Genomic DNA, 56,436 nt, shown 5'->3' on the forward strand with positions numbered 1-56,436 from the left:
GTCCGCCTCCTCGCCCACCAGGACACCCTCTTCGTCGAGACGAGCTCGCTCACCTCCTTCGACCGGCAGTACTTCCGCCGCTGCCACATCGAGGGAGACGTCGACTTCGTCTTCGGCCGGGCCACCGCAGTCTTCGAGGACTGCCACTTCCACACCCTGCAGCGGGACGTGGACTTCGTCCCCAAGGGCATGGTCTTCGCCCCCTCCACCGCCCGCGCCAACCCCCACGGCATCCTCGCCGTCCGCTCCCGCTTCACCTCCGGTGCCGAGGACGGGGCGTACAAACTGGCGCGGCCGTGGGTGCCGTCGTACGAGACGACCGCCTGGCCGTCCCTCGTCGTCCGGAACTCCCTGATGGGTCCCGGGATCGACCCGGTCGCGCCCTACACCAACATGCGCGAGGCCTACCCCTGGCAGACCATGCGCTTCGCGGAGTACGGCAACTCGGGCCCCGGCGCGGTGATTTCGGTCCCGGAGAACCGGCCGCAGCTGACCCCCGCGGAGGCCGCCACGCACACCCGGCGGAGCTACCTCGGGGACTGGAGGCCCTATGAGGGCCCGTGAGCCGAGGGTCCCGGTCGGCAGGCGGGCGTTCGTCGCGGGTGCCGGAGCGGCCATGCTGGCCGGAGCCGCAGTGAGCCCGGCGGAGGCCGGGGTCGTCGACGGCCCGCTGCCCGACTTCCACCCGGCACTCAAGCAGGAGCTGAACTTCCCGCTCGCCTGGGGGCGTTCACCGATCCGCGACTTCAGGACCTGGCGGGCCCGAGCCAGGGCGATGGTCGAGGACCACCTCCTCGTCGACCGCGAGGACGGCACCCCGTACGCACCCGAAGTCGGCAGCCGATCCCAAGGCAACGGCTACACAAGGGAGTTGGTGACCCTCTCCCTGACCCGTCACGAACGCGTCCGCGCCGCCCTGCTCACCCCGCAGGGCCCGGGCCCGTTCCCCGCCGTGCTGCTTCTCCACGACCACGGGGCGAAGTTCGACATCGGCAAGGAGAAGCTGGTCCGGCCCTGGTACGACGACACCCGGCTCGCCTCCGCGCAGGGCTGGGCCGACAGGTACTTCAGCGGCCGGTTCGTCGGAGACGAGCTGGCCCGGCGCGGCTATGTCGTCCTGTGCGCCGACGCACTCGGCTGGGGCGACCGCGGACCGGTCGCGTACGACCAACAGCAGGCCCTGGCGAGCAACTTCTACAACCTCGGCTCCTCGCTCGCCGGACTCATGGCCCGCGAGGACGCCCGCGCGGCCGGCTTCCTCGCCGGTCTCGACCGGGTCGACGCCCGCAGGGTTGCGGCCGTCGGGTTCTCCATGGGCGCCTACCGTGCCTGGCAGACCGCCGCGCTGAGCGACCACATCGCGGCCACGGCGTCCGTCTGCTGGATGACCGGCCTCAAGGAAATGATGGTGCCCGGCAACAACACCCTGCGCGGGCAGTCGTCGTACTACATGCTCCACCCCGGGCTTCCCCGGTTCCTCGACTTCCCCGACGTGGCGGGCATCGCCGCACCCAGGCCGATGCTCTTCTTCGACGGCGGGCTCGACCCGCTGTTCCCCGCCGACGGCGTACAGGTCGCCCACGACAAGCTGCGCGCCGTCTGGCACTCCCGCCACGCCGAGGAGCGGTTGCGTCTGAAGACCTGGCCCGACCTGGGCCATGTCTTCGTCGACCGCATGCAGGACGAGGTCTTCCACTGGCTCGACACCGTCCTCTGACCCTCCCCACCCGCACGACGAAAGGACCCGCACTCCATGTCTCGTCGTACCGCTCTCATCGCCACGGCCGCCCTCGCCCTCGGCTCCGGCATCGCCGTTCTCCCCACCCAGGCCCAGGCCGCGACGGTCGTCGTCAGCAACTCGACCGACCTGTCCAACGCCATCAAGAACGCCACCGCCGGCACCGTCATCCAGGTCCGCGGCGGCACCTACTACCCGACGGCCACCCTCCAGTCCACGGCCAACGGCACCTCGTCGTCCGCGATCACGCTCACCGGGTACGGCTCGGAGACCGTGAAGATCGACGGGTCCTCGCTGCCCGACGGCGACTGGATCTTCAAGCTGACCGCCGACTACTGGAACGTCTCAAACATCACCTTCCAGAACTCCCCGGACAGCGCCGTCGTCTGCCAGTCCTGCACCGGGACCGTCTGGAACAACATCAAGACCATCAACGGCGGCGACTCCGGCTTCACGCTCACCGGCGACGGGACCGTGAACAACACCGTCAAGAACATCGACTCCTACGGCAACTACGACGCCGCGAACCACGGCGAGAACGCCGACGGCATCGCCGTGAAGTTCGGATCCGGCACCGGCAACCTCATCACCGGCGCCCGCCTCTACAACAACTCGGATGACGGGATCGACTTCTGGTCCTTCTCCTCGCCCGTCACCGTCGAGCACACCTGGTCCATGGGCAACGGCGTCAACCGCTGGTCCGACTCCGCCTTCGCGGGCGACGGCAACGGCTACAAGCTCGGCGGCGACGGCGAGGTCGTCGCCCACGTCATCAACAACTCCGCAGCCTGGGGCAACGCCGGTACCGGCTTCACCGAGAACTCCAACACCGGCGCGATCGTCATCAACCGCACCACCGCCTACGCCAACAGCAAGGTGGGCTACTACTTCGCGACCAGCTCCGCGAAGCTCGGCAAGAACCTCGCGGTGAGCAACGGCGGCGGCTCGGTCAGCAAGGGCTCCAAGGTCTCCTCGTCCGGCAACAACTGGGACAGCGGCATCAGTACCCCCGCCTTCAAGTCGACGGACGCCTCGACGACGTACAACGCCCGCAGTTCCAGCGGCACCCTGCCCGCCACGACCTTCCTGACGACGGGCAGCACCACCATCGGCGCCACGATGAACTGATTGCGCCGTTCAGGACCCCGGCCCGGGGCGCTTGACCCGTTTTTTACCCGGCGGGTCTCGCGCCCACCGGGGTGACGCGCGTAGAACCTCTGTCATGCATAAGACATTGCGTATCGCTGCCGCCACCACCGCCTGTGCGGTCGTCGGCGTCGCCGTGTACGGCGCCGGTGCGGCCACGGCCCACCAGTCCACGGCCAACTCCACGCACGAGCCCTACAACATCGGGCTTCTGGTCAAGGACATCGACACCTACTACGGCACCACGGCCGACGCCAACGGTGTCTACCAGGCGTCTCCCGACAGCCAGTACGCCAAGGACCTCGCGGCCGTCGACAAGGCCGTGAAGAAGCAGATCGACCAGGCCGCCCGCAAGGGGCACCACAAGGGCCACAAGCCCGCCGCCGTCGTCTTCGACATCGACGACACGCTGCTGCTCAGCCTCGACTACGAGAAGCGCTACAACTACACGTACAACCCGACCACTTGGGCCGACTACGTGAACAAGGCCGACCGCCCGGGGGTCTTCGGCAGCGCCGAGCTGGTGCAGTACGCCGAGAAGAAGGGTGTCGAGGTCTTCTACAACTCGGGCCTGAGCGAGGCGCAGCGCTCCGCCGCCGTCGAGAACCTGAAGAAGATCGGCGCCGATGTGAACCTCGACGCCGACCACGTGTTCCTCAAGGACAAGGCCAACCCGCCGTCCTACCTGAGCGCCTGCGCCACCCCCGGCACCTGGACCTGCACGACCGTGCAGTACAAGGGCGGCACCCGCAAGCACATCGAGCAGGACCTCGGGTACGACATCGTCGCCAACCTCGGTGACCAGTACTCGGACCTCGACGGCGGCTACGCCGACAAGACGTACAAGCTGCCGAACCCGACGTACTTCGTCAGCTAGTTCCTCACCGGCCGGATGCCCTGGAGGGTCGGCACCACGGGCTTGATGGTGCCGTCCGCCGCGAACTCCATCCGGTCGATGGTGGTTTCACGGTGCATACCGTCGCCGCCCGGCTTCCCCGGCCCGTTCAGGGCGAACCGGTGATACACGATGTACCAGTCGTCGGTGCCGGGGACGTTCACCACGGAGTGGTGGCCGGTGGCGAGGACGCCGTACTCGGGACGCTTGGACAGGATCGTCCCCCGCTTGGTCCACGGGCCGAGCGGGGACGGTCCCGTCGCATAGGAGACGTGGTAGTTCTCGCTGCGCGTGTCGTCCTCGGACCACATGAAGTAGTACGTGCCGTTCCGCTTGATCACGAAGGATCCCTCGCGGAAGTCGTCCGGCGTGATGTCCTGCACCTTCGCCGGGTCGTACGAGGTCATGTCGTCGTTCAGCGGCACCACGTACCCGTGCCCGTTCCCCCAGTAGAGGTACGACGTCCCGTCGTCGTCCGTGAAGACGGCCGGGTCGATCATCTGGCCCTGGAGTGAACCGCCCTTCGCCACCAGCGGTTTGCCCAGCGCGTCCTTGAAGGGCCCCGCGGGGGAGTCCGCCACGGCCACGCCGATCTGCTGCTCGGCGCAGAAGTAGAAGTAGTACTTCCCGTCCCGCTCGGCGATCGCCGGCGCCCAGGCGTATTTTTCGGCCCACGAGACGTCCGGGCCCAGGTCGAGAATGACCCCGTGGTTCTTCCAGTGGACCAGGTCCTTCGACGAGTACGCCGTGAACCGCGTCCCGCCCCAGCCGTTGAAGCCGTCGGTCGTCGGGTAGATCCAGTACTCGCCGTTCAGATGGTGCACGTCCGGGTCGGCGTTGAGACCGGGCAGGACGGGGCTGCCGGTCCGCACCGCCTCGACCGTCCAACTGCGGCTGGTGCCGTCGGCGGCTGTCACGGTGTACGACTGCGGCCTGCGGAAGTCGCGCCGGGTACCGGACCTGGGGGCGATGCTCGCGCCCTCACCCACGGCGATCTTCGGAGCGAGGTGCGAGAGGTCGGTGTCGGTCTGCACCGGCAGCACGACCTTCGACGCGGCCTCCGTGACGATCGCGTACCCCTTCTGGCCCGCGGCCGTCGCGTCCACCACCGAGGCCGGCGTCGACGGATACGCGGCCAGCAGCCGGTCGTACTCCTTCTGTGTCACCGGAAGTACCGTGCCGTGCCGGGGACTTGCGGGCAGCTGGTAGTTCGTGGACGGGGTCCACTTCCCGGAGTCGAGGTCGGTGGTCTCGAAGGGGACGTACCCCCGGCCGCCGTACTCGTCGATGAACAGGTACCACTTCTTCTCGGTGTTCGACTTGAACACCGTCGGCCCCTCGCCGCGGTCCATCGCACCGCTGCCGATGCAGTCCGCCACCAGGTCGTACGTGGTGGAGGTCAGGCTCTTCGACTTCTCGCCGGTGATGAACTTGGCGCAGGGCGAGCTGGAGGCGGGGTCCCGCTCGTCCTTGGTGTAGCGGTAGTAACTGTCCTTGTACTTCACGACCGTCGAGTCGATGACGGAGTAGCCGGGGTCGTCCCAGACCTTGGGCGCGCTGAAGGTGCGGAAGTCCTTCGTGGTCGCGTACAGCATCTTGTTGTACGTCGATCCCGTGTGCCCGGGGTCGTCGTCGGCGTACAGCTTCGACGCCCAGAAGACGACGTACTCACCGAGGCTGTTGTCCCAGTAGGCCTCAGGCGCCCAGGTGTTGCCCGCGCTGTCCGGGGCGACCTTGACCAGCCGCTGGTCGGTCCAGTGGACCAGGTCGGTGGACTCCCAGATCATGATCGACTTGCTGCCGTGCCGCTGGACGTCGTCCCAACTGCCGCTGCTGTTGCGGTACATGCGCAGATCGGTGGCGATCAGATAGAACCTGTCGCCCTTGGGGGAGCGGATCACGAACGGGTCGCGCAGGCCCTTCTCGCCGATCGTCGACGTCAGGACGGGCTTGCCCTGGTTCAGCTCCCGCCAGTGCAGGGGGTCGTTGCCGCGGCTGAGGGCGTAGCGGATCTGCTCGCCGTCGGCGGTGCCCTCGCCGGTGAAGTAGGCGAAGAGATAGCCGGCGTATTTGGGCTCATTCACGGGTGGTGCTCCTGAGTGGGCGGAACCGGGCGGTGCGGTGAGAAGGGCAAGGAGAAGCGAGAGACAGGCGACGAGGAGGATACGAGAGCGCATGTCGCTCCTGTGGTGTGGGGGTGTGGGGGTTTCTGTTGGGGGCTGTGCGCGCCTTCGGAGTGTCACCAGTGCGAAACAGCACGTCAATCGGTGAGCGTGCGAGGGGAAGCAGCGAAAGTTTCGGTTGGTTTCGTCGCGCAGCGGCAACCTTCTCAGGCCGCAGCGGCGACTGCGGTGGCGCACCTCGTCAACGACAACGCGGCCTGGGACAACACGCTGAACGGCTTCACCGAGAACTCCGACACCGGGGCGTTCGCGCTGAACCTGGCGGTGGGCTACAAGGGCGGGCAGTCGAAGCGGGGATCGTCGACCGTGTCGGCGGCCGGCAACTGGGACAGCGGGGTCCCCGCGCCTGCCTTCAGGTCCGTGGACGCGACGACGGCGTACAGCGCGCGGAGACCGGACGGCTCGCTGCCCACGACGACCTTTCTGACCACTGGCTCCGCGACCCTCGGCGCCACGATGAACTGAACGACGGAACGCCCCGCCTGTCGTCACAGGCGGGGCGTTCCTCGTGCCGGCCGAGGGGGGCTCTGCCGGCAACTGCTGGCCGAGGGGGGCTCAGGCCAGCAGGTCTATGGAGTCGAACGACGTGCCCGCGCTCAGGTAGGCACTGCCGCCCGAGCCGCTCACGATGTCGAGCTTCAGGACGTTGTACTGCGAGGTGTGCGTTTTCCAGGCACTACTAGGGACGTGAAACGTGAACGAATGGTTGTTCCCACGGTACGAACCCGTGGTGAGGGAGCGCGTTTCGGGCTGCGCGGGGCTCGTGGGGATGGCCGAAACCCAGTCGTTCACCGTCACCCGGGGGCGGCCGTTCGCGAAGGCGTCGGTGACCCCGACCCGCAGCGTGTGCGCGGCCGCCGCCTGTGCCGCCGTCAGCTTGAAGTAGATCAGGACGCCGTCGTTGACGTCCTTCCACATGTAGGCCGGGAAGGACGCCGCCTCCTTCCCGGCGCCGATCGTGACGTTGCCGGTCCACTTGGCCGCGCGGGCGTCGGAGGGGTGCGCGTACGTCATCAGCTCGGCGTTCTTGAACTCGCCGGGCGTGCCGTCCCAGTCGCCGAGCCGCCAGATCGCCTTGGCGGTGGACGGGTCGCCGGTGATCGGGATGCTGTGCAGGGACGTCGTGGCGCCCGCCGTGACCTTCACCGACGCGGTGTGCACGGCGAGTTCGCCCTTGTGCACGGTCATCGTGTACGTCCCCGGCAGCATCCCCTTGCAGGAGAACGCCCCGGTGCCCGCCGTGGCCTTCGCCCAGTACTGCGCGCTCGCGTTGGCGAACCCCACGGTGTACGGGTACGTGGCGTCCATGCCCTTGAGACCGACCCCCGCCACCCTGCCGCGGCCGGACGCGCCGACCCAGCCGGTGATGCCGAGGCCGTCGACCCAGCCCGTGTCGAGCCGGTCGTGGAAGAGAGCGGACGACGGAGCACCACCGTCGGTGAAGGAGAGGACGTACGGGCCCTGGAGGCCGAAACGTTCCGCCTCGGTCTGGGCCTCGTTGTAGTGCAGGATCTCGTACAGCCCGGCGCCCTTGTCGTTCGAGTGCCGCAGCAGCGAGCGGTAGAAGGGTCCGCCTGAGGCCTTCTCGTGGTTGGAGCGCACCATCCAGAGTCCGACCGAGCCGGTGGTGAAGCCGACGTGGTCGTAGTCGATGGTCCGCTTGCCCGAGTAGTGCTTGGAGTGGGTGGTGCCGTCGGCGCGCTTCCAGACGTCGCCGGCCTCGATGATCTTGTCCGAGGTCTCGATCCAGCTGTCCGGGCCCGTGTTGGGGAACATCCCGGGCTTGAGCCGGACGATGTAGCGGGTCGCGGTGAAGGAGGCGTCCTTCTTGTCCGTCCAGAGGTAGACGTTGCTCTGGCCGCTGCGGGCCGCGTACCACTGGGTGATCGCGCCGTGCACGACCTTGATCAGGACGACCGGCCCGGACTGCCGGACGCTGACGGTGGACGCCCCGAGCCCCGACTCGACGTGCGAGTTCTTTCCGCCGTACCCCTGGTACTCCCTGCCCCGGTAGACCAGGGACGTGAGGTCGCCGGTCGTCTTGGAGACCTTGAAGACGAGCAGGGCCCCGGTGTCGACGACGTAGTTCCTGCCGTCGTCCTTGTAGCCGAAGGTGGCGGCGGAGGCGGCGGAGAGCAGACCGGTGCCGCCGGCGACGGCCGCGCCGGTGGCGGCGACGCCGAGGGCGGAGGCGCCGAGTACCCGTCGCCGGGAGAGATGTCTCTTGTGCGTGCTCAAGGGGGCTGTGCTCCGTCGTCAGGGGGGACCTTGCGCCCTGTAAGTTGCCGCCGGCGACGGAACGGTTGCCTCACCGGTCGGTGATTTTCAGCCGGACCGGTAAAGAGTCGGTCAGGAGTCCCCTTCCGCCGACCCGTCGTCGTGCGCAGCGAAGCCGCCCTTCACGGCGAGGTCGCCGGACTTCGCGGTCGCCGTCGCCGTGTAGTTGTCGTCCTTCGCGTCCCGGCCGCCGCGCTTGTGGTTGTACTGCCCGGCGAACACCCACTCGCCCTTCGGGACCGTACGGCCGTCCTTGAGCACCCAGGTGTAGACGAGGAAGCCGTCCTTCTCGGCGACCGTCAGCGTGAAGTCACCCTCGGGCAGCGAACGCCAGGCTCCGGTGTCGGTGACCCCGCCGGTCTCGGCGATCTTCAACTGGACGGTGAGCGCGGTGAGTTGCTCCGAGGTCTTGAAGGTGACGTCGCTCTGCGCCCAGAAGTCGTTGCTGTGCGGGTCCACCGAACCGTCCGACCAGAGCGGACCGTCCTCGGTGCCGGTGGCCCGCACCCCGGTGGGGGCGCTCGGCGTGGGCGAGGGCGTGCCGCTGGGCCGCTCGGCCTTCCGCGTGGGGGTGGTGCCCGGTGTCGGATCCGCCGGCGGGAGGGGCGCGCGGCTCGTCGCGTCGGGCGACGGGGAGGGGGTGTCCGTGGCGGTGACCGATGTCTGCGCGGGCTCGTCCTTCACCGCGGACGCCACGGCGTAACCGCCGAAGCCCAGCACACAGGCGACCGCGGCGGTGGCGCTCACCACCCGCACCCAGCCGTAGACCGGCGGCCGGGTCGCCCGGTGGTCGGGGCGGGTCTGCTCCGACATGCCGCGCTCGACCCGGGCCAGGATCCGCTCGCGGTTCGGCTCGTGCGCCGCGGCCGAGTCCTTCAGCCGGGCGCGCAGTTCGCCGTGCACGTCCCGCTGCATGGTCATCGGTCCCTTCCTCCGGCGTCACCGGTGCGCATCATCGCGGTGTGCATCGTCATCGGAGTCTTCTGAGTGCCGAGCAGGCGCTGCAACTCGGCCATCCCTTTCGAGGTCTGGCTCTTAACCGTACCGACAGACACACCCAGGGCCAGCGCGGTGTCCTTCTCCGAGAGGTCGAACGCGTGCCGCAGCACGACGCACGCCCGCTTGCGGAACGGCAGCCTGCGCAGGGCCTCCTGGACGTCGATCACGCCCGCCACGTCCGGGTTCTCGACCTTCTCCTCGCGCTGGGACCAGAACAGGGCGATGCGCCGGCGCTCCCGGACCGCGCTGCGGATGCGGGTACGGGCCAGGTTGGCGACCACCCCACGGGCGTAGGCCGCCGGATGGTCGGCCGCGCGCACCCGGTCCCAGCGGTGCCACAGTGCCAGCAGCGCGTCCGCCGCCAGGTCGTCGGCGGCGTCCGGCTCGCCGGTCAGCAGATGGGCGAGGCGGGACAGTTCGGCGTAGTGGCGCTCGAAGAAGGCATGGAACTCCACGGAGGCGTCGTCGTCGACGACAGTGCCCACGGGCTACCTCTCCTCACTTTGCGTGTCATGTGTATGACATGTGACCATTCCGGGCGGGCCGGGGTGAGATCGGGAAGCGTAGCAGTGGTTCTGTGCACGTTCTCGTACGGGTCTTCGAACGCTGTCTGGCTGTTCGGGAACATCTCCATGGTGCGCCGAGTCCGATTCCGTAACACGGAGAAAACCTGAATCGGGCTCAGTAAGGGAACAATCCGGCCAGCATCCGCACATCGTTCATTCAGGCATCGAGGAGCAGGGAACATGTCCGTCGACCAGTACTTCAGGATCTCCGAGCGGGGGTCCACCTTCGCCCGTGAGATACGCGGCGGCTTCGCCACGTTCTTCACGATGGCGTACATCCTTGTCCTGAATCCGATCATTCTCGGCAGTGCCAAGGACAAGTTCGGGCACCATTTGGATGCGGTCCAGTTGACCACCGCGACGGCGCTGGTGGCCGCGGTGATGACGATCATCATGGGTGTCGGAGGCAACCTGCCGCTCGCTCTGGCCGCCGGGCTCGGACTGAACGCGGTCGTCGCCTTCCAGATCGCCCCGCTGATGAGCTGGGACGACGCGATGGGACTGGTCGTCCTCGAAGGCCTGCTCATCTGCGTGCTGGTGGTGACCGGTCTGCGCGAGGCCGTCATGCACGCCATCCCGCAACCGCTCAAGCAGGCGATCAGCGTGGGAATCGGCCTGTTCATCGCGTTCATCGGCTTCGTGGACGCGGGATTCGTCAGCCGCATCCCCGACGCCGCGAACACCACCGTGCCGGTTCAGCTCGGCGGTACCGGTGCGCTCACCGGCTGGCCGATCCTCGTGTTCTGCCTCGGGGTGCTGCTGACGATCGGACTGCTCGCCCGCAAGGTCAAGGGTGCGATCCTGATCAGCATCGTGACCATGACGGTCCTCGCGATGATCATCAACTCCATCGCCGACGTCAAGGCCTGGGGGCTGACCACGCCGGCGTGGCCCGACAAGATCGTCGACGCCCCCGACTTCGGACTGATCGGCCACTTCAGCCTGTTCGGGGCGTTCAGCGCCGCGGGCGTCGGAGTGGTCACCGTCGTCCTGCTGATCTTCACGCTGATCCTGTCCGACTTCTTCGACACCATGGGCACCGTCGTCGGCATCAGCGCGGAGGCGGGACTGCTGGACGAGGAGGGCAAGGTGCCCAACCTCGGCCGGGTGCTGCTGATCGACGGGGCCGCCGCGGTCGCCGGCGGTGCGGCGTCGGCCTCTTCCGCCACGGCCTACATCGAGTCGGCGGCCGGCGTGGGTGAGGGCTCGCGCACCGGGTTCTCGAACCTGGTCACCGGCGGCATGTTCGGGCTCGCGCTGTTCCTGACCCCGCTGCTCACGATCGTGCCCCTGCAGGCCGCCGCGCCCGCCCTGGTCGCCGTCGGGTTCCTGATGATGACCCAGGTCAAGCACATCGACTGGGACAAGTACGAGATCGCGATCCCGGCGTTCCTGACCATCGCCGTCATGCCGTTCACGTACTCGATCACCAACGGGATCGGCGCCGGGTTCCTGGCCTACGTCGTGATCAAGGTGGTGCTGGGCAAGGCCAAGGAGATCCACTGGCTGCTGTGGGCCACCTCGGCGCTGTTCCTCGTGTACTTCGCGATCGACCCGATCGAGCAGGTGCTCGGGGCCAAGTAGCCACCGGGAAGCCTCAGTTCCTGAGGGCCGCCTCCATCATGGCCTTGGCCACGGGGGCGGCCAGCCCGTTGCCGCTGACCTCGGACCGGGCCGCGTTCGACTGCTCCACCACCACCGCCACGGCGACCTCCTTGCCGTCGGCCTTGCCGTAGGACGTGAACCAGGCGTACGGCGTCTGGCTGTTGTTCTCGCCGTGCTGGGCGGTGCCCGTCTTGCCGCCCACCGTGACCCCGGCGATCCTGGCGTTGGTACCGGTGCCGTCCTGGATCACCGACTCCATCGCCGACTGGAGTTGTTCCGCCGTGTCGGAGCTGACGATCCGGGTCGTGGCCGCCTCGTCGTCGTAGTTCTTGAGGACGTCGCCGCCGCTGTCGGTGATCGTCGACACCATGTGGGGCGACACCAGCTCACCGTCGTTGGCTATGGCCGCGGAGACCATGGCCATCTGCAGCGGGGTGGCCGTGACGTCGAACTGGCCGATGCCGGTCAGGGCCGTGGACGACTTGTTCATGCCGGAGGGGTAGACGCTCTCGTACGCCCGCACCGGGACGTCCTGTGCCGAGTTGTTGAAGCCGAACTTCTCGGCCATCGCCTTCACCTTGTCCTGACCGAGGTCGACGGCCATCTTCGCGAAGACGGTGTTGCAGGAGTACTCGAGCGCGACCCGGATCGAGGCGTTCTCACAGGGCGCCGAGACGTTCTCGTTGCCCAGCGGGGTCACCGTGCCCGGCAGGGTGTACGGGTCCGGGCTGACCGTCTTCTCGTCCACCGAGGAGTACAGGCCGTCCTCCAGCGCCGCTGCGGCCACCACCAGCTTGAACGTCGAGCCGGGAGGCAGGGGCTGGCGCAGCGCACGGTTGGTCAGCGGCTTGTCGGAGTCCTCGGTGAGCTGCTTCCAGGCACTGCCCGCGGTGTTGGCGTCCGTCAGCGAGGACGGGTCGTACGACGGTGTCGACACCACCGCCAGGATCTTGCCCGTCTTCGGGTCGATCGCGACGGCCGCGCCCTTCGTGTCGCCGAGCGCGTCATACGCGGCCTTCTGCACGGCCGGAACGATCGTGGTGATCACGTCTCCGGGTTCGGCCCGCTGGTTGGTGACCGTGTCCATGACGGTCTTCAGCCGGCTGTCAGTGCCGTTGAGGAGGTCGGCGTAGATGCCCTCCAGCTGGGTCGGGGCGTACGCCTGCGAGGCATACCCCGTCACCGCCGCGTACAGCTTGCCGTTCGTGTACGTCCGCTTGTACGCGAGGTCGCTGCCCTTCGTCCTCGCGGAACCCGTGACCGACTTTCCGGCCACGATGATGTTCCCGAGCGGCGAGGAGTACGTCTCGATCGCGTTCCGTCGGTTGTCCTTGTCGTCCGCGAGTGCCTGGCCCTCGTAGAACTGCACCCAGGTCGCTCGGATCAGCAGAGCGAACACCAGGAGCAGCGCGAAGACCGATGCGCGCCTGATCGTCTTGTTCATCCCACACAGAGGACGATCAGGCGGAAACGAATCGTTCCCATGCGTCCGCTTTTCTCATCGGACGTTCATCCGGGACTGCCTGTACGACGGTGTCAGGCGTCCAGCGCGAGCACGAACTCGTCGATCTCCGCGCCGCGCGCGTTGGCGTACCCGGAGGCCCGGGCGGTCACCCGGAACCCGCACTTGTGCAGGACCCGCAGCGAGCCCTCGTTGTCGGCGGCCGCGCGGGCGTACAGCGGGCGCTCGGACACCTCGGCGACCAGCTCCCCGAGGGCCGCCGTGGCGATGCCCCGCCCCCAGTAGGCGCGGTCGATCCAGTAGGTGACCTCGCGTTCGCCCGGCTCGCCGTACACCGCCGCGCTGCCCACCACGTCACCGTCCGCCAGGACCGTGCGGTGCACGGCGTCGGTGGCGCGGATCCGTTTCCAGTGGGCGTCGAAGGCGTCCCGGTCGGCCGGGTCCTTCGGGGTGAAGGCCGCCATGCGCAGGGCCTCGGGGTCGTTCATCTGCCGGTAGAAGACCGGCAGATCGCTGTCATGGACCTCTCGGAGCGCGATCTGCATGCCTCAGAGCCTACGGGTGGCCAGTGTCAGCCGGTCCCGCGCGTCGAACAGGGCGTCCTTCACCAGCTGTTCGTGGGCCGGGGTCAGCCGCGCCACCGGCACCGAGCAGCTGATCGCGTCCCGCGCGGGCGTGCGGTAGGGGATCGCCACACCGAAGCAGCGCAGCCCGAGCGTGTTCTCCTCGCGGTCCACCGAGAAGCCCTGCTCCCGGATCTGGTGCAGCTCCTCGATGAGCTTCTCCCGGTCGGTGATCGTGTGCTCGGTGAGCGCGGGCAGGGTCTCCGGGAGCATCTTGCGGACCTGCTCGTCGGAGTACGTGCTCAGCAGCGCCTTGCCCAGGGAGGTGGAGTGCGCCGGGAGCCTTCGGCCGACCCGGGTGAACGGCCGCAGGTAGTGCTGCGACTGGCGGGTGGCGAGATAGACGACGTTGGTGCCGTCCAGACGCGCGAGGTGGATGGTCTCGGTGGTGTCGTCGGACAGCCGGTCCAGCGTCGGCCGGGCCGCCGCGACCACCTCGTCGCCGTCGATGTACGAGGTGCCGACGAGCAGTGCCCGCACCCCGATGCCGTACCGCGTGCCCGTCGCGTCCGTCTCCACCCAGCCCAGCTCCACCAGCGTGCGCAGCAGCATGTAGAGGCTGGACTTGGGATACCCGACGGCCTCCTGGACCGACGCCAGAGAGTGCATGCCGGGGCGCCCGGCGAAGTATTCGAGCAGTTCAACCGTCCGTACCGCGGACTTGACCTGTGCCCCGCCGCCCGTCTCGCCTGCCGACATCGCCCTTGACCCCTTTGTTGGACGAGAACCAGAGATATAGTCTCCAACAGCATATTCACCATCAGGGACAGCGTTCAGCATATCGAACGTTCCTGGTGGATGACCCGGATACATGTGGAGGGACCTGCGGTGGCAGCAGCACCAGTCTGGAGTGTCGACCCCCGAACCGGGAAGCAGCGCGAACAGGTTGCGGTGGAGGCCACAGTCCAGGAGGTCGACGCCGCCGTCCGCGCCGCTCACGACGCGCGCGCCTCCCTCACCGACCGCACGGTCCGCGCGGCCTTCCTGCGCACCGCGGCCACCAAGCTCGAAGAGTCCAAGGACCACCTGGTCGAGGCCGCCGACGCCGAGACCGCCCTCGGCCCGGTCCGGCTGACCGGTGAGCTCGCCCGCACCTGCTACCAGCTGCGGGCCTTCGCGGACATCGTCGACGAGGGCGAGTTCCTCGGTGTCGTCATCAACCACCCCGACGACACCGCGACCCCGCCGATCCCGGACCTGCGCCGCTACAAGATCCCGCTGGGCGTCGTCGCCGTCTACTCGGCGTCCAACTTCCCCTTCGCGTTCTCCGTGGCCGGCGGTGACACCGCCAGCGCGCTGGCCGCGGGCAACCCGGTCGTCGTCAAGGCCCACCCCGACCACCCGGCGCTGTCCGAGCTGGTCGCCGCCGCGCTGCGCCGGGCCGCCGGCGAGCACGGCATCCCCGCGGGCGTGGTCGGCCTCGTCCACGGCCTCGACGCCGGTATCGAGCTGATCAAGCACCCGCTGGTCGCCGCGGCCGGGTTCACCGGCTCGGTGAAGGGCGGCCGTGCCCTGTTCGACGCGGCGGCCGCGCGGCCGGTGCCGATCCCGTTCCACGGCGAGCTGGGCTCGCTGAACCCCGTCGTGATCACGGAGGAGGCCGCCGCCGAGCGGGCCGACACCATCGGCGCCGGGCTCGCGGGCTCCATGACCCTCGGGGTCGGCCAGTTCTGCGTCAAGCCGGGCCTGGTCCTCGTGCCCTCGGGTGCGGCGGGCGACGGCCTGTTGAAGTCCCTGACCGACGCCGTCAGCGACACCGACGCGGGCGTCCTCCTCGACCACCGCATGCGGGACAACTTCGTCGCCGGGGTCGCCGAGCGCGCGCAGCTGCCCGACGTCGAGTCGCCGGTGACGCCCGGAGCGGGCGGCGAGCACACCGTGAGCGCGGGCTTCCTCACGGTGGCGGCCGAGAAGCTGACCACCGAGGGGGCGTACGACCTGCTCCTGGAGGAGTGCTTCGGCCCGGTGACCGTGGTGGCCCGCTACGAGGACGACGACCAGGCGCGCGCCGTGCTGTCCCGGCTGCCGGGCAACCTCACCGCGACGGTCCACCTGTCGACGCAGGAGGCCGCGGGTGAAGGCCGTGGCGCCGAGATCCTCGCGGAACTGACCCCCCTCGCCGGCCGGATCCTGGTGAACGGCTGGCCGACGGGCGTGGCCGTGGCCCCCGCCCAGCAGCACGGCGGCCCGTACCCGGCGACGACCTCCACGTCGACGTCCGTCGGCGGTACGGCGATCGAGCGCTGGCTGCGGCCGGTGGCGTACCAGAACACGCCGGAGGCCCTGCTGCCTCCCGAGCTGCGGGACGAGAACCCGCTGGGGCTGCCGCGCCGGTTCAACGGTCGGTTGGAGCGATAGCGCCGTAGGGGTGCGGTGGATCGCGGGCTGCCGGTCCGTCGTGGCTGGTCGCGCTCACGCGGCGGTAGCCGCATATCGACACAGCCCCGCGCCCCTATAGGCAGGTCATCTGGACCTGGAACAATCGGCGGATGGACGTCGAACTCTCCGAACTGCCCTTCCCGCTCCGTACCTATGGGCCCGACGGGCACTGGCTCTACGAGGACGGGATCCTCTCCGGATGGGCAGGACCCCGGCAGGACCGGTTCGTACCGCCCACGGGCGAGGCGCTGGACCCCGTCTCCGACGCGCCCCGCCTCCTCGGCGCCCCCGAGGGTGACTTCCAGCTGATAGCCCGGGTCACCGTCGGCTTCAACGCGTCCTTCGACGCGGGTGTGCTGTACGTCCATGTCGGGGAGCGGGCCTGGGCCAAACTCTGCCTGGAGAACTCCCCGTCCGTGCCGACCGTCTGCACGGTCGTCACCCGCGGGCACTCCGACGACTGCAACTCCTTCACCGTGGACGGCAGTTCGGTCTGGCTCCGGATCAGCCGCACCGGCCGTGCCTTCGCCTTCCACGCCTCCCGGGACGGCAAGCGCTGGACCTTCGTCCGCCTGTTCACCCTGGGCGACGAGAAGGAGACCGACGCGGCCCTGGTCGGCTTCATGTCCCAGTCGCCGATGGGGGAGGGCTGCGTGGTGACGTACGACCACATCGAGTTCAGGCCCGACTGGCCGGCCGACCTGAGAGACGGAAGCTGAGCGCTGCGCCGTTTCCCTGGGGGGATGCAGGGGCCCGGGAATGCCGGCCGCTGCTTGAACGTTCACCGAATGAGCGGAGGGTGTCTCCGTAGCCGTCCGACCTGGAGAGAGCCGTAGACATGCGCGTCGAGATCTGGAGCGACATCGCCTGCCCCTGGTGCTACGTGGGCAAGGCCCGCTTCGAGAAGGCGCTGGAGGCCTTCCCGCACCGTGACGGTGTCGAGGTGGTCCACCGGTCGTTCGAGCTGGAGCCGGGGCGGAAGAAGGGTGACGTCCAGCCCGTCCTCGCCATGCTCAGCAAGAAGTACGGCATGAGTGAGGCCCAGGCCCAGGCCGGCGAGGAGAACCTCGGCACCCAGGCCGCCGCCGAGGGCCTCCCGTACCGCACCCGTGACCGCGATCACGGCAACACCTTCGACATGCACCGGCTCCTCCACCTCGCCAAGGAGCGGGGCCGGCAGGACGAGCTCATCCAGATCCTCTACCGGGCGAACTTCGCCGAGGAGAGGTCCCTGTTCAGCGAGGGCGACGAGCGGCTCGTGGAACTCGCCGTCGAGGCCGGGCTGGACGCCGACGAGGTCCGCACGGTCCTCGCCGACCCCACCGCCTACGCCGACGACGTCCGCGCCGACGAGCGCGAGGCCGCGGAGCTCGGCGCGAACGGCGTCCCCTTCTTCGTCCTGGACCGCAAGTACGGCGTCTCCGGCGCCCAGCCGGCCGAGGTCTTCGCCCAGGCACTCACCCAGGCCTGGGGCAACCGCTCCCCGCTGCAACTGATCGACCAGGGCGACGCGAGCGCGGAGGCCTGCGGCCCCGACGGGTGCGCCGTACCGCAGCAGGGCTGACACACCAGCTCGGCGCGGACATATAAGCGTTCCTTGGCGGAACCCCGTAGAAAGTCGCAATGGACCGAGAGGTCTCCCGGCCCCACAGTGGACCCATGGAGACCTTCGAGAGCCTCGTCCGCGCCGAGTTCACCCCGAAGAACACCTTTCTCAACACCGCGAGCAGCGGCCTGCTGCCCGCCCGTACCGTGACCGCCCTCCAGGGAGCCGCCCTGATCCGTGCGGAGGGCAGGCCGCTGGATCCGCTCTTCGAAGACGTGGAGATGTCCCGTGCCGCGTTCGCCCGGCTGGCCGGTGTCCCGGTCACGAGGGTCGCGGCCGGGGCCTCCGTCTCCACCCACTCGGGCCTGGTCGCCGCGTCGCTGCCCGCGGGCGCCGAAGTCCTCACCGCCGAGGACGACTTCACCTCCGTGGTGAACCCCTTCCACACCCGCGGCGACCTCAAGGTCCGCATCGTGCCGCTGGAACGGCTCGCCGACTCCGTCCGCCCCGGCACCGCCCTCGTCGCGGTCAGCGCCGCCCAGTCCGCCGACGGCCGGATCGCCGACCTGGCCGCCCTGCGCGCGGCCGCGACGGACCACGGCGCCCGCACCTACGTCGACTTCTCGCAGGCCGCGGGCTGGCTCCCGGTGGACGCGCAGTCGTACGACTACACCGTCTCCACCACGTTCAAGTGGCTGCTCGGCCCGCACGGCGCCGCCTTCCTCGTCGTGCCCGAGGACTTCGGCGACCTGAAGCCGGTGCTCGCCGGATGGGTCGCGGGGGAGGTCCCCTATGACAGCTGCTACGGCCCCGTCGCCGAACTGGCCCACTCCGCCCGGCGGTTCGACATCAGCCCCGCCCTGTTCACCTACACGGGAACACGTCGCTCACTCGAACTCCTGGAGGAGTTGGGCGTGGACGCCGTACGCAGCCACGACCTCGCCCTCGCCGACCTCTTCCGCACCGGACTCGCCGACCTCGGCCACGCACCCCTGCCCGCACCGGGCTCGCCGATCGTGTCCGTGCCCGGACTCGGCGGACGGCAGCCCGAGTTGAGCGCGGCGGGCATCGAGGTGTCCAACCGGGCCGGCAACCTGCGCGCCTCCTTCCACCTCTACAACACGGCCGCCGATGTCGACCGGATCCTGGACGCCCTGTCTCACTGAACCGCTGGCGCCGGACCGCCCGGGACGCCAGGAAGGGGCACCAAGGGGTGGTGGTGCCGTGGAGTCCACGGGCGGGACGACGTCCGTGCAGCAACTCGCAGACGCGGAGCTGCACCGACGGCCGGTGTACGGCGACGAGTCCGCGCTGACCGAGGCGTATGGGATGTACGGCGGCCCGGTGCGGGCGGTCGCGGTGCGCGTGACCCGCAGCGGGGCCGCCGCCGAGGACGTGGCACAGGAGGTCTTCGCGCAGCTGTGGAGCAGGCCGTACGCCTTCGACACGCACCGGGGCAGCCTGCGCACCTGGCTGTCGCTGCTCGCACACCGCAGAGCCGTCGACTGGGTGCGCCGCGAGGCCCGGCACCGCAAGGACGCCCGCACCGACGACCTGGCACTGCACGCCATCCCGGACTCCGCACCCGGCCCGGCCGAGACCCTGGACCCCGTCGACTTCTGCCTGCTGGTGGGCTGGCGACGAGCGCCGGACACCGTGCCCCGACACACCACGGGCGACGCGGCCGCCGTACGAAACGTACTGGAGCGGGCCGCGTCGCTGTCGTGGCTGTGAGGGTCAACTCACCCTGGCACAGGGTTACTTCACCGGCGTGAAGTCCCTCGCGCCGATGAACTCGGGTCGCCGTACGGGAGCCGCGAACGGCTCGACGGCCTGGTTCTCCACGCTGTTGAACACGATGAACACGTTGCTGCGCGGGAACGGCGTGATGTTGTCCCCGGAGCCGTGCATGCAGTTGCAGTCGAACCAGGTGGCCGAACCGGCCTTGCCCGTGAACAACTTGATGCCGTACTGCGAGGCCATCTCCGTCAGCGCCTCGTCCGACGGCGTGCCCGCGTCCTGCATCTGCAGCGACTTCTTGTAGTTGTCCTTCGGGGTGGCCCCCGCGCACCCGAGGAAGGTGCGGTGCGACCCCGGCATGATCATGAGACCGCCGTTGGTGTCGTAGTTCTCGGTCAGCGCGATCGAGACGGACACCGTGCGCATGTTGGGCAGGCCGTCCTCGGCGTGCCAGGTCTCGAAGTCGGAGTGCCAGTAGAAGCCGCTGGCCCCGAAACCGGGCTTGACGTTGATCCGCGACTGGTGGACGTAGACGTCCGAGCCGAGGATCTGCCGGGCCCGCCCGACGACCCGCTCGTCGCGCACCAGATTCGCGAACACCTCGCTGATCTTGTGCACCTCGAAGACGGAGCGGATCTCCTTGGACTGCGGCTCGACGATCGAGCGCTCGTCCGCACGGATCTCCGGAGCGCTGATGATCCGCTCCAACTCGCGCTGGTAGACGGGTACTTCGTCAGGCCCGATGATCTGGTCCACGGCGAGGAAGCCATCGCGCTCGAAGGACTCCAGCTCGCCGGTGGCGATCGGTCCCGGGGTGTCGGGCGACGACCAGAGGACCGGGTCCTTGCGGGGGGTCGACACCTCGGTGGCGCCGCGGCTGGGGTAGAGATCGGTGAGGGTGGTCATGCGGTCACACCTCCTCGGATGCGGTGGGGTCGGGATCGGGTTCGGTGAGCAGCGGGTAGACGCCGTTCTCGTCGTGGTCCTCCCGGCCGGTCACGGGCGGGTTGAACACGCAGAGGCAGCGGAAGTCCTCCTTCACCCGCAGCGTGTGCCGCTCGTGGCCGTCCAGGAGGTACATGGTCCCGGGCGTGATCGAGTGGGTCTGCCCGCTCTCGTGGTCGGTCAGCTCGGCCTCGCCCTCGACGCAGACGACGGCCTCGATGTGGTTCGCGTACCACATCGACGTCTCCGTACCCGCGTACAGGATGGTCTCGTGCAGTGAGAAGCCGACCCGCTCCTTGGCGAGCACGATGCGCTTGCTCTCCCAGGTGCCGGACGCGGCCTTCACATGCCGGTCGGTGCCTTCGATGTCCTTGAACGAACGGACGATCACGGTGCTGCGATGCCTCCTAGTTAGACGGTTCCCGGCAAGATTCCGAGAGGGTTGTTCAGACGGGTTGTTCAGACCGGTTCCGAGACGGTCTCCCGGACGGAACGGGCGAGGACGCTCAGTCCCTCGTCCAGTTCCTCGGGGGTGATCGTGAGTGCCGGAAGCAGCTTCACGACCTCACTCTCGGGGCCCGACGTCTCGATGAGCAGCCCGAGTTCGAACGCGCGGTGCGCCACCCGGCCGGCGCGCGCCTTGTCGTGGAACTCCAGGCCCCACACCAGTCCGCGGCCGCGGTACTCCTTCACGTCGGCGAGGTTCTCCTCGGTGATGGAGATGAGGGCCTGCTCGACCTGCTCCCCGCGCTTCCTGGTCTGCTTCTCCATCGCGGAACCGTCCGCCCAGTACTGCTCCAGGGTGGCGGTGGCGGTCACGAAGGCCGGGTTGTTGCCGCGGAAGGTGCCGTTGTGCTCGCCGGGCTCCCAGATGTCCAGCTCCGGCTTGAACAGGCACAGGGACATCGGAAGGCCGTAGCCGCTGATGGACTTGGACACCGTGACGATGTCCGGGACGATGCCCGCCTCCTCGAAGGAGAAGAAGGCACCGGTACGGCCGCAGCCCATCTGGATGTCGTCGACGATGAGCAGCATGTCCTGCCGCTCGCACAGCGCGGCGAGCGCCTGGAGCCACTCCTTGCGGGCCACGTTGATGCCGCCCTCGCCCTGTACGGTCTCCACGATCACGGCGGCCGGCTTGTTGAGCCCGGAGCCCTGGTCCTCCAGCAGCCGCTCGAACCACAGGAAGTCCTCGACGGCGCCGTCGAAGTAGTTGTCGAACGGCATAGGCGTGCCGTGCACCAGCGGGATACCGGCGCCGGCCCGCTTGAAGGCGTTGCCGGTGACGGCGAGCGAACCCAGCGACATGCCGTGGAAGGCGTTGGTGAAGGACACGATGGACTCGCGGCCCTTGACCTTCCGGGCCAGCTTGAGAGCCGACTCCACGGCGTTGGTGCCGGTCGGGCCCGGGAACATCACCTTGTACGGCAGGTCGCGCGGCCGCAGGATGTGGTCCTGGAAGGCCTGCAGGAACGCCCGCTTGGCGGTGGTCGACATGTCGAGCCCGTGCGTGACGCCGTCGCGCTCCAGGTAGTCGATCAACGCCCGTTTCAGCACGGGGTTGTTGTGGCCGTAGTTGAGTGAGCCGGCGCCGGCGAAGAAGTCCAGGTACGCGTGGCCGTCCTCGTCGTACATGCGGCTGCCCTGCGCGCGGTCGAAGACGGTGGGCCAGCCGCGGCAGTAGCTGCGTACCTCGGACTCGACGGTCTCGAAGACGCTGAGGTCGGGCTGGGTGATGGTCACGACGAATCGCTCCTCGGTGCGTGGGGGAGAGTGCGGGGGCGTGAGGGGGAGTGCGGGGGGTGGTCGGTCGTCAGGGGGAGAAGGGACCGATGCGGTAGAGGACCTCGGGGTCGTGCGGCCCGTCGGGGAACAGGCTCGCGTCGAACAGCACCTCGCGCTCCAGGGCGGCGCCACGGCGTTCGGCGAACGCGGTGAACAGCCGCTCGGAGGCGGTGTTGCCCGGCGCGATGGTGGTCTCGACGCAGGTCAGCCCGCGCTCGGCGGCGAGCCGCGCGGTCAGTCCGTCGAGCAGGGCGGCGGCGAGCCCGCGGCCGCGGTACGCCGAGTCCACCGCCACCTGCCAGACGAGCAGGGTGTCGGGCCGGTCCGGGCGGACGTACCCGGTGACGAAGCCGACCGGCTCCCCGTTCTCGTTCCGTGCGACGGCCGAGGTGGCGCCGAAGTCACGGCACCACAGCAGATAGCTGTACGACGAGTTCAGGTCGAGGACCTTCGAGTCGCGGGCGATCCGCCAGAGTGCGGCTCCGTCCGCGACCGTCGGCCGGTCGATTTGCAGGTCTGCTTGTGCGGCAGTCATGCGAAATGAATTTACCGAGGGAAATTAAAAATTGCATCGCCCGATGGGGTTACGTGCGGGCACTCCTTGTGTTATCACGCGGGCGCGTGCAAACGCGCGAAAGTCGCCGCTTCTGTCCCGTTATGGCACGTAAATAAGGGACGAATTGATCAACATGTGTAACGCGTCACAGCCATGTAACCTCCGTGACATCCACCCGAATTCCTCCGGTTCGCGTTCGCAGAATCTTTGCGTTTAGGTCGGAGGAAAGCGGGCAGAAGAATACGGGAAGCTGTTCTTCGATAAATCCCGGAATTACTCTCCTGATTATGCTCCGGTAACCCCGTCTATGCGTTCACGCAATATGTCGGCATGTCCGTTGTGGCGCGCGTACTCCTCGATCATGTGAAGGTGCACCCAGCGCAGACTGACCTCGACGCCGCGCATGGGTCCGTCGACGATCCGCCCGACCACGTCCAGCGACCGTCCGGCGCACACCTCCTGCCCGCGCGCGATCTCCCGCCGCCACACGCCGAGCGCCTCGTCCAGCCCACGGTCCGGATCGAGGACGTACCCACTCGCCTCCTCGTACACGAACGGCACGTCGAGACCGCCGGCCACCCGCTGGAACCAGTTCCGCTCCACTTCGGCGAGGTGCTGCACCAGCCCGAGCAGCGTGAGCGCGGACGGTTCGGCGGACGCGACCCGCACCTGCGCATCGCTGAGCCCTTGGCACTTGACCTCCAGAGCGGCCCGGTGGAAGGCGAGCCAGCTCTCCAGCATGGGTTGTTCGTCACCGGTCAACAGGGGGACGGGGCGGCCGTCGGGAAGCGTGTTCGTGGTCATGACCCGGGCCTGCCGGCGCGGCCCGCCCACCGCCCCCGTTCAGCCGCGAGCGCAAGCCCCGCCTTTCAGGGGCGCGGGGAACTGCGCGAGGCCAGCCACGACGGCGCGGCACTCGCCCGTCGGCCGCGCGTGTGGTGGGGTCCGGCGCCCTCCCAGGGGCGCGGGGAACTGCGCGATCGGCCACGACGGCGCGGCACTCGCCCGTCCGCCCCGCGTGCGGTGCGGTCCGGCGCCCTCCCAGGGGCGCGGGGAACTGTGTGACCGGCCACGATGGCGCCGCACTCGCCCGTCCGTCGCGCGTGGTACCTGGTTGCGGTCAGTGCCAGGCGGTGTCCGCGACCCGGAGTGCCGCCTCCACGTCCACCGTGAGCCCCTGCCCGGACAGCGCCGCGCCCAGCGCCGCGAGGCTCGCCCGCACCGCCCCCCGCGTCGCGTCCACCCCGTAGTGGTTGACCCGGATCATCTCCTTGGCCAGCGCACCCCCGCCCGCGGCCAGCGGCAGCGCGGGGTCGGAGGACAGGGCCCGGGACACCAGTTCCGAGGCGACGGTCCCCGCCGGCGCCCGAAGCGTGGTCGCGACGGGAGCCGCCTCGTGATTCGCGTGGACGTACGGCTCAAGGCCCCCGCCCAGCGCCCGCGCCCCCGCCCGGGTCGCCGCCGCGGCCGCCCGGTGCCGGCCCATTACCGCGTCGAGACCGTCCGCCTCGATCCGCTCGACGCACGCCTCCAGCGCCAGCATCTCCAACTGCGCCGGAGCGTGCAGCAGGGCCTTGCGGCCGCCGTCGATCCAGCGCTCCTTCCAGTCGAGAAGGGAGAGGTACGACCGTCGCGGCGCCGCCGGATTCGCGGCCATCCGCGCCCACGCCCGCTCGCTCACCGACACCGCCGACACACCCGCGGGCCCGCCCATCGCCTTCTGCGCCCCGATCACGCACAGGTCGACACCCCAGGCGTCCGGCAGCACCGGCTCGGCCCCGACGGAGGCGACCGCGTCCAGATAGAACAGCGCCCCCTGCCGTCGTACGGCCTCCCCGATCTCCGCGACCGGATTCGTGTTGCCGGTCGCCGCCTCCGCGTGCACCAGCGACACGAAGTCGATCTCCGGGTGCTCCGTGAAGGCCGCCGAGATCTGCTCCGCGGTCACCGCCGTGTGGAAGGGCACCGCGAGATCGATCACGGTCGCACCGCAGTCCCGCAGCCAGTCGCCGAAGGTCTGCCCGTACGGGCCGGTGACGACGTTCAGCGCGGTCGTACCTGGACCGGCCGTACCGCGGATCGCGCCCTCCAGCGGCAACAGCGCCTCGCCCTGCATGATCACGACGTCCTGCTCGGTGCGCAGCAGCCGTGCCACACGGTCCTCGATGGAGGCGAACTGCGCCGCGCTCAGCGGGGCCAGATCCAGGAAGGGGTGGGTCACGACGGTGCTCTTTCGCTCGCTGGGGTAGAGGTGATCGAGGGTAGCCCTGTGGGGCACCCCGCTTGAACTGGCGACTTCTTAGGCTGAACGGCCTCGGAACCATCGGTTTGATTTGAGAGACCCAAACTTCTCCTTATAATCGGAACCCACAGTTCCCCCACAGGAGGCCTCCCGTGAACAACCGCTCCGGGCGCCGGACCCGCGTCCTGTCCGCCACCACCGCGACGGCCGGGCTCCTGCTCGTCGCTGTCACCACCTCCGGGTGCACCTCCACCGACGACGGCGGCAGCGGTTCGAAGACCGCCGCGGGCGGGGTCGAACTGGTCAAGGCCGGACAGCTCACCACCTGCACCCACCTGCCGTACCCGCCCTTCCAGTCGGAGATCGACGGCAAGGTGCAGGGCTTCGACGTCTCGATGATCGACCTGGTCGCGAAGAACCTCGGCGTGAAGCAGGACATCCTCGACACCCCCTTCGAGAACTTCAAGACCGGCGCCCTCCTCAACTCCGGCGGATGCGACCTGGCCGCGGCCGGCATGACCATCACCGAGGAGCGCAAGAAGAACGTCGACTTCTCCGACGCCTACTTCGACGCCACCCAGGCCCTCCTGGTCGCCAAGGGCAGCGGGATCACCTCGCTCGCCGACGCCAAGGCGAAGAAGGCCAAGCTCGGCGCGCAGGCGCAGACCACCGGCGAGGACTACGCGAAGGCCCAGGGCTTCGACCCGGTGTCCTTCGAGTCCTCCGACGCCGTCCTCAACGGCCTGCGCGCGGGCCAGGTCAAGGCCGTCGTCATCGACTACCCGGTCGTCCAGGGCTGGCTGAAGACCAAGGCCAACGCCGACGCCTTCCAGCTCGCCGAGCAGATCAACACCGGTGAGCAGTACGGCTTCACGGTGAAGAAGGGCAACACCAAGCTGCTGGCCGCCGTCAACAAGGCGATCTCGGACGCGAAGTCGGACGGCACGTACAAGAAGCTGTACGAGAAGTGGATCGGCCCGTACGACGAGTCGGCCGCGTCCCCCTCGGCCTCATGACGGCGGCCGACACACAACTCCAGCCCCGTAAAAAGGGACTGACCCGGAGTCAGAAGCGCAGCCTGTCCCGCGGCGCGCAGTACGTCGTCTTCGTCGCCGTCGTGATCGCCTTCGCGGTCTCGGCGGACTGGGGGCGGCTGAAGAACCAGTTCGCGCAGGCGGACATCGCCGGCCAGATGTTCCCGGACGTCATCACGCTGGCGCTGAAGAACACCGTGCTCTACACGCTGTCCGGCTTCGTCGTCGGACTCGCCCTAGGCATGGTCATCGCCCTGATGCGCCTGTCGTCGGTCGGCCCGTACCGCTGGTTCGCCGGTGTGTACATCGAGATCTTCCGTGGCCTGCCCGCCCTGCTGATCTTCATCTTCATCGGCGTCGCGGTCCCGCTGGCCTTCCCGGGCACGGAGATCATCGGCGGCACGTACGGCAAGGTCGCCCTCGCCCTCGGTCTGGTGGCGGCGGCCTACATGGCGGAGACGATCCGCGCGGGCATCCAGGCCGTGCCCAAGGGGCAGTTGGAGGCGGCCCGTTCGCTGGGCTTCTCGCCGGCGCGGGCCATGATCTCGATCGTCGTCCCGCAGGCGTTCAGGATCATCCTGCCGCCCCTGACCAACGAACTCGTGCTGCTCTTCAAGGACTCCTCGCTGGTGCTGTTCCTCGGCGTCACCCTGGAGGAGCGCGAACTGTCCAAGTACGGCCGCGACCTGGCCAGCACGACCGCCAACTCCACGCCGATCCTCGTCGCGGGCCTGTGCTATCTGCTGGTGACGATCCCGCTCGGGTTCGTGGTCCGTCGTATGGAGGCGAAGGCCGGGGAGGCCGTGAAATGAGCGAGGAGTCCACCGCGCGGCGTCCGGAGATCGAAGTACGCGGCCTGCACAAGTCGTTCGGCGACAACGAGGTCCTCAAGGGCATCGACCTGGAGATCGGCAGGGGTGAGGTCGTCTGCGTGATCGGCCCGTCGGGCTCGGGCAAGTCGACGCTGCTGCGGTGCGTGAACCTCCTGGAGGAACCGACCAGGGGGCAGGTCTTCGTCGGCGGCACCGAACTCACCGACCCCGACGTCGACATCGACGCCGTACGCCGCCGTATCGGCATGGTCTTCCAGCAGTTCAACCTGTTCCCGCACCTCACGGTGACCGAGAACCTCACGCTGCCGCAGCGCAGGGTCCTCAGGCGGGGCAAGGCGCGGGCCGCGCAGGTGGCCGCCGAGAACCTGGAACGCGTGGGTCTCGCCGAGAAGGCGGACGCCTACCCCTCCTCCCTCTCCGGTGGCCAGCAGCAGCGGGTCGCGATCGCCCGTTCCCTGTCCATGGGCCCCGAGGTGATGCTCTTCGACGAGCCCACGTCGGCCCTCGACCCGGAGCTGGTGGGCGACGTGCTCGCGGTCATGCGGATGCTCGCCCGGGAGGGCATGACGATGATGGTCGTCACCCACGAGATGAGCTTCGCCCGCGAGGTCGCCGACCGGGTCGTCTTCATGGACGACGGGGCGATCGTCGAGGACGGCACCCCGGACCGGGTCATCGGCGCCCCGAGCCATGAGCGCACCCGCCACTTCCTCTCCCGTCTCCTGGACCCCGCGATGGCCGACGTGGAGGAGAACGACATCTGAAAGGGACATACGTTCCCCTGTCGCGCACAGCCTGATAACCGTCATCATTCGGGCATGACGACACTCGACACCACGGGCGGATCCGCAGCGGGCGGCACACTGCCCCCGCTGCCGGAGAACTGGGAGCGCTGCCTTGCCGTGGCGGCGCATCCGGACGACATCGAGTACGGGACGGCGTCCGCGGTGGCCCGCTGGACGACCCAGGGCAAGACCGTCACCTACCTGCTGGTCACCCGCGGCGAGGCCGGCATCGACGGGCTGCACCCGGACGAGGCCGCCCCGCTGCGGGAGGCCGAGGAGCGGGCCGGAGCGCGCGAGGTGGGCGTGGACACGGTGGAGTTCCTCGACCACCGGGACGGCACGATCGAGGGCGGCCCGGCCCTGCGCCGCGACATCGTGCGGGCGATCCGAAGGCACCGGCCGGAGGTGGTGGTGACGGGGGCGTACACCGTGCGGATGGTCGCCGGCGTGGTCAACCAGGCCGACCACCGCGTGGTGGGCCTGGCCGCGCTCGACGCGGCACGCGACGCCGGCAACCGGTGGATCTTCCCCGAACTCGCCGACGAGGGCCTCGAACCCTGGGGCGGGGTCCGTTTCGTGGCCGTGGCCGGCGCCGAGCACCCCACCCACGGCGTGGACGTCACCGGCGAACCGCTGGAGCGGGGCATCGCCTCACTGACCGCGCACGCCGAGTACACCAAGGGCCTCGGAGCGGGAGCCTTCGAACCGCGGCCCTTCCTGACCTGGGCGGCCCGGCAGGGCGGAGCAGCCCTCGGCGTCGAGGCGGCCGTCGTCTTCGACGTGCACCAGCTCGCCTTCGAGGGGCCACCGCCCTGGGTGGAGTGACCGTTCGCTTCGGAGGGGCCACCACCCTGGGTGGAGTGACCCCGGGCTGGCTAGGGTGCGGTGCATGAGCGATCGCACGGTGCTGCACGTGAAGGGCCGGATCCTGGCCGGTCCCGAGGACGTCCGGGACGAGTTGTGGGTGGTCGGCGGGCGGATCTCCTACGACCGTCCCGTCGCCGCCCGTGACGTCCGCACGGTGTCGGGCTGGGCGCTGCCCGGCCTGGTGGACGCGCACTGCCATGTGGGCCTGGGCGCGCACGGCCCCGTCGACCAGGACGTGGCCGAGAAGCAGGCCCTGGCCGACCGGGAGGCCGGCACCCTGCTGATCCGCGACGCCGGGTCGCCCTCCGACACCCGCTGGGTCGACGACCGCGCGGACCTCCCGAAGATCATCAGGGCCGGCCGTCACATCGCCCGTACCCGCCGCTACATCAGGAACTTCGCCTGGGAGATCGAGCCGGAGGACCTCGTCACGTATGTCGCCCAGGAGGCCCGCCGGGGTGACGGCTGGGTCAAGCTGGTCGGCGACTGGATCGACCGAGAGGCCGGCGACCTGACGCCCAGCTGGCCCCGGGACGCCGTCGAGGCGGCCATCGCGGAGGCCCACCGTCTCGGCGCCCGTGTCACCGCGCACTGTTTCGCCGAGAACTCCCTGCGGGACCTGGTCGAGGCGGGCATCGACTGTGTCGAACACGCCACGGGTCTCACCGACGACCTGATCCCCCTCTTCGTCTCACGGGGCGTCGCGATCGTCCCGACCCTCGTCAACATCGCGACCTTCCCGAAGCTGGCACAGGGCGGCGAGTCCAAGTTCCCCCGCTGGTCCGCCCACATGCGCCGCCTCCACGAACGCCGCTACGACACCGTCCGGGGCGCCTACGACGCCGGCATCCCGGTCTACGTCGGCACCGACGCGGGCGGCACCCTCCCGCACGGCCTGGTCGCGGCGGAGGTCGCGGAACTGGTGACGGCCGGCATCCCCCCGCTGGACGCCCTGTCGGCGACGACGTGGAACGCCCGGGCATGGCTGGGGCGCCCCGGCCTGGACGAGGGCGCGCCGGCCGACCTCGTGGTCTACGAGCAGGATCCCCGCGCGGACGTACGCGTGCTCGCGGCCCCGGTGCGGGTGGTGCTGAACGGGGCCGTCGTCTGACGTCCGCCAACTTCCGGTCGCGCATCTCCCGGTTGTGCAACTCCCGTTCGTGGAAGCGGAGTCGAAAGCGTGCCCGGATGCGCCACGATCGTGTGAACTCCCGCGGGACCGCTGTCGAACGGCCAACGGTGCGACATCCTTTCGAGGTCCCAAGCGAGTTCTCTCTGGGGGTCCCACCACCTTGAACAGCACCAGCTTCCGCATGCCCGCACGCCGTCTCGCCACCGTCGCGACGGCCACCGCCCTGGCCGCCGGCCCCGTGGCACTGACCGGAGCGGGCGCCGCGCACGCGACCGGCGGGCAGGGCCACGCGAGCGCCGTCGTCCTGCGCACCGGGCTGGACGTCGCCCTGCTCGACAAGACCGCGAACGTCCCGCTCGCGGTCGCCCTCAACGAGGTGCAGGCGCCGCGGAGCGCTCAACGGACCGCGCTGACAGCTGAGTTGGACGGAGTGGACGGCGGGCAGCCGTTCCGCGTGCTCGACGCCGAGGTCGCCGACGCGAAGGCGACGGTCACCGGCGCGAAGGCCGAGGCCTCCACCGAGCTCACCCACGCCAGGCTCCACGTGCCGGGCCTGCCGCTGCTGTCCCTCGTCGAGGTCGAAGGCGTCACCTCCAGAGCGACCTGCGAGGCCGGCAAGGCGCCGACCGCCACCTCCGACCTGCTCGGCGCGGTGACGGTGCTCGGCAGGAAGGTCACGGTCACCGCCGGCGGCCCGACGGACGTCAAGGTGCCCGGCGTCGGCGAGGTCCGCCTCGACCTGTCGAAGAGCGCGACCACCTCGCGCACGGCCGCCGCCACCGCGCTCGAACTCAAGGTCTCCGTCAACCCGTTGAAGCTCAACGTCGCCGAGGTCGAGGGCACCCTGACCCTCGCGAGGGCGACCTGCGAGGCACCGGCGGCGCATCCCGCGTCCACGGCTCCCGCGGACGACGCCGAGCCGCAGGGCGGTCCCGTCAAGGAGGCGGGCCTGGCCGAGACCGGCGGCGGCTCCCTGACGCCGTACCTGGCGGGCGGGGCGATCGCCCTGCTCGTGGCCGGCGGCGGAGGAGTGACACTCGCGCGGCGACGGCGCTGAGCAGGGGTCCCGGCCCGGGGGCCCGGTACTCACCCGGATGGCGCAGTGGCGGTATCTCTGGGACCGTGGGACGAGGGGGCAGCACCGCAGGGGGGTGTAGGAGGTCCCCATGCGCGTCGCGCCCCTGACCGGTCTGATGGCCGTGGTGATCACGGTCGCCGGCTTCCTCCTGTTCGGCGACACCCCCGGGGTCGGCGCCTCGGGCCGCGAGGTGGGGTCGTACTACGACGACCACCGGGCGCAGATCGGGGTGAGCCTGTATCTCCTGGTCATCGCCTCGGTACTGTTCGTCTTCTTCGCCGCCTTCCTGGCCCGCGTGGTCCGGGACGCCCTCCCGGCCGGCGGCGGCTGGCTGCACCGCGTCGTCCTCGCGGGCGGTGTGCTGCTCGCCGCGGGCTTCCTGGTCGGATCGGCCCTCACCCTGGCCCTGCTGGACCTCGCGGACAAGTCCTCGGCGACCGGTCCGGCGCTCCAGGCACTGAACGCCGTCAACGAGGACTTCTTCATCCCGTTCGTCGCCGGTATGGGCCTGATGCTGCTGGCCGCGGGACTGGCCACGGTCCGCGTCGCCGACTCGCCTCTGCCGCGCTGGCTGAGCTGGGCCGCCGTCGCCCTCGGCGTCCTGGTCTTCATCCCCTGGGTCGGCTTCTTCGCCTTCATGCTCGCGGGCGTGTGGGTGGCCGTCGCGAGCGTCCTCCTGGCCCGCCGATCCACAGCCGGCTGAGAGCGTTTTCATCAGCTGATGCTCCACGGGGTACCGCTCTGACATGCGTCAACTCCCCACCTTTGTCAGAACTGTTGACCCATGCATGAAAACGTTTTAACTTCCTCTTCGCCCAGACCGACCGGGAAGAGGGAGCACCTTGGCAGTTGTCCGACGAAAAGGTTTCCAGAGCCGGGCTCTGCTGCTCCTGATGCTGCCCGGCCTCGCCTACTTCCTGCTCTTCCACTACGGCGCGCTGGTCGGCAACGTCATCGCGTTCAAGGAGTACGTGCCCTTCGACGGGCTGTGGGGCAGCCCCTGGACCGGACTCGGCAACTTCCAGCGGATGTTCGAGGACACCGCGTTCTGGGACTCGGTGTTCAACACCGTCTGGATCGCCGTCCTCCAGCTCGTGTTCTACTTCCCGGTCCCGCTCGGCCTCGCCCTGCTGCTGCACAGCCTCACCTGGAGCAGCGTGCGCCGGTTAGTGCAGTCGGTGGCCTACCTCCCGCACTTCATCTCGTGGGTCATCGTCGTCGCGCTCTTCCAGCAACTGCTCGGCGACACCGGTCTGCTCAACTCCGGCCTCGACGGCATGGGTTTGCACACCGTCGACATCATCGGCAACCCCGACGCCTTCAAGCCGCTCGTCGTCGCACAGGTCATCTGGAAGGACGCCGGCTGGGGCACGATCATCTTCCTCGCCGCCCTCGCCCAGGTCGACGAGCAGCAGTACGAGGCCGCAGCGATCGACGGCGCCGGACCCTGGCGGCGCTTCTGGCACATCACCCTGCCGGCCATCAGGCCGGTGATCGTGCTGCTGATGATCATGCGGCTCGGTGACATCCTCTCCGTCGGTTTCGAGCAGATGCTGCTCCAGCGCGACGCGGTCGGCCCCGAGGCCTCCGAGATCATCGACACCTTCGTCTACTACCGGGGCATCGTCGGCGGCGACTACGGATTCGCCGCCGCCGCAGGGCTGTTCAAGGGCGTCGTCGGCGCCCTCCTCGTCTACGCCGCCAACAAGGTCGCCCATCGCCTGGGCGAGCAGGGGGTCTACAAGTGAGCGCCGGTTCCCGCACCCCCGTCCGCCCCACACCGTCAACTCCCGTACGGCGCGACCCTGTTCGGCGCCCACCGGGCCACCGACCCACCAACCGGCCCGGCTGGATGGAGCGGCCGAGGCCCGCCACCCAGGCCGCGAAGGCGGTGGCCCTGGCCGTCGTCGTCCTGCTGGTGTGCGTGCCGTTCCTCGTCATCGTGTCGACCTCGCTCGCCTCCACCGACGAGGTCGTCGCCAACGGCGGCTGGGTGCTGTGGCCGACGGACCCCTCGCTGAAGGCCTACCGCGACATCCTCGACGGCGGCATCGTCACCCACGCCCTCGGCGTCAGCGTCGGCGTCACGGTCGTCGGAACCCTGCTGAGCCTCCTGTGCACGGTCACGCTCGCCTACGCCCTCGCCCGCCCCGGCGTCCTCGGCGGCCGGCCCGTCCTGCTGCTGGTGCTGTTCACCTTCCTCTTCCCGCCCGGCATGATCCCGAGCTTCCTGCTGGTCAAGGAGCTCGGTCTGCTGGACAGTTACGCCTCCCTGGTCCTGCCCGTCCTGGTCAACGTCTTCAACCTGGTCGTCCTGCGCGGCTTCTTCCAGGGCATCCCCGAGGAGCTGTACGAGGCCGCGCGGCTCGACGGGGCGGGCGACCTGCGGGTCCTCGTCTCCGTCGTACTGCCCCTGTCCAAGGCCGCGCTGGCCGTCGTGGGGCTCTTCTACGCGGTGGCCTACTGGAACTCCTGGTTCTACGCCTCCCTCTACCTGGAGAGCGACCACTGGCCCCTCCAACAGGTGCTGCGCACCTACGTGGTGGCCGGTTCCGGGCTCACCGACGCCACCACCGGAGAGGGCACCGTCACCGCCCCGCAGACCGTGCAGATGGCGGTCCTCGTGATCGCCACCGTGCCGATCCTGCTGATCTACCCCTTCCTCCAGAAGTACTTCACCAAGGGCGTGCTCACCGGCGCCATCAAGAGCTGACCCAGGCCGAAACAGGCCGACACGAGCCGACACGAGGTGATCCACCCATGCCCAGCCTGTCCCGACGCACCCTGCTGCTGTCCGCGGCGGCGGTCTCCGTCCCCGGTGTGCTGACCGCCTGCTCCACCGGATCCGGCGACAGCGACGTCTCCAACGCGGGCAAGAAGCTGGCCGCCTGGCCCGCGTACAAACCCGCGAACGGCCCCAAGCCGGACCTCCCCGCCACCGAGGCCGGCGTCCAGGCCGGATACACCGCCTACCCCACCGACCTCGTCAAGTCCGTCGCCCGCACCCCCGGCGACGGCTCCACCGTCAAGGTCATGTCGGTGTCCTTCGGCACCCCTCCCAAGCCGGCCCCGGCCAACCGGTTCTGGGCCGCCGTCGAGAAGGCGCTGGGCGTGAAGATCGAGTACACGATCATCTCCCAGGCCGACTACCAGAAGAAGATGGCCACCGTCATGGCGGGCGACGCCGACGCCCTGCCCGACATCATCAACATGTTCTCCGGCTTCGTCCTGCCCCGCGAGGCCGAGTTCGTGCAGCGCCGCGCCGAGGACCTCACGCCGTACCTCTCCGGCGAGGCCGTCGCCGACTACCCCAACCTCGCGGGCATCCCTACCCACGCCTGGAAGGACATGGGCCGCATCGGCGGCCGCATCTACGGCATCCCACTGGAACGACCCCTGCCCGGCTCCACCCTCTGGACCAACCAGGGCATGTTCACCGACGCCGGGATGAAGGAGGGCTGGACCTCCGAGGACTTCACCGCCGTGGCGAAGCGGGCGACCAGCGGCCGTACCTACGCACTCGGCGCGGCCCAGGGCTCCCTGTTCGGCAACGCCGTGCACTCCTCCGCCCACAACGCGCCCCAGAACTGGGCGGTCACCGACGACGGCACCTTCCGGCCGGGCTGCGCCGACGAGCGCTACAAGGCGGCCATCGCCTTCCAGGCCGGGCTGCGCAGGAACGGCTCCTACTATCCCGACGCCACCTCCGTCTCCCAGATCGACCTGACGACCCTCTTCTACAACGGCACCGTCGGCTCCATGCAGGACGGCTTCGGCGCCTACCTGCCCAAGTACCGTGAGACACAGGGCAAGTTGACCCCGGCCGCAGCGCTGCCGTACAGCGTCGGCGGGGAGCCCGGCGGCATCGTCGCCGCCCGCCGCTCCTTCGGCTACACCGTCCTGAAGAAGGCGAAGAAGGAACGCGTCGAGCTGCTCCTGCGCATCCTCGACCACCTCGCGGCCCCCTTCGGCAGCCAGGAGTGGGAGCTCGTCCACTACGGCGTCGAGGGCACCCACTTCACCCGCGGCAAGGACGGCTCCCCCGAGCCCACCGAGCTCGGCGAGGTCGAGAACAACACCAACCTGCCGTTGAAGTACCTCGCCGAAGGCCCCCAGGTGCTGTTCGTGCCGGGCATGCCCGATGCCGTACGGGCCCTGCACGCCTGGCAGCGGAAGGTGGTGCCGCACGCCATCCGGGACGCCTCCTTCGGGCTGCAGTCCCGGACCAGGAACGCCCAGGGCACCACGCTCAAGGCGATGCTCGACGACGCCGTCACCGGAATCGTCGCCGGACGGCTGCCGCTGTCGGAGTGGGACGGGGTGGTCAAGAAGTGGCGTGCTCAGGGCGGCGACAGAATGGCGGCGGAGCTCGCGAAGGACTACGCGGCCAACACATGAGGCGCCGCCGGTGGAACAGGCGGCGCGGGGGATGGAGAACGGGATGACGGGCAAGGGACGGGTCACAATCCGCGAGGTCGCCGAGCGGGCCGGGGTGTCGATGGCGACGGCCTCGCGCGCGCTGAGCGGCAACCATCCGGTGCCGGCCGCGACCCGGGCCCGTGTCCTGCGCGCCGCCCGCGACCTCGACTACGTCGCCAACGCGCACGCCCGGGCGCTGGTCGGCGGCGGCCGCAAGATGGCCGCCGTCGTCGTCCGGCAGGTCACCAGCCCCTTCTACGCGCAGGTCGCCGAGGGCGTGGAGGCGGAGGCCGCCGACCGCGGATGGCTGTGCGTCGTCGGGGCGACCGGCGGGGACCCGCAGCGGGAGATGGAGTTCGTGCAGCTGATGCGGGAGGAGGGGGCCCGGCTGGTGATCCTCGTCGGCGGGGTCGTCGAGGACGACGCGTACCGGGAGCGGGTGGCCCACTACGCGCAGGCCCTCGACTCCTCGGGGGCCAGGCTCGTCCTGTGCGGCCGTCCCGCTCCCGATCCCGAAACCCCGGCGCTGGTCGTCGAGTTCGACAACGAGGCGGGGGCCCGGGCGATCACCGGGCATCTGCTGTCGGCGGGGCACCGGCGGATCGTCTTCCTCGGCGGGCTGCCGGGCAACACCGCGCTGGACGCCCGGGTGGCGGGATACCGGGCCGCACTCGCCGAGCACGGGGTGCCCGCGGCGGCCGCACGGGTCGTCGACTGCGGGCTCGGCCGGACCGCCGGTCTCCGGGCGATGGCCGAACTCCTCAAGGAGACAAGGGAGTTCACGGCTGTCGTCGCCGGGGACGACATGGTCGCCGCGGGCGCGCTGCGCGCCATCGCCGACGCCGGGCTCGGTGTCCCCGACGACATCTCCGTCGTCGGCTACAACGACATCCCCCTGGCCGAGGACTTCAACCCGCCCCTGACCACGGTCCGTACCCCCGCCGAGGAACTCGGCCGGGCCGCCGTACGCATCGCTCTGCGCGACCCCGAGCACGCCGCCGGCAGCCACCATCTGCTGGGCACCCACATCGTCGTACGCCGAAGCGTCGCGCCACCCCCTGCTGACGGAGGAATCACCCCCGTATGACCGCGCCGTACGTGTCGCTCCCCGCCCTGCCCCCGGACGACCTCGCGCTCTCCCCGGTCACCGGCTGGACCCGGGCCCACTGGGAAGCCCTCGCCGACCGGCTTCTCGACGGGCTCCTGCCCTATGCCACCCCGGGCTTCGCCCAGTACCGGCTGCCCGGGCCGCCCAGCCACTCCGGAGTCTGGTCCGACGGGCTGGAAGGGTTCGCCCGGTCCTTTCTGCTGGCGGCCTTCCGGATCGCCGGATCACAGGGGAGGGTCGGGCCGGAACTCATCGAGCGGTACGCCGCCGGGCTCGCCGCCGGCACCGATCCGCAGCACCCCGAGCACTGGCCGCCCATCGCCGACCGCAGCCAGCCCATGGTCGAGGCGGCCTCCGTCGCCCTCGCGCTGCACGAAACCCGGCCCTGGCTCTGGGACAGGCTCGACGACGGTGTCCGTGGCCGAGTGGTCGAGTGGCTCGGCCAATTCGTCGGGGCGACCGCCAACGACTCCAACTGGCGGCTCTTCCAGGTGATCACGGAGGAGTTCCTCGCCTCCGTGGGCGCCCCGCACAGCCGGGCGGAGATCGACGCCGGACTCGCCCGTCTGGACGACTGGTACCGGGGCGGCGGCTGGTACACCGATGGGGACGGCAAGAAGTTCGACTACTACAATGGCTGGGCGCTGCACCTGTACCCGGTGCTGTGGTCCCGGATCGCCGGACCGCGCGCCGATCCGGGGACCGTGGCCCGGCACCGCGCCAGGCTGCGCGAGTTCCTCGGCGTCCACCAGCTCTTCCTCGGCTCCGACGGCGCCCCCGTCCATCACGGCCGCTCCCTCACCTACCGCTTCGCGGCCGCCGCCCCGCTCTGGGCGGGCGCCCTCGCCGACGCCACCCCGCTACCGCCCGGCCGCACCCGCCGCCTCGCCTCCGGCACCCTCAAGCACTTCACCGAGCGGGGCGTCCCGGACGAACACGGGCTGCTCACCCTCGGCTGGTACCAGCCGTTCCCCGGAGTCCTCCAGCGCTACTCGGGCCCCGCCTCCCCCTACTGGGCCGGCAAGGCCTTCCTCGGTCTGCTGCTGCCGGAGGACCACCCGGTGTGGACGGCCCCCGAGGAACCCGGCCCCGTCGACACCAACGACTCCATCCTCGCCCTCCCGGCCCCCGGCTGGCTGATCCACTCGACCACTTCCGACGGGATCGTCCGCCTCGTCAACCACGGCACCGACCGTCTCCCGCCCCCGCCCGCGGCGGACGCCGACAGCCCGCACTACTCCAAGCTCGCCTACTCCACCGCGACCGCCCCCGACACCCCTCTCGGCCCCGACAACCACCTCTCCCTGATCGCCCCCGACGGCACCCCCTCCCCACGCGGACGCATCCACCCGCTGCGCTGTGAGGGCCGCAGAGCGGCCTCCTGGCACGAGGCGCACGGCCACCGCGTCGAGACGGTGAGCGTGGTCCACGGACCGTGGGAGATCCGCGTGCACCGCATCGACGAGACGCACGACGGACAGGTGAGAGAAGGAGGTTGGGCCCTCGCCGACGACACCGCGCCGCCCGTCGTCGAATCCGGGCCCGGCTGGGCGCTGGCCCGCCGCACCGACGGGCTCACCAGTGCCCTCGCAGGGCTGTACGGCTGGGGCGAGGGCGCGGGGACGGTCGTAGCGGCCGAGGACGCCAACGCGTACGGCCGGTACTCGGCGACCCCCGTCCTCGAAGGCACCGGGCCGCTCCTGGTCACCCTCGTGACGCTCGGCACCGGGCGGTACACCGGGGCGAGCGCGCGGGTCGACGCCGAGGGGAGTGTGGAGGTGCGGTTCCCGGACGGGGTCAGGGAACGGGTGGACCCGTAGCGGCGGCGGGCGTCAATCTCCGCGCGGGGTCGTCAGCCCTTCATCCCGCACGGGGCTGTCAGCCCTTCGCCAGCGTCACCGCCTGGTCCAGCGCCTGCAGGAACCGGTTCACCGTCACCCGGTCCCGCACCGCGAGCCGCAGCCAGTCCTCACCCAGCCCCGGGAACGTGTCCCCGCGCCGCACCGCGAAACCGAGGTCGCGCAGATGCCGTCGTACGGCGGCGGCCTCCGGCAGTCGCACGAGGACGAAGGGACCCTCGGCCGGTTCTGCCACCCGGAGTCCGTCCGGGGCGAACTCCCGCAGCCCGGCGACGAGATGGGCCCGGTCCGTGGCGATGCGGTGGGCCGCGTGGGCGGCCTCGGCCAGCGCCCGCGGCTCCATGCAGGCCCGGGCCGCGGCGAGGGCCGGTGTGGAGACCGGCCACAGCGGCTGGGCCCGTTCCAGGTCGGCGATCGTCTCCGGGGCGGCGAGGACGTAACCGATCCGGAGCCCCGCCAGACCCCACGTCTTCGTCAGGCTGCGCAGGACGACGAGTCCGGGCACGTCGGTGCGCCCGGCCAGCGCCTCCCGCTCGCCCGGCACCGCGTCCAGGAACGCCTCGTCCACCACCAACGTCCGCCCGGGACGGGCCAGTTCAGTGATCGAGGCGGCCGGATGCAGAACCGACGTGGGGTTGGTCGGATTGCCGATCACCACCAGGTCGGCGTCCTCGGAGACGGCCGCCGGAGTGAGCCGGAAGCCGTCCCGCGCCCGCAGCAGCACCCGGTCGACCGTGTGTCCGGCGTCCCGCAGCGCCGCCTCCGGCTCGGTGAACTGCGGGTGCACCACCACCGGGTGACGAACCGTCAACGCACGGGCGAGCAGCACGAAGGCCTCGGCGGCGCCCGCGGTCAGCAGCACCCGTTCCACGGGCACCTCGTGCCGGGCCGCCACCGCCGCCCGCGCCTCGCGCCCGTCGGGATACGCGGCGAGCCCGGTCAGCGACCCGGCGATCCGTTCCCGCAGCCACGCCGGGGGAGTGTCCGCGCGGACGTTCACGGCGAGGTCCGTCAGCCGCGCCCCGTCGTCCCGCACCTCGGCGTCACCGTGGTGCCGCAGGTCGTGGCCGCCGGCGTGGTCAGTGTGCATGGGAGTGGGCGCCATGGTGGTGCCCATGGTGGTGGCCGTCGTCGTCCGGATGGAAGTGCGGCTGCTGCGGCAGACCCACCTTGTCCTCGAAACCGGGCAGCGCGATGCGGTACACGCACGAGTCGCAGTTCATCCGCAGGTCGCCCGCGACGGCCTCCCGGTACCGCTCCATCACCAGGTCGAGCAGCTCCGGCTCCGGACCGATGACCTCCGCGGAGCGCACCTCGACCTGCGGGTGCGCGGCCGCCCAGCCCTCGGTCTGCTGCTTCACCCGGTCCGGCAGGATCCCGGTGAACAGGAAGTAGGGGAGCACGACGACCCTCTTCGCGCCCAGTGCCACACACCGGTCGAGTCCGCTCGGTACGTCCGGCGCCGCCAGCGACACGAACGCCGTCTCCACGCCCGCGTATCCGCGCCCCTCCCACAGCAGCCGGGCCGCCTTGTACACCTCGGCGTTGGCGTCGGGGTCCGTGGAGCCCCGGCCGACGAGCAGCACGGTCACGTCCGCCCGGTCCAGGCGAGCGCGGCCCCCGTCGGCGCCCAGCGCCTCGTCGAGACGCCGCTCCAGCACGGCCAGCAGCGCCGGATGCGGACCCAGCGGACGACCGTACGTGTACGAGATCCCGGCGTGCCGCTCCTTCTCGCGGGCCAGCGCGGCCGGGATGTCGCCCTTGGCGTGCCCGGCGGACACCAGCATCAGCGGTACGGCGGCGAACCGGCGGACGCCCTGCTCCACCAGCTCGGCCACCGCGTCGCCCAGCGGCGGCGGGGACAGCTCGATGAAGCCCCCCGCGACGGGCAGTTCGGGGTGGCGGGCCCCCAGCTCCCGGACGAAGTCACGGAACGCCTCGGCGCCGGCCTCGTCCCGGGTGCCATGACCGGCGATGAGCAGGGCGGGCTGGGGGGTGGTCACGATGTCTCCTCGGTCTTCTGGGCAAGAGGCCTTTGGGCAAGAGGCCTCTGGGCAAGGGGCTTCTGCGCAAGGGGCTTCTGCACAAGGGGTTTCTGGGCGAAGGGGTGGTACAGCAGGGCGTTGAGCGCGGCGGAGGCGACCGCCGAACCGCCCTTCTCGGACACGTTGCTCACGGCGGGCAGCCCGCTCTCGCGCAACGCGGCCTTGGACTCGACCGCGCCGACGAAGCCGACGGGCAGCCCGATGACGAGCGCCGGGGCCGCGTCCAGGGTCAGCAACTCCTCCAGCGCGGTGGGGGCGTTGCCGATCACCCAGATCGCCCCCGGGCCGACCTGCTCGTGGGCGAGGCGGATCGCGTGGGCCGAACGGGTCAGCCCCGGCCCGGACTCGGCGTCCCGCAGCCGGCAGACGGTCTCCCGCCGGGTGATGCCCGCCGCGACCATCTCCACGTCGGTGACGACGGGCACACCGGAGTGCAGCGCGGCGTGCGCCTTCTCCAACTCGCCCTCGTCCATGACGAGATCGGTGGCGTACTCCAGATCGGCGGCGGAGTGGACGACCCTCTCCACCACGGCCCGGGTCAGCGGCGGGAAGTGCGAGGTGTCCAGGCGCGCCCGCATCCGCCGGTAGGACTCCACCTCGATCGGGTGGACGACACGGTTCACTTGGCACCTTCCTGCCAGCGGTAGCCGCGCGGTGTCACCATGCGGCCCGCGATGTTCCGGGTCGCCGTGTTGCCGACGGTCACGACCGTCATCATGTCGACCGTCGCCGGGTCGAGGGCGGCCAGGGTCGTCAGCCGGCCGGACTCGTCGGGCCGCGAGGCGTTGCGTACGACACCGACCGGAGTCGCCGCCTCCCGGTGCCCGGCGAGGATCGCGAGCGCCTTCGGCAACTGCCAGTCCCGGCCCCGGGAACGGGGGTTGTAGAAGGTGACCACGATGTCCGCCTCCGCCGCCGCGCGCACGCGCCGCTCGATGACCTCCCACGGTGTGTGCAGATCCGAGAGGCTGATCGACACGTGGTCGTGGCCCAGCGGGGCGCCCAGGATCGCGGCCGCCGCGAGAGCGGCCGTCACGCCCGGGACGCCGACCACGTCGATGTCGTCGGAGGCCTCGGCGAGCGCGGGGGAGGCCATGGCGTACACGCCGGCGTCCCCGCTGCCGATGAGCGCGACCGCCTGCCCCTTGCGTGCCTCGGCCACGGCGGTCCTGGCCCGCTCCTCCTCGGCGCCCAGGCCCGACTCCAGGACCCGGGTGCCGGGACGCAGCAGATCCCGGATCTGGTCGACGTACTGGTCGAGCCCGACCAGCACCGAAGCCCGCCCGAGCTCCGCCTTCGCGCGGGGCGTCAACAGGTCCCGGGCGCCCGGACCCAGCCCGACGACCGCGAGCCGGCCGCGCGCGGGACGCCGTACGACGGCACAGGTGGCCATGGCGGGCAGTGCGGCCGACTTCCGCTTGGGGACGAGGAGTTCACCGCCGTTCAGCAGCGCGGCGGCCTCGGCGACGGAAGGGGTTCCGACGGCGGCCAGGGGCGCGTCCGAGGGGTTGGGCACCTCGACGGCGGCCAACTCCTCGGCGGAGTGGGTGATCAGGGGCACGCCGAGCCGCTCTGCGGCCGCGACGATCCCGGGCTCCTCGGCCTTGGCGTCCACGGTGGCGAGTTCGGCGACCGACTTCACGGACAGCCCGGCCTCGCGCAACGAGCCCTCGATCAGCTCCAGCACCTCCTCCACCGGCGCGCCCCTGGAGGCGCCGACACCGACGACGAGGGTGGGCGGCCGCAGCACGACCTCCCGCTCCGAGGGCTCGACGAGACGGTCCGTCACCCGGATGCCGTACGCCCCCTCCGCGGCCACCGGCAGTGGGGGAAGCGGCCAGCCCGACTCGTTGTGCAGGGCGACGGGTTCGCCGTCCAGGAGGGCCCGCGACACGGCCGCCACCGCGCCGTCCACCGGCAGTCCGAGGGTGTCAAGACCCGGCAGCCCCACCGCGTCGGTCGCCGTCGTCACCACGGGCTCGGCACCCAGCAACTCCCCGGCCTCCCGGGCGAGTTCATTGGCACTGCCCCCGTGCCCGCCGACCAGCGACACGGCGAACCGCCCACCCTCGTCGACACACACCACACCCGGGTCGGACGCCTTGGAGTCGAGCAGCGGCGCGATCAGCCGTACGACCGCTCCCGTCGCCAGGAAACACACGAGCTGCTCGCACTCCGCGAACGCCCGCCGTACGGCGTCGCCCACGGGCCCGTCGTACACGCGCGTGCGGTCCGGCCATGCCGCGGCCAGCCGGTCGCGCGCCGCCGCCCCCGCCGCGGTGGCGGAAATGAGGCCGATCACAGAGCAACTCCCTCTCGATACACGGGGTTTCTTTCGCCCCACAGCAGGAAAACCGGATTGGTCGCCGCGAGCCTGGTCACGTCACCCGGCAGCGGTGCCAGCCGGGACGACTGCAGCAGTACGCCGTCGCAGCCGAACCCGGCATCGGCGAGGGCCGCGCGTACGGCCGGCACCCGGTCGAGTGCGGCCAGGGCGACGACGACACCACGCCGGGCCCGCCGCGCACAGGCGGCGACGATGCCGGGCAGTTCGTGTCCACCACCACCGACGAACACGGCGTCGGGATCGTCGAGTTGAGTCAGCGCGTCCGGCGCCGTCCCCTCCACGACCTGTACGTCGACCCCGTGGGCGGCCGCGTTGGCGCGGATCCGCTCGACACCGTCGGGGGACTTCTCGACCGCGACGACGGCGGCACCGAGCCGCGCGCACTCCACGGCCACTGACCCGGAACCCGCGCCGACGTCCCAGACGAGATCACCGAGCCGCGGCCCCAGCCGTGCCAGCGCCAGCGCCCGCACCTCGAACTTGGTGATCATCGAGTCGCGGTGGGCGAACTCGCTTTCCTCCAGGGCCCATTGGGCGGACCCGGCGACAGGTCCGGCGACCGTGCGTACGCCGCCGAGCACGCGAGACTCATCGAGACACAGCACGACACTCACAACGGAACCCCAGTCCCGGGCGGCGGCTTCGGCGGGGCTGACCCACTCGACACGCTCATCGGCAGTACCCAAGTCGGAGGCGACCACGAGAACACGGTTTAGGGGCGCGGGGAACTGCGCGACCAGCCCCGACGCAGCCGCAGTCGCCCGACCACCTTTCTCGGCACCCCCTGTCGCGAGCGCAGCACCCAACTCCGCAGGCCCGGCCCCAGGCCCGGTCAGCACCGCCACCTTCGGACGAGCCCGGCACACATTCACCGCCGTACGCAGATCCCGCCCATGCGCACTGACCACCACCGCGTCGTCCCACGGCAACCCCACGCGAGCAAACGCGGCCGCGACGGAAGAGACCCCCGGCCGCACATCCAGCGCATCGGACCCGAACCGCTCGGCCAGTGCCCGCACGATCCCGAAGAACCCGGGGTCGCCGGAGGCCAGCACGACGACCTGGCTCCCCTTGTCGTGATGCCGTTCGATGACGTCCAGCGCCGGTGCCAGCGGCCCGAGGACGACCCGCTCGGCATCCGCGGGGACCGCCGCGGCGTCCAGATGCCGCCGCCCGCCCACGACCAGCTCCGCCCCGGCCAGGCACTCCGGAGACGGCGCCCCCGTCCCCGTACCCACGACCGTGATCACGTGCTCGCACCCCGCGCCCGCAGCTCCCGCCGGGCCTCCGGGTCCGCCTTGCGGTACCCGTGGAAGTGGCCGGGGTGGTACAGGTGCGACCGGGTGCCCTCGGCGTCCAGCGCCGGGCCGACCAGGAACAGCGTGTGCTTCCACAGCTTGTGCTCCTTGACGGTCTCCTCCAGCGTCTCGATCGTGCACCGCACGATCAGCTCCTCCGGCCAGGTCGCCTGATAGGCGACGACGACCGGGGTGGACGTCGGATAGCCGCCCTCCAGCAGCTCCCGCACCAGCTGCCCGCTGCGTGCCGCGGACAGGAAGATCGCCATGGTGGTGCCGTGCTTGGCGAACTCCCGTACCTCCTCGCCGGGCGGCATCGGCGTCTTGCCACCGCCGAGCCGGGTCAGCACGACGGACTGTGCGACCTCGGGGATGGTCAGCTCACGCTGCGCGAGCGCGGCGACGGCCGAGAAGGCGGAGACCCCGGGCACGACCTCGGTCTCGATACCGATCTGCGCGCACCGGTCGAGCTGTTCCTGCGTGCCGCCCCACAGGGCGGGGTCGCCGGAGTGGATACGGGCGACCTTGAGGCCCTCCTCGCGGGCCCGCTCGTACACCGCGACCACGTCCTCCAGTGACATGGTCGCCGAGTCGAGGATCTCCGCGTCCGCGCGTGCGTGGTCGAGAACCTCCGCCTGCACCAGGCTCGCGGCCCAGATCACGACGTCGGCCTCGGCGATGGCGCGCGCGGCCCGGAACGTCAGCAGATCGGCGGCGCCGGGGCCGGCACCGACGAAGGTCACCTTGCCGGTGGGGGCATCGGCCATGGGAATCGGTCCTCTCATTGCAAAAGGGGTCAAGGGTGTCGCCGGTGCGGTGGCCGGATGTGCGCGAACGGGGGTTGATCGGATACCAAGGCCCTATGGCGGTCTTCGTCGCGCTCGGCGCGTTCCTGATGACGCTGGCCGGCGGCTGGACGGCACAGCGGGTGACCGACCGCCGTCATCTGGTCCTGGGACTGGCCGGCGGCCTGATGCTCGGCGTGGTCGGACTGGACCTGCTGCCGGAGGCGCTGCACGCGGCCGGCGACGAGGTCTTCGGCGTGCCGGCGGCCCTGCTCCTCTTCGTGGCCGGCTTTCTGCTGGCCCATCTGGTGGAACGCCTGCTGGCCGCCCGCCAGGCCGCGCACGGCGGCGAGGAACGTGAGAAGCACGGCGGCCGGGTGCCCGAGGTGGGCCTGACGGCCGCCGGCGCGATGGTCGGCCACAGCGTCATGGACGGCGTGGCGATCGGCGCGGCCTTCCAGGTGGGCGGCGGCATGGGCACGGCGGTCGCGCTGGCCGTGGTGGCCCACGACTTCGCGGACGGCTTCAACACGTACACGATCACGAGCCTGTACGGGAACGCCCGCCGCAAAGCCCTGACCATGCTGGCCGCGGACGCGGTGGCCCCGGTGGTGGGCGCGGCCTCGACGGCGTTCGTGACCATCCCGGAGGGCCTGCTCGGCGGCTATCTCGGCCTCTTCGGCGGCGCACTCCTGTATCTCGCGGCGGCCGAGATCCTCCCCGAGGCCCACCACGAACACCCCGCCCGCTCGACCCTGCTGTGCACGGTCGCGGGCGTGGGCTTCATCTGGCTGGTGGTCGGCCTGGCCGGCTGATCCGGTCGCTCTTGAGGGACTCACAACTTGCCGCCCCGGGTACCGTCCCGCCGCGCGGGCGCGATGAGGGTGGAGAGATACGGCAACGCAGCCCCGTCGAGCTCCGCGGCAGACCGAATGGACTCACCCTCCAGGCCGAGCGCCGACCCCCATACGGCGTCCTCGATCCGCCCGGTCTCCCTGAGCGCCTCGGCCACCTCACCGGCCTGCCGCCCGAACTTGTACGCGACGACGGTCCCGGGCCCGTTGAGCGCGTCCTTGAGCACGGCGGAACCGGCGGTGACGGGCACCAGCGTGAGCGGCTCGGTGCCCTCGGTCAGCACGGCCCCGGAACGGGCCGCGAGGTCCTGCATCGCGGTGATCCCGGGGACGGTCTCGACGACGACGTCCGGCACGAGCTCGCCGATGGTCTGCGCGAGATAGGTGAAGGTGGAATAGACGTTGGGGTCGCCGATGGTGGCGAAGGCGACGGACGAGTGCGCGGCAAGCAACTGGGCGACCCGTTCCCCGGCCGCGTCCCAGGCGGCCTCGCGCCGGGCGTGGTCGGTGCGCTCGTTGAGAGCGAAGACGACCCGGACGATCTTCTCCCGGGACACGTAGTGCAGAACGGTCGCCTCGGCCCGCCCCCGCTCCCCGCTGTCCATGACGGGCACGACGACCACGTCGGCGGCGCGCAGGGCGTTGACACCCTTGACGGTCACCAGCTCCGGATCCCCGGGCCCGACCCCGACCCCGATCAACCTGCTGCTGCTCATGACGTCCGGCACCTCTCCACGAACCTACGGGCGACACCGGGCTCCGAGGCCCAGTGCGTGTGCAGATAGCTCGCGTGCACACCACGCTGTACGAAACCTTCGAGCCGTCGCCGGGGCACCCGTACCCCCCAGGCGGCCGCGTCCCCCGCTTCCGGCTCGACGACCGTCCGGTGGAACTCGTGCCCCCGCATCCGGGTCCCGGCGACGGCGAGCGAACTGTCGCTGACGGCGACGGCGTCCCGGTACCCGAGGGTGAGGGTCTCCTCCATCCGCGCCGAGGCGTCGAGCACCCCGCACATGGGCTGCCCGTCGAGTTCGCGGCACAGGTAGAGCAGCCCGGCGCACTCGGCGGCGACGGGAGCACCGCTCTCCGCGAGCGCGGAAACGGCCGTGCGCAGCGGCTCGTTGGCGGACAGCTCGGCGGCGTACACCTCCGGGAACCCACCCCCGATGACCAACCCGGCTGTGCCGTCGGGTAGTTGCTCGTCCCGCAAGGGATCGAAGGGGACGACTTCAGCCCCGGCCGCGGTGAGCAGTTCGCTGTGCTCCGCGTAGGAGAAGGTGAAGGCAGGACCACCGGCGACGGCGACCACGGGAGAGTTCGACTGCGGGGCCGGTGGGGGCTGGTCGCGCAGTTCCCCGCGCCCCTGACCTGCCCACCTGGTCGTGTCTTCCAGCCCGTCCGGCGTTTGAGGACGAGGCCCTTCGGGCCGATGGGGGTCCGGGGGCGCAGCCCCCAGGACCTCAGCCGCATCCCACGCCGCGCACGGCAACGCCCCCGCACTACGCGCCAGTTCGGCCAACGCCGACAGATCGCACCCCTGCGAGACCTGCGCGGCCATCGCCGCCACCGCGTCCACCGCGGCGTCCTGCCGCTCCGCGACCGGCACCAGCCCCAGATGCCGGGACGGCGTGTCCACCTGGGCCACCCGCCGCAACACCCCGAACACAGGCACCCCGGCCGACTCCAACGCCTCCCGCAGCAACGCCTCATGCCGGTCGGAGGCGACCTTGTTGAGGATCACGCCCCCGAGCCGCACCTCCGGATCCCAGGACGCGAACCCGTGCACCAGCGCGGCGACCGACCGGGACTGCGAGGAGGCGTCGACCACCAGCACCACCGGCGCCCGCAGCAGCTTCGCCACATGCGCGGTGGAGGCCAGCTCGCCTTCCCCCGCGGCCCCGTCGAACATGCCCATCACGCCCTCGACGACGGCGATGTCACACCCCTGCGCCCCGTGCAGGAACAGCGGGGCCACCAGCTCGGGCCCGCACAGGTACGCGTCGAGATTCCGCCCCACCCGCCCGCTCGCGAGCGCGTGATACCCGGGATCGATGTAGTCCGGGCCCACCTTGTGCGGGGACACGGCGAGCCCCCGCGCGGCGAACGCGGCCATCAGCCCCGTGGCGACGGTGGTCTTGCCGCTGCCGGAGGACGGCGCGGCGATGACCAGCCGTGGGACGGAGGAACTCACCACTCGATGCCCCTCTGCCCCTTCTGCCCGGCGTCCATGGGGTGCTTCACCTTGGACATGTCGGTCACGAGATCGGCGAAGTCGACGAGCTTGTCGGGCGCGTTCCGCCCGGTGATGACCACGTGCTGGGTCCCCGGACGATTCCGGAGAACGTCCAGCACCTCGTCCGTGTCCACCCACCCCCAGTGCATGGGGTACGCGAACTCGTCGAGCACGTACAGCTTGTACGTCTCGGCGGCCAGATCCCGCTTGACCTGCTCCCAGCCCTCCCGGGCCTTCTCCTCATTGTCCATCTGGGCGTCCCGCTGCACCCAGGACCAGCCCTCGCCCATCTTGTGCCAGTCGACGGACCCGCCCTCACCGCTCGCACCGAGCACCCGCAGCGCGTTCTCCTCGCCGACCTTCCACTTCGCCGACTTGACGAACTGGAACACCCCGATGGGCCACCCCTGGTTCCAGGCCCGCAGCGCGAGCCCGAACGCGGCGGTGGACTTCCCCTTCCCGACGCCCGTGTGCACGACCACCAACGGCCGGTTACGGCGTTGACGGGTCGTCAGTCCGTCCTCCGGCACCACACTCGGCTGCCCCTGAGGCATTACGCGGCCCTCCTCTGTACGTCCTTCACGAGCCCTGCGATCGAGTCCGCCCGCAACTCGTCCAACGTCACCCCGGTACCGCCCAGTTCACCGGCGAGCTGCCCGGCCAGCCCCAGCCGCACGGGCCCGGACTCGCAGTCGACGACGACGGAGGCGACCCCGTCGGCGGCGAACAGCCGGGCCGCCCGCCCCGCGAGGGCGACGGGCTCGGGTCCTCCGGTGGCCCGCCCGTCCGTCACCACGACGACCAGCGCCCGCCGGGCCGGATCCCGCAACCGCTCCACCCGCAGCACCTCGTGCGCCCGCAGCAGCCCGGCCGCCAAGGGCGTACGGCCACCCGTCGGCAGTGTCTCCAGCCGGGCCGCCGCCGCGTCCACGGACGACGTCGGCGGCAGCGCCACCTCCGCGGCCGACCCCCGGAAGGTCACCAGGCCCACCTTGTCCCGCCGCTGGTACGCGTCGAGGAGCAGCGACAGCACGGCACCCTTCACCGCGCTCATCCGCTGCCGTGCCGCCATCGACCCCGAGGCGTCGACGACGAACAGCACGAGATTGCCCTCGCGCCCCTCGCGCGTCGCCTGCCGCAGATCGTCACGCCGGACGACGAGACCGCGCCCCGACCGCCCCCGGGCCCGCTGATGCGGCGCCGCGGCCTGCACGGTCGCCGCCAGGTGCAGCTTGGTCAGGGCCCCGCGGGGCCGCCGGGCCCCGGTCGTCCGCCCGTGCTCGGTCCGGGCCCGCGACCGCCGCCCGGCGGCACCCTCACCGAGTCCGGGCACGCTGAGCACCTTCGTACGGAACGGCTCGGAGGCCCGCGCGGCGGACTGCTCACCCGAACCCGCGCCGGATGCCTGCGGCTCGCCGCCCTCACCGGCCTCGGGCTGCGCACCGGAGTCACCGCCGGTCTCCGGCCCGTCGGACGGCGACGGCTGCCCGCCGTCTCCACCGCCGTCACCGGGCCCGTCCGGATCGGGCTCGTCATCGTCCTCGGAGCCGCTGAACTCCTCCAGCGTCTCGTCGAGTTTGTCCTCGTCGAGCCCCGGCGCGTCGAAGGGATTACGGCGCCTGCGGTGCGGCAGCGCGAGCAGCGCGGCCTGCCGTACGTCCTCCGCGAGCACATCCGTCCGCCCGGCCCAGGCGGCGAGCGCGGAGGCGGTCCGGGCCATCACGATGTCGGCCCGCATTCCATCGACCTCGAAGGCGGCACACGTCGCCGCGATCTGCCGCAGCGCCCCGTCGCCCAGCCGCACCGACGGCAACAACTCCCGTGCGGCGACGACCCGTTGCCGTACGGCCGTCTCCTCGTCCGCCCAACGGGCCGTGAAACCCGCCGGATCGTCGTCGTACGCGAGCCGTCGCCGTACGACCTCCACCCGCTGGTCGGGTTCCCGCGAGGCCGCGACCTCGACGGTCAGCCCGAACCGGTCGAGCAACTGCGGCCGCAGCTCACCCTCTTCGGGGTTCATGGTGCCCACGAGCAGGAACTTCGAGGCGTGCCGCACGGAGACGCCCTCCCGCTCCACGTACGACGCCCCCATCGCGGCCGCGTCGAGCAGCAGGTCGACGAGGTGGTCGTGCAGGAGGTTGACCTCGTCGACGTAGAGGATCCCGCGGTGCGCGTCCGCCAACAGCCCGGGTTCGAAGGCCTTCACGCCCTCCGCGAGCGCGCGCTCGATGTCGAGGGCGCCGACCAGCCGGTCCTCGGAGGCGCCGACGGGGAGTTCGACCATGCGGGAGGGGCGACGGACGCCGTTGCCGCTCTCGTGCGGGCCGTCCGGGCACGAGGGGTCGGGCGCGGACGGGTCGCAGGAGAAGCGGCAGCCGGCGACGACGGAGACCTCGGGCAGCAGCGCCGAAAGGGCGCGCACCGCCGTCGACTTGGCCGTGCCCTTCTCGCCGCGCACCAGCACACCGCCGACCGCCGGTGACACGGCGTTCAGCAGCAGCGCGAGCCGCAGGTCGTCCTGGCCGACGACGGCCGTGAACGGAAACGGGGTACTCACTTCTCGTCGCCCTCCAAGTCGCCTTCCAGCTCCAGGTAGGTGGCCCGCAGCCGTTCCAGGGTGTCCGCGTCCGGCTCGGCCCACAGTCCGCGCTCGGCGGCCTCCAGCAGCCGCTCCGTGATGCCGCGCAGCGCCCAGGGGTTGGACTTCTTCATGAAGTCCCGGTTCTCCGCGTCGAAGACGTACTCCGCGCTGAGCTTCTCGTACATCCAGTCGTCGACGACGCCGGCCGTGGCGTCGTACCCGAAGAGGTAGTCGACGGTCGCCGCCATCTCGAAGGCGCCCTTGTAGCCGTGCCGACGCATCGCAGCCATCCAGCGCGGGTTGACCACGCGGGCGCGGAAGACCCGGTGGGTCTCCTCACCGAGCGTCCGCGTCTTCACCTGGTCGGGAGTGGCCGAATCACCCACGTACGCCTCGGGGTTGGCGCCCGTGAGGTGGCGGACCATCGCGACCATGCCGCCGTGGTACTGGAAGTAGTCGTCGGCGTCGACCAGGTCGTGCTCACGGGTGTCGACGTTCTTCGCGGCGACGTTGATCCGCCTGAACGCGGTCTCCATGTCGCCGCGCGCCGCCCGCCCGTCGAGCCCGCGCCCGTAGGCGTAGCCGCCCCACACCGCGTACACCTCGGCGAGGTCGGCGTCCGAACGCCAGTTGCGGGCGTCGATCAGTGGGAGCAACCCGGCCCCGTACGCCCCCGGCTTGGACCCGAAGACACGGGCCGTGGCCCGCCGCCGGTCACCGTGCTCGGCGGTGTCCTCGTCGGCGTGCGCCTTCACGAAGTTCTGCTCGGCGGGCTCGTCCAGCTCGGCGACCCTGCGCACGGCGTCGTCGATCAGCCCGACCACGTGCGGGAACGCGTCCCGGAAGAAGCCCGAGATCCGCACGGTGACGTCGATGCGCGGCCGCCCGAGCTCCGCGAGGCCGATCACCTCGAAGCCGGTCACCCGGCGCGAGGCCTCGTCCCACACCGGACGGCAGCCAAGGAGCGCCAGGATCTCGGCGATGTCGTCACCCTGGGTGCGCATCGCGGACGTGCCCCAGACCGTGAGGCCCACGGACTTCGGGTAGTCGCCGGTGTCCTGGAGGTACCGCTGCACGAGGGAGTCGGCGAGCGCCTGCCCGACCTCCCAACTCAGCCGGGAGGGAATGGCCTTGGGGTCGACGGAGTAGAAGTTCCGGCCGGTCGGCAGCACGTTGACGAGACCACGGGTCGGTGAACCGGAAGGACCCGCCGGGACGAAGCCGCCGTTCAGGGCCTTCAGGATGTGGTCGATCTCGTCCGTCGTGCGCGCGAGCCGGGGCACGACCTCGTCGCAGGCGAACTCCAGCACCGCGACGGCGTCGGGGAGTTCGGTGCCGAGGACGTCACGGACGAGGGAAGCGGCCGCCGCCGTGTCCCAGGAGAGGTCCTCCATCCGCTCCGCCAGGCGCCGGCACAGCTGCTCCAGCAGGTCGATCGCGTCGGCGGCCGAACGGGACGGCCCCTCGACGAGGTCGGACAGCTCCACCGGGACCTTCACCGGAGCGCCCGGCTCGGCGAGCAACTCCTTCTCCACGAGCCCGTAATGAGCCGCGAGACAGGCCCTGAGCCCCGGCAGGGCGTTGGCCTGGCCGCCCCACACCTGCGAGGCCCGCAGCACGGCGAGCACGAGGTTGACCCGCGGCTCACCCACCGGACCACCGCCGAGGATGTGCAGCCCGTCACGGATCTGCACGTCCTTGATCTCGCACAGATAGCCGTCGATGTGCATGACGAACTCGTCGAACGCCGTGTCGTCCGGCTGCTCGTCGACATGCAGGTCGTGGTGGAGCTCGGCCGCCTTCACCAGCGTCCAGATCTGCGCCCGGACGGCCGGGGCCTTGGCCGGGTCCAGGTCGGAGACGAGCGCGTACTCGTCCAGCAGCTGCTCCAGCTTGGCCAGGTCGCCGTACGTGTCGGCACGTGCCATCGGCGGCACCAGGTGGTCGACGACGGTGGCGTGCCCGCGCCGCTTGGCCTGGGTGCCCTCGCCCGGGTCGTTGACGATGAAGGGGTAGATCAGCGGCAGCTCACCGAGCACCGCGTCCGGCGCGCAACTCCCGCTGAGACCAAGACCCTTGCCGGGCAGCCACTCCATGGTGCCGTGCTTGCCCATGTGGACGACGGCGTCGGCGCCGAAGGAGTTCTCCAGCCACCGGTACGCGGCCATGTAGTGGTGCGACGGCGGCATGTCCGGGTCGTGGTAGATCGCGATCGGGTTCTCCCCGAAACCGCGCGGCGGCTGGATCATCACGACGACGTTCCCGAACTGCAGGGAAGCCAGCACGATGTCGTCCCCGTCGACGTACAGCGAGCCCGGCGGCTCACCCCACGCCTCCAGCATCGCGTCCCGCAGCTCCGGGTCGAGCGTGTCGAACCAGGCCCGGTAGTCGGCGAGCGGCACCCGCGCGGGCGCCGACGCCAGCTGGTCCTCGGTCAGCCACTCGACATCGTGACCGCCGGCCTCGATGAGCCGGTGGATCAACTCGTCGCCGCCCGAGGGGTATTCGGTGAGCGAGTACCCGGCGTCCCGGAGCGAGTCGAGCACCCGCACCGCCGAAGCGGGCGTGTCGAGACCCACCGCGTTGCCGACCCGCGAGTGCTTGGTCGGATACGCGGTGAAGACCAGCGCGAGCTTCTTCTCCGCGTTCGGCTTGTACTTCAACCGCGCGTGCCGTACGGCGATCCCGGCGACCCGCGCGGCCCGCTCCGGGTCCGCCACGTACACCGGGACGTCGTCGGGCCCCTGCTCCTTGAAGGAGAACGGCACGGTGATGAGCCGCCCGTCGAACTCCGGGATGGCGACCTGCATCGCCGCGTCCATGGGGGAGAGGGCGGCGTCGGACCCGTCCCACTGGGCCCTCGACGACGTCAGGCAGAGCCCTTGCAGCACCGGCACGTCGAGGTCGGCCAGCGCGCCGATGTCCCAGGCCTCCTCGTCCCCGCCGGCCGAGGCCTGCGAGGCGTGGGTGCCGCCGGCGGCGAGGACGGTGGCGACGAGGCAGTCGGCCCTGGCCAGCAGCTCGTAGAACTCCGCGTCGGCGCCGCGCAGCGAACCGCAGTACACCGGAAGGGCGTTGGCGCCCCGCGCCTCGATCGCCTCGCACAGGGTGTCCACGAACGCGGTGTTGCCGCTCAGTTCATGGGCCCGGTAGAAGAGCACGCCGATGGTCGGACGGCCCTCCTCGAAGACGTACGAGCCGTGGACGCCGTACTCCGGCATCTTCCGCGGCTCGACGAACCCCTCGCCGGTCAGCAGCACGGTGTCGGAGAGGAACCGGGCGAGCTCGGTGAGGTTGTCCGGGCCGCCCTCGACGAGGTACTTCAGCGCCTCGGCCACGACACCGGCCGGCACCGACGAGTCGGCCATCAACTCGGCGTCCGGGACGGCCTCCCCGCCCAGCAGCACGGTCGGGATACCCGAGGCCTTCAGGGCGGCCAGCCCGTCCTCCCAGGCCCGCTTGCCGCCGAGCAGCCGTACGACGGCGATGTCCGCGCCGTCGAGGAGCGCGGGCAGTTCGTCCGTGACGTCGACGCGCGTCGGGTTGCCGATCCGGTACCCGGCGTCCGAGGCGGCCCGGGCCGCCAGCAGATCCGTGTCGGCGGTCGACAACAACAACACTGTGCTCATGCGGGCGCTCCCGGTGGAATGAAAGGCAGTCCTTGCGGCGCACCGGACTCGATGAGCCGCCACAGCGCGTCCGTGTCCGCGTGCTGTTCGATCAGGTCGCCGAGCCGGTCGAGCTGCTCCTCGCGCAGCGCGGCGAACGAGGTGTCGGGGGCCGGCACGAACCGGCGGCCAGCGGCGGCCGCCACCTCCCGCAGGAACGCCCGCCGGAAACCGTCCGACTCCAGCGAACCGTGCCAGTGCGTGCCCCAGGTCTGGCCGACGCGCACGCCGTCGAGGAACGGCTCGCCTTCGCCAGTAGAGGCGACCCCGTGATGGATCTCGTACCCCTCGACGTCCTCCCCGAGGGCTTTGCCGACGGGGCGCGTGAGGGTCTTCTCACGGGCGAACCGCACCCGCACGGGCAGGACTCCGAGCCCCTCGACGTGCCCCTGACGGCTCTCGACCTCGTCCTCGATGTGCTCGCCGAGGATCTGGAATCCGCCGCAGATGCCGAGGACGGGCCGTCCCTCCGCGGCCCGTCGGACGAGGGCGTCCGCCAGCCCGCGCTCCCGCAGCCACTCCAGCGCGCGGACGGTCCCCCGGGTCCCCGGGATCACGACGAGATCGGCGTCCGCCAGCTCCTCCGCCCGGTCCACGAACCGCACCACGACGCCGGGTTCGGCGGCCAGGGCGTCCACGTCGGTGAAGTTGGACATCAGGGGAACGGCGCAGACGGCGACGCGCAGGACGTCCTCCCCGACGGGCGGAGCGGTGTTCGACTCCCGGACCGTCCCCCGCAGCGAGACCCGCAGCCCGTCCTCCTCGTCGATCCCGAGCCCGTGCCGGAAGGGCAGAACACCGTAGGTGTGCCGCCCGGTGAGCCCGTGGAGCATGTCGAGCCCGGGTTCGAGCAGCGAGACGTCCCCCCGGAACTTGTTGACGAGGAACCCGGCGACGAGCGCCTGGTCCTCGGGCGAGAGCAGCGCGACGGTCCCGAAGAAGGAGGCGAAGACCCCGCCCCGGTCGATGTCCCCGACGACCAGCACGGGCAGCCCGGCATTGCGGGCGATGCCCATGTTGACGATGTCGGTGCGCCGCAGGTTGATCTCGGCCGGACTCCCGGCCCCCTCACAGATCACCGCGTCATACGTGCCCCGCAACTCGGCGAGACAGTCGAGCACGGTCCCGAGAAGCTGCTGCTGCCGCCCCCCGTGATACCCCCGGGCACTCAACTCGCCCACGGGCTTCCCGAGCAGCACGACCTGACTGCTCTGCTCACCCCCGGGCTTGAGCAGCACGGGATTCATGAGCGCGGTCGGCTCGACCCGGCAGGCCTGGGCCTGCATGGCCTGAGCCCGCCCGATCTCGGCCCCCTCCCTCGTCACGAACGAGTTGAGGGACATGTTCTGCGCCTTGAAGGGCGCGACCTTCACTCCCTGCCGCACCAGCCACCGGCAGATCCCGGCGGTGACGACACTCTTGCCGGCGTCGGAGGTGGTACCGGCGACCAGCAGCCCCCCACCGCTCATGCCCCACGTCCCTTCACTACGATCCGCGCGACGACACCGACGCCGAGCGCCAGCAGCCCCACACGCCGAGAGAGCCGCGCGGCGCGCTCGATGTCGGCGGTGGCGACAGCGCGCCCTCCCTGATTCAGCACGGGCCGATGCTCGACCCGCCCCGCGTACGACAGCGTCCCCCCGAGCCGCACACCCAGCGCCCCGGCGAACGAGGCCTCGACAGGACCGGCGTTGGGGCTCGGATGCCTGCGCGCGTCCCGGCGCCAGGCCCGCACGGCACTCCGTGGACTGTCCCCGGCGACAGCGGCGAGTACGGCGGTCAGCCGCGCCCCCGGCCACCCGGCGAGGTCGTCGAACCGGGCGGAGGCCCACCCGAACCGCCGGTACCGGGGCGACTTGTGCCCCACCATGGCGTCCAGCGTGTTCACGGCCCGGAACCCGAGCAGCCCGGGCACCCCGCCGACGGCGCCCCACACGAGGGCGCCCACGACGGCGTCGGAGGTGTTCTCGGCCACGGACTCGACCACGGCCCGGGCGATCCCGTCGGCGTCGAGGGCCTGCGGATCCCGCCCGCACAGATGGGGCAGCCGGTCCCGGGCCGCCTCGACATCCCCGGCCTCCAGGGCCCGCCCGATGACCCGGGCCTCCCGCACGAGCGAAGTCCCGCCCACGACGGCCCAGGTGGCGGCACCGGTGAGCACGACGGAAGCGGTACGGGACGGACGTACGACACGCTCCGCGACGGCGCCCAGCGCCATCGCGCCGCCCGCACACACGGCGGTGTGCAGCGCGCCCCACCCCCGGTGGTCCCGCCACAGCACCCGTTCCACGGCCCCGGCGGCCCGCCCGAACACGGCGACCGGATGTCCCCGGCGCGGATCGCCGAGCAGCAGGTCCCCGACAAGTCCGGCGGCGGCGCCGTACGCGAAGACGCGATCGGCACGCATCGGGTCAGCCGGCCGTGGGGTCGGCAAGCGAGCGGGTGCGGTACCTCGAAGGGCAGGCGGGCATCGCGATATGTCCTCACTCAGGGTGTCCACGCCCTGGTTCGACGAGACCGACGGCGAGAGTTCCTGGCTCCCGGGGCTACCTACCCCGGTCACAGTGGCGGGACCGCGCCGGACTTGCACCGGCTTCCTCTGCTGCCGTCGTACATGGCTCCGGCAGTCCACCACGCACCCGAACGGCAGTCAACTTGCTGTTGACCTGCGGCGGGAGAGTGTGCAGAACCCCACACCGCCGGTCCGGGGGACGGCGGACCCGCGGCACAAGGACGGCCGGGGGGGGGGGGGGGGGGGGGGGGGGGGGGGGGGGCGGAGGGGGGGGGGGGGGGGGAGGCCGGGTAGGAGCAGAGGAGGAGGCA

The 56,436-nt window shown here is 70.8% G+C and carries 49 protein-coding genes, 1 pseudogene and 1 riboswitch (1 of these 51 only partly in view); of the genes and pseudogenes, 24 read left to right on the forward strand and 26 right to left on the reverse strand.

All coding sequences use genetic code 11. The features are described from left to right. The 4 genes from ACZ48Z_RS32035 to ACZ48Z_RS32050 form a co-directional block, all read left to right on the forward strand. A protein-coding gene (locus ACZ48Z_RS32035) for a pectinesterase family protein (protein WP_468739386.1) crosses the window boundary here: on the forward strand, positions 1–564 show its 3' portion. It extends 471 nt beyond the left edge of the window; the window shows 564 of its 1,035 coding nt (coding positions 472–1,035); its start codon lies beyond the left edge, outside the window; the stop codon is at positions 562–564. Continuing rightward, positions 551–1,717 (forward strand): dienelactone hydrolase family protein, encoded by a 1,167-nt coding sequence (locus tag ACZ48Z_RS32040; RefSeq protein ID WP_468739387.1) that lies wholly within the window; start codon positions 551–553, stop codon positions 1,715–1,717. Before ACZ48Z_RS32035 ends, ACZ48Z_RS32040 begins: the two co-directional genes overlap by 14 nt. 36 nt (positions 1,718–1,753) lie before the next feature. Further along, complete coding sequence (locus ACZ48Z_RS32045) at positions 1,754–2,866, forward strand: right-handed parallel beta-helix repeat-containing protein (protein WP_468739388.1); 1,113 nt, start codon at positions 1,754–1,756, stop codon at positions 2,864–2,866. A 94-nt stretch (positions 2,867–2,960) separates the two neighbouring features. Beyond that, positions 2,961–3,761 carry an HAD family acid phosphatase gene (locus ACZ48Z_RS32050; protein ID WP_468739389.1) on the forward strand — a complete coding sequence of 267 codons (801 nt, stop codon included), beginning with the start codon at positions 2,961–2,963 and terminating at the stop codon, positions 3,759–3,761. On the opposite strand, the gene ACZ48Z_RS32055 is transcribed toward ACZ48Z_RS32050, so the two are convergent. Further along, positions 3,758–5,956 (reverse strand): glycoside hydrolase family 43 protein, encoded by a 2,199-nt coding sequence (locus tag ACZ48Z_RS32055; protein ID WP_468739390.1) that lies wholly within the window; start codon positions 5,954–5,956, stop codon positions 3,758–3,760. The genes ACZ48Z_RS32050 and ACZ48Z_RS32055 overlap by 4 nt on opposite strands. A 171-nt stretch (positions 5,957–6,127) precedes the next feature. Between ACZ48Z_RS32055 and ACZ48Z_RS32060 the strand changes: the two are divergent. Further along, positions 6,128–6,427: pseudogene (locus ACZ48Z_RS32060) on the forward strand (right-handed parallel beta-helix repeat-containing protein); the annotation flags it as partial. Positions 6,428–6,517: 90 nt separating this feature from the next. On the opposite strand, the gene ACZ48Z_RS32065 reads toward ACZ48Z_RS32060, so the two are convergent. The 3 genes from ACZ48Z_RS32065 to ACZ48Z_RS32075 form a co-directional block, all read right to left on the reverse strand. Further along, complete coding sequence (locus ACZ48Z_RS32065) at positions 6,518–8,200, reverse strand: rhamnogalacturonan lyase B N-terminal domain-containing protein (protein ID WP_468739391.1); 1,683 nt, start codon at positions 8,198–8,200, stop codon at positions 6,518–6,520. Positions 8,201–8,311: 111 nt separating this feature from the next. Further along, positions 8,312–9,160, reverse strand: coding sequence for a hypothetical protein (locus ACZ48Z_RS32070; RefSeq protein ID WP_468739392.1), 849 nt, complete (start codon positions 9,158–9,160; stop codon positions 8,312–8,314). Then, entirely contained in the window at positions 9,157–9,723 is a 567-nt protein-coding gene (locus ACZ48Z_RS32075) for a SigE family RNA polymerase sigma factor (RefSeq protein ID WP_468739393.1), read from the reverse strand. Before ACZ48Z_RS32075 ends, ACZ48Z_RS32070 begins: the two co-directional genes overlap by 4 nt. Before the next feature lie 261 nt (positions 9,724–9,984). Between ACZ48Z_RS32075 and ACZ48Z_RS32080 the strand changes: the two genes are divergently transcribed. Continuing rightward, positions 9,985–11,388 carry an NCS2 family permease gene (locus ACZ48Z_RS32080; protein WP_468739394.1) on the forward strand — a complete coding sequence of 468 codons (1,404 nt, stop codon included), beginning with the start codon at positions 9,985–9,987 and terminating at the stop codon, positions 11,386–11,388. A 13-nt stretch (positions 11,389–11,401) separates the two neighbouring features. Here the strand turns inward: ACZ48Z_RS32080 and ACZ48Z_RS32085 are convergent, their stop codons facing one another. From ACZ48Z_RS32085 to ACZ48Z_RS32095, 3 genes are all read right to left on the reverse strand, one after another. After that, entirely contained in the window at positions 11,402–12,853 is a 1,452-nt protein-coding gene (locus ACZ48Z_RS32085; protein WP_468739395.1) for a peptidoglycan D,D-transpeptidase FtsI family protein, read from the reverse strand. 92 nt (positions 12,854–12,945) lie between these two features. Then, on the reverse strand, positions 12,946–13,416 hold the full coding sequence (locus tag ACZ48Z_RS32090) for a GNAT family N-acetyltransferase (protein WP_468739396.1): 471 nt from the start codon (positions 13,414–13,416) through the stop codon (positions 12,946–12,948). A gap of 3 nt (positions 13,417–13,419) precedes the next feature. Next, positions 13,420–14,193, reverse strand: coding sequence for an IclR family transcriptional regulator (locus ACZ48Z_RS32095; protein ID WP_389109212.1), 774 nt, complete (start codon positions 14,191–14,193; stop codon positions 13,420–13,422). A 129-nt stretch (positions 14,194–14,322) separates the two neighbouring features. Here ACZ48Z_RS32095 and ACZ48Z_RS32100 point away from each other — a divergent pair, with 129 nt between their 5' ends. The 5 genes from ACZ48Z_RS32100 (at position 14,323) to ACZ48Z_RS32120 (ending at position 19,153) form a co-directional block, all read left to right on the forward strand. Further along, positions 14,323–15,852, forward strand: a complete 1,530-nt coding sequence (locus ACZ48Z_RS32100; protein ID WP_468739397.1) for an aldehyde dehydrogenase (NADP(+)) — start codon at positions 14,323–14,325, stop codon at positions 15,850–15,852. 131 nt (positions 15,853–15,983) lie between these two features. Further along, positions 15,984–16,592: a DUF1349 domain-containing protein gene (locus ACZ48Z_RS32105; protein ID WP_468739398.1), complete on the forward strand. Its 609-nt coding sequence runs from the start codon at positions 15,984–15,986 to the stop codon at positions 16,590–16,592. 119 nt (positions 16,593–16,711) lie between these two features. Further along, positions 16,712–17,437 (forward strand): DsbA family oxidoreductase, encoded by a 726-nt coding sequence (locus tag ACZ48Z_RS32110; protein ID WP_468739399.1) that lies wholly within the window; start codon positions 16,712–16,714, stop codon positions 17,435–17,437. 95 nt (positions 17,438–17,532) lie between these two features. Beyond that, a complete protein-coding gene (locus tag ACZ48Z_RS32115; protein ID WP_468739400.1) occupies positions 17,533–18,585 on the forward strand; it encodes an aminotransferase class V-fold PLP-dependent enzyme in 1,053 nt (350 codons plus the stop codon). Positions 18,586–18,643: 58 nt separating this feature from the next. Beyond that, positions 18,644–19,153: an RNA polymerase sigma factor gene (locus tag ACZ48Z_RS32120; protein ID WP_468739401.1), complete on the forward strand. Its 510-nt coding sequence runs from the start codon at positions 18,644–18,646 to the stop codon at positions 19,151–19,153. Positions 19,154–19,177: 24 nt separating this feature from the next. Here ACZ48Z_RS32120 and thpD read toward each other — a convergent pair whose 3' ends face one another. The 6 genes from thpD to ACZ48Z_RS32150 all read right to left on the reverse strand — a co-directional run bounded on the left by thpD (position 19,178) and on the right by ACZ48Z_RS32150 (position 24,666). Beyond that, positions 19,178–20,065 (reverse strand): ectoine hydroxylase, encoded by an 888-nt coding sequence (thpD, locus tag ACZ48Z_RS32125; RefSeq protein WP_468739402.1) that lies wholly within the window; start codon positions 20,063–20,065, stop codon positions 19,178–19,180. A 4-nt stretch (positions 20,066–20,069) separates the two neighbouring features. Then, positions 20,070–20,495, reverse strand: coding sequence for an ectoine synthase (locus tag ACZ48Z_RS32130; protein WP_468739403.1), 426 nt, complete (start codon positions 20,493–20,495; stop codon positions 20,070–20,072). Positions 20,496–20,563: 68 nt separating this feature from the next. Beyond that, positions 20,564–21,847, reverse strand: coding sequence for a diaminobutyrate--2-oxoglutarate transaminase (gene ectB / locus ACZ48Z_RS32135; protein ID WP_468739404.1), 1,284 nt, complete (start codon positions 21,845–21,847; stop codon positions 20,564–20,566). A gap of 70 nt (positions 21,848–21,917) precedes the next feature. Then, positions 21,918–22,424, reverse strand: a complete 507-nt coding sequence (gene ectA / locus ACZ48Z_RS32140) for a diaminobutyrate acetyltransferase (protein WP_468739405.1) — start codon at positions 22,422–22,424, stop codon at positions 21,918–21,920. A 306-nt stretch (positions 22,425–22,730) separates the two neighbouring features. Beyond that, on the reverse strand, positions 22,731–23,249 hold the full coding sequence (locus ACZ48Z_RS32145; protein ID WP_468739406.1) for a DinB family protein: 519 nt from the start codon (positions 23,247–23,249) through the stop codon (positions 22,731–22,733). Positions 23,250–23,565: 316 nt separating this feature from the next. Beyond that, complete coding sequence (locus ACZ48Z_RS32150) at positions 23,566–24,666, reverse strand: pyridoxal-phosphate-dependent aminotransferase family protein (protein ID WP_468739407.1); 1,101 nt, start codon at positions 24,664–24,666, stop codon at positions 23,566–23,568. Positions 24,667–24,839: 173 nt separating this feature from the next. Here ACZ48Z_RS32150 and ACZ48Z_RS32155 point away from each other — a divergent pair, with 173 nt between their 5' ends. From ACZ48Z_RS32155 to ACZ48Z_RS32210, 12 genes are all read left to right on the forward strand, one after another. Then, positions 24,840–25,703: a transporter substrate-binding domain-containing protein gene (locus tag ACZ48Z_RS32155; protein ID WP_468739408.1), complete on the forward strand. Its 864-nt coding sequence runs from the start codon at positions 24,840–24,842 to the stop codon at positions 25,701–25,703. Continuing rightward, positions 25,700–26,533: an amino acid ABC transporter permease gene (locus ACZ48Z_RS32160; protein ID WP_468739409.1), complete on the forward strand. Its 834-nt coding sequence runs from the start codon at positions 25,700–25,702 to the stop codon at positions 26,531–26,533. Before ACZ48Z_RS32155 ends, ACZ48Z_RS32160 begins: the two co-directional genes overlap by 4 nt. Then, positions 26,530–27,318 carry an amino acid ABC transporter ATP-binding protein gene (locus tag ACZ48Z_RS32165; RefSeq protein ID WP_468739410.1) on the forward strand — a complete coding sequence of 263 codons (789 nt, stop codon included), beginning with the start codon at positions 26,530–26,532 and terminating at the stop codon, positions 27,316–27,318. The genes ACZ48Z_RS32160 and ACZ48Z_RS32165 overlap by 4 nt, the downstream gene beginning before the upstream one ends. A 54-nt stretch (positions 27,319–27,372) precedes the next feature. Then, positions 27,373–28,164 carry a PIG-L deacetylase family protein gene (locus ACZ48Z_RS32170; protein ID WP_468739411.1) on the forward strand — a complete coding sequence of 264 codons (792 nt, stop codon included), beginning with the start codon at positions 27,373–27,375 and terminating at the stop codon, positions 28,162–28,164. 64 nt (positions 28,165–28,228) lie between these two features. After that, positions 28,229–29,317, forward strand: coding sequence for an amidohydrolase family protein (locus tag ACZ48Z_RS32175; protein ID WP_468739412.1), 1,089 nt, complete (start codon positions 28,229–28,231; stop codon positions 29,315–29,317). Positions 29,318–29,498: 181 nt separating this feature from the next. Further along, a complete protein-coding gene (locus tag ACZ48Z_RS32180) occupies positions 29,499–30,395 on the forward strand; it encodes an SCO1860 family LAETG-anchored protein (RefSeq protein WP_468739413.1) in 897 nt (298 codons plus the stop codon). 109 nt (positions 30,396–30,504) lie between these two features. Beyond that, positions 30,505–31,119: a hypothetical protein gene (locus ACZ48Z_RS32185; protein ID WP_468739414.1), complete on the forward strand. Its 615-nt coding sequence runs from the start codon at positions 30,505–30,507 to the stop codon at positions 31,117–31,119. A gap of 190 nt (positions 31,120–31,309) precedes the next feature. Beyond that, positions 31,310–32,164: an ABC transporter permease gene (locus tag ACZ48Z_RS32190; protein ID WP_468739492.1), complete on the forward strand. Its 855-nt coding sequence runs from the start codon at positions 31,310–31,312 to the stop codon at positions 32,162–32,164. 104 nt (positions 32,165–32,268) lie between these two features. Beyond that, complete coding sequence (locus tag ACZ48Z_RS32195; RefSeq protein WP_468739415.1) at positions 32,269–33,129, forward strand: carbohydrate ABC transporter permease; 861 nt, start codon at positions 32,269–32,271, stop codon at positions 33,127–33,129. 47 nt (positions 33,130–33,176) lie between these two features. Continuing rightward, positions 33,177–34,814 (forward strand): type 2 periplasmic-binding domain-containing protein, encoded by a 1,638-nt coding sequence (locus tag ACZ48Z_RS32200; RefSeq protein WP_468739416.1) that lies wholly within the window; start codon positions 33,177–33,179, stop codon positions 34,812–34,814. Between the two features lie 43 nt (positions 34,815–34,857). Next, positions 34,858–35,922: a LacI family DNA-binding transcriptional regulator gene (locus tag ACZ48Z_RS32205; protein WP_328746125.1), complete on the forward strand. Its 1,065-nt coding sequence runs from the start codon at positions 34,858–34,860 to the stop codon at positions 35,920–35,922. Continuing rightward, entirely contained in the window at positions 35,919–37,763 is a 1,845-nt protein-coding gene (locus tag ACZ48Z_RS32210) for a DUF2264 domain-containing protein (RefSeq protein ID WP_468739417.1), read from the forward strand. Before ACZ48Z_RS32205 ends, ACZ48Z_RS32210 begins: the two co-directional genes overlap by 4 nt. Before the next feature lie 58 nt (positions 37,764–37,821). Here the strand turns inward: ACZ48Z_RS32210 and cobC are convergent, their stop codons facing one another. Genes cobC through cobM form a run of 6 tightly spaced genes read right to left on the reverse strand, consistent with a single transcriptional unit; the run spans position 37,822 to position 44,259 of the window. Then, positions 37,822–38,892 carry an Rv2231c family pyridoxal phosphate-dependent protein CobC gene (cobC, locus tag ACZ48Z_RS32215; RefSeq protein WP_468739418.1) on the reverse strand — a complete coding sequence of 357 codons (1,071 nt, stop codon included), beginning with the start codon at positions 38,890–38,892 and terminating at the stop codon, positions 37,822–37,824. Then, positions 38,882–39,805 (reverse strand): sirohydrochlorin chelatase, encoded by a 924-nt coding sequence (locus ACZ48Z_RS32220; RefSeq protein ID WP_468739419.1) that lies wholly within the window; start codon positions 39,803–39,805, stop codon positions 38,882–38,884. The genes cobC and ACZ48Z_RS32220 overlap by 11 nt, the downstream gene beginning before the upstream one ends. Beyond that, positions 39,802–40,470 (reverse strand): precorrin-8X methylmutase, encoded by a 669-nt coding sequence (locus tag ACZ48Z_RS32225; RefSeq protein WP_468739420.1) that lies wholly within the window; start codon positions 40,468–40,470, stop codon positions 39,802–39,804. The genes ACZ48Z_RS32220 and ACZ48Z_RS32225 overlap by 4 nt, the downstream gene beginning before the upstream one ends. Then, positions 40,467–42,149, reverse strand: coding sequence for a precorrin-3B C(17)-methyltransferase (cobJ, locus tag ACZ48Z_RS32230; protein WP_468739421.1), 1,683 nt, complete (start codon positions 42,147–42,149; stop codon positions 40,467–40,469). Before cobJ ends, ACZ48Z_RS32225 begins: the two co-directional genes overlap by 4 nt. Beyond that, entirely contained in the window at positions 42,146–43,444 is a 1,299-nt protein-coding gene (gene cbiE, locus ACZ48Z_RS32235; protein WP_468739422.1) for a precorrin-6y C5,15-methyltransferase (decarboxylating) subunit CbiE, read from the reverse strand. The genes cobJ and cbiE overlap by 4 nt, the downstream gene beginning before the upstream one ends. Beyond that, positions 43,441–44,259: a precorrin-4 C(11)-methyltransferase gene (cobM, locus tag ACZ48Z_RS32240; protein WP_468739423.1), complete on the reverse strand. Its 819-nt coding sequence runs from the start codon at positions 44,257–44,259 to the stop codon at positions 43,441–43,443. Before cobM ends, cbiE begins: the two co-directional genes overlap by 4 nt. Positions 44,260–44,354: 95 nt before the next feature. Here cobM and ACZ48Z_RS32245 point away from each other — a divergent pair, with 95 nt between their 5' ends. Next, on the forward strand, positions 44,355–45,092 hold the full coding sequence (locus tag ACZ48Z_RS32245) for a ZIP family metal transporter (RefSeq protein ID WP_468739424.1): 738 nt from the start codon (positions 44,355–44,357) through the stop codon (positions 45,090–45,092). A gap of 20 nt (positions 45,093–45,112) precedes the next feature. On the opposite strand, the gene cobI is transcribed toward ACZ48Z_RS32245, so the two are convergent. From cobI to ACZ48Z_RS32280, 7 genes are read right to left on the reverse strand one after another with little or no spacing between them, the layout of a single operon-like run. Further along, entirely contained in the window at positions 45,113–45,859 is a 747-nt protein-coding gene (cobI, locus tag ACZ48Z_RS32250) for a precorrin-2 C(20)-methyltransferase (RefSeq protein ID WP_468739425.1), read from the reverse strand. Next, positions 45,844–47,322 carry a cobyrinate a,c-diamide synthase gene (locus ACZ48Z_RS32255; RefSeq protein ID WP_468739426.1) on the reverse strand — a complete coding sequence of 493 codons (1,479 nt, stop codon included), beginning with the start codon at positions 47,320–47,322 and terminating at the stop codon, positions 45,844–45,846. Before ACZ48Z_RS32255 ends, cobI begins: the two co-directional genes overlap by 16 nt. Further along, positions 47,319–47,918: a cob(I)yrinic acid a,c-diamide adenosyltransferase gene (gene cobO / locus ACZ48Z_RS32260; RefSeq protein WP_468739427.1), complete on the reverse strand. Its 600-nt coding sequence runs from the start codon at positions 47,916–47,918 to the stop codon at positions 47,319–47,321. Before cobO ends, ACZ48Z_RS32255 begins: the two co-directional genes overlap by 4 nt. Beyond that, the gene (locus tag ACZ48Z_RS32265) at positions 47,918–49,921 is read right to left on the reverse strand and encodes a putative cobaltochelatase (protein ID WP_468739428.1); all 2,004 of its coding nucleotides are present in this window, start codon (positions 49,919–49,921) and stop codon (positions 47,918–47,920) included. The genes cobO and ACZ48Z_RS32265 overlap by 1 nt, the downstream gene beginning before the upstream one ends. Continuing rightward, a complete protein-coding gene (gene cobN / locus ACZ48Z_RS32270; protein ID WP_468739429.1) occupies positions 49,918–53,574 on the reverse strand; it encodes a cobaltochelatase subunit CobN in 3,657 nt (1,218 codons plus the stop codon). Before cobN ends, ACZ48Z_RS32265 begins: the two co-directional genes overlap by 4 nt. Next, positions 53,571–55,082, reverse strand: coding sequence for a cobyric acid synthase (locus ACZ48Z_RS32275; protein WP_468739430.1), 1,512 nt, complete (start codon positions 55,080–55,082; stop codon positions 53,571–53,573). The genes cobN and ACZ48Z_RS32275 overlap by 4 nt, the downstream gene beginning before the upstream one ends. Beyond that, entirely contained in the window at positions 55,079–56,020 is a 942-nt protein-coding gene (locus ACZ48Z_RS32280; RefSeq protein WP_468739431.1) for a cobalamin biosynthesis protein, read from the reverse strand. The genes ACZ48Z_RS32275 and ACZ48Z_RS32280 overlap by 4 nt, the downstream gene beginning before the upstream one ends. A 100-nt stretch (positions 56,021–56,120) precedes the next feature. Next, positions 56,121–56,262, reverse strand: a riboswitch (cobalamin riboswitch). Between the last annotated feature and the right edge of the window lie 174 nt (positions 56,263–56,436).

This window comes from Streptomyces sp. NPDC031225, from assembly GCF_055570355.1.

Excerpts from the sequence above, each read along its gene's own strand:
- ACZ48Z_RS32095 (WP_389109212.1), bottom strand. The coding sequence starts at position 14,193 with ATGTCGGCAGGCGAGACGGGCGGCGGGGCACAGGTCAAGTCCGCGGTA.
- ACZ48Z_RS32165 (WP_468739410.1), top strand. The coding sequence starts at position 26,530 with ATGAGCGAGGAGTCCACCGCGCGGCGTCCGGAGATCGAAGTACGCGGC.
- ACZ48Z_RS32115 (WP_468739400.1), top strand. The coding sequence starts at position 17,533 with ATGGAGACCTTCGAGAGCCTCGTCCGCGCCGAGTTCACCCCGAAGAAC.
- cobC (WP_468739418.1), bottom strand. The coding sequence starts at position 38,892 with ATGCACACTGACCACGCCGGCGGCCACGACCTGCGGCACCACGGTGAC.
- cobO (WP_468739427.1), bottom strand. The coding sequence starts at position 47,918 with ATGCCTCAGGGGCAGCCGAGTGTGGTGCCGGAGGACGGACTGACGACC.
- ACZ48Z_RS32210 (WP_468739417.1), top strand. The coding sequence starts at position 35,919 with ATGACCGCGCCGTACGTGTCGCTCCCCGCCCTGCCCCCGGACGACCTC.
- ACZ48Z_RS32245 (WP_468739424.1), top strand. The coding sequence starts at position 44,355 with ATGGCGGTCTTCGTCGCGCTCGGCGCGTTCCTGATGACGCTGGCCGGC.
- thpD (WP_468739402.1), bottom strand. The coding sequence starts at position 20,065 with ATGACCACCCTCACCGATCTCTACCCCAGCCGCGGCGCCACCGAGGTG.
- ACZ48Z_RS32195 (WP_468739415.1), top strand. The coding sequence starts at position 32,269 with ATGGAGCGGCCGAGGCCCGCCACCCAGGCCGCGAAGGCGGTGGCCCTG.
- ACZ48Z_RS32070 (WP_468739392.1), bottom strand. The coding sequence starts at position 9,160 with ATGACCATGCAGCGGGACGTGCACGGCGAACTGCGCGCCCGGCTGAAG.
- ACZ48Z_RS32085 (WP_468739395.1), bottom strand. The coding sequence starts at position 12,853 with ATGAACAAGACGATCAGGCGCGCATCGGTCTTCGCGCTGCTCCTGGTG.
- ectA (WP_468739405.1), bottom strand. The coding sequence starts at position 22,424 with ATGACTGCCGCACAAGCAGACCTGCAAATCGACCGGCCGACGGTCGCG.
- ACZ48Z_RS32275 (WP_468739430.1), bottom strand. The coding sequence starts at position 55,082 with ATGAGCGGTGGGGGGCTGCTGGTCGCCGGTACCACCTCCGACGCCGGC.
- ACZ48Z_RS32205 (WP_328746125.1), top strand. The coding sequence starts at position 34,858 with ATGACGGGCAAGGGACGGGTCACAATCCGCGAGGTCGCCGAGCGGGCC.
- ACZ48Z_RS32175 (WP_468739412.1), top strand. The coding sequence starts at position 28,229 with ATGAGCGATCGCACGGTGCTGCACGTGAAGGGCCGGATCCTGGCCGGT.
- ACZ48Z_RS32105 (WP_468739398.1), top strand. The coding sequence starts at position 15,984 with ATGGACGTCGAACTCTCCGAACTGCCCTTCCCGCTCCGTACCTATGGG.
- ACZ48Z_RS32145 (WP_468739406.1), bottom strand. The coding sequence starts at position 23,249 with ATGACCACGAACACGCTTCCCGACGGCCGCCCCGTCCCCCTGTTGACC.
- cobM (WP_468739423.1), bottom strand. The coding sequence starts at position 44,259 with ATGGCCGATGCCCCCACCGGCAAGGTGACCTTCGTCGGTGCCGGCCCC.
- ACZ48Z_RS32170 (WP_468739411.1), top strand. The coding sequence starts at position 27,373 with ATGACGACACTCGACACCACGGGCGGATCCGCAGCGGGCGGCACACTG.
- ACZ48Z_RS32280 (WP_468739431.1), bottom strand. The coding sequence starts at position 56,020 with ATGCGTGCCGATCGCGTCTTCGCGTACGGCGCCGCCGCCGGACTTGTC.
- ACZ48Z_RS32190 (WP_468739492.1), top strand. The coding sequence starts at position 31,310 with ATGCTGCCCGGCCTCGCCTACTTCCTGCTCTTCCACTACGGCGCGCTG.
- ACZ48Z_RS32045 (WP_468739388.1), top strand. The coding sequence starts at position 1,754 with ATGTCTCGTCGTACCGCTCTCATCGCCACGGCCGCCCTCGCCCTCGGC.
- ACZ48Z_RS32050 (WP_468739389.1), top strand. The coding sequence starts at position 2,961 with ATGCATAAGACATTGCGTATCGCTGCCGCCACCACCGCCTGTGCGGTC.
- ACZ48Z_RS32090 (WP_468739396.1), bottom strand. The coding sequence starts at position 13,416 with ATGCAGATCGCGCTCCGAGAGGTCCATGACAGCGATCTGCCGGTCTTC.
- cobN (WP_468739429.1), bottom strand. The coding sequence starts at position 53,574 with ATGAGCACAGTGTTGTTGTTGTCGACCGCCGACACGGATCTGCTGGCG.
- ACZ48Z_RS32160 (WP_468739409.1), top strand. The coding sequence starts at position 25,700 with ATGACGGCGGCCGACACACAACTCCAGCCCCGTAAAAAGGGACTGACC.
- ACZ48Z_RS32040 (WP_468739387.1), top strand. The coding sequence starts at position 551 with ATGAGGGCCCGTGAGCCGAGGGTCCCGGTCGGCAGGCGGGCGTTCGTC.
- ACZ48Z_RS32110 (WP_468739399.1), top strand. The coding sequence starts at position 16,712 with ATGCGCGTCGAGATCTGGAGCGACATCGCCTGCCCCTGGTGCTACGTG.
- ACZ48Z_RS32055 (WP_468739390.1), bottom strand. The coding sequence starts at position 5,956 with ATGCGCTCTCGTATCCTCCTCGTCGCCTGTCTCTCGCTTCTCCTTGCC.
- ACZ48Z_RS32080 (WP_468739394.1), top strand. The coding sequence starts at position 9,985 with ATGTCCGTCGACCAGTACTTCAGGATCTCCGAGCGGGGGTCCACCTTC.
- ACZ48Z_RS32185 (WP_468739414.1), top strand. The coding sequence starts at position 30,505 with ATGCGCGTCGCGCCCCTGACCGGTCTGATGGCCGTGGTGATCACGGTC.
- ACZ48Z_RS32200 (WP_468739416.1), top strand. The coding sequence starts at position 33,177 with ATGCCCAGCCTGTCCCGACGCACCCTGCTGCTGTCCGCGGCGGCGGTC.